Here is a 55625-nt window from a genome sequence, read left to right on the forward strand (position 1 = left end):
ATCGGCCAGGGCACCCGCGAGAACGCGGAAATTCCAGTGAACTCCACCATTGTATTCGTGCGGCCAAGTACGCCCGCCCAGGCGGAGACCGCGGCATTCAAGTAGCTCGGGTCATGCGTATGTCCGCTTTACGCCGAGATGCAGCATTTGTGGGTACTCGCCCTGGTCACGTCGATCCACGTTGAGAGTTTCAGCCTGGCGCTGTCGAAGGGATTGTCCGGCCTGCTCCTGCGGTTTGAGCTTGCGAGGCCAGGTTGGGTCCGGGCTTCCGGCTCAAACCATCGGAACGTCAATCCAACGGAACGTTCAAACTGGTACCTTTGGTGATGATGCCACCACGGTTGCCAATCTCAATTGAACCATAACGCTGTTTGAAACAATCGGGCAGCGGCCGGTCGCCTTCCATGCTGAGCCAGAGGCGCAATAGATGACGCTTCTGGCCTGCATCGGACCAATCGCGGAATCCGGTCCGGTCATGCAGCAATGCATGATTGTAGACGAACTGCATGTCGCCCGGCTGAAGCCGCATGCCGAAATGCAGCGTGGGATCATTTGCGAGCGCGTCGAAGAGATCGAGCGCCTCGACGTGAGCCGGCGTCAGTCTCGGCGCATCGGGAAAGCGCTGTGCACTATCGATATACTGGCGCTGATAGAACCCGGTCAGGAATCCCGCATGCCAATTCAGCACCGGGATTTCAAGATATGGCTTCTCGTTCTCCGGCACCTCGCCTCGCCGGTCTGTCGCGATCGGGTCAAACAAGAGAGCGGCAAGGTCGGGGCGTCTGTCAAACATCTCGTTGTAGATTGTCGTCGTACTGACAAGGAGGGAATCGCCTCCCTCCATCGCCTCGCGAATGCATAACAATCCAACCACGTCGGCCGAATCCGTGTGGAATGTTTGCCGTTCCGAAGTTTGATAAATTCGGGTGTTCGGATCCTTTGCATCGGCGCCGGTGTCACGGACGTGACCGAGAATGTGCCCCGCTGCATTCTGAGACCTCGCCGATCCAAGATGCGCGCCCACTCCGCAAAATATCGTCGCGGCAAACTCCTGACTATACCTCGCCAACGGGAGGCCGCGTATGACTTCGAAGCCCAAGCCGACCAGGAGCTTCGACTTGAGATCTTCCAGGTGCGCACCGAGATGGGGAAGCGGAAAGCTTTCCTTCGTGATCTCGGCGATTTTCTTGTTTCTGCCGAGATATGTTTTGGCCGCGCACTCGAGTTCCGCGATCTCGCCGGCCGCAAGCGATATCAACCATCGATCAGGATTGGCTTTCATCTCAGCGCCCTGCCAGGCGGACGGGATATCGACCTTCCCTGGAGGGCGATGAATCCCGCCGGGCACTGAGACCACATTCATCGTGTTGGCTCCTGGGGAGATTGGACGTCAGACATCGGGGCGGACGTCCAACGATATTGTGCCGACCGCTTGTTTGCAACTTGGCCGAAGCGCAGCCGTGTGCCCCGTGCGACCAAACGAAGCTCGGGAAAAAATGGCATCAGCCGGAACGTTCGCGAAGCTGGTTGAGTTGAAAGTCGTGCGCCTCGTGCTGCGGTCGTGGCCGCACCGCGCGGCCCCGGTAAGGCTCTGCAAGAGGCGAAAGCTACTTTGCGGCGTGCCTGGCAGCACGGCCGCGCGAGGACGGCGATGTACACGACGGCGATATACGATGAGCTGAGGCAGATCGAGCGCGACGTCGTCGAAGGAGAACGGCGGCTCGCAGAGCAGGAGGCGCTGATCATTGAAATGAAGCGCCAGAACGAGGACACAGCCAAAGCGGAAGGCGAACTCGAACGGATGCGGATGGAGCAGCGACGTCGTGATCAGGATCGGCAACGTCTGCTATCACGGCTGCAACCCTGAACAATTCCGCCCAATGCGGCTGATCCGCCGAAGGCGTCGCGGTTCTGAGACGCGAAACCAGGCCAGGCGCGCTCGACGAGACATTCTGTCGTGGGAAGTCACTCACCAAAACGGAGCCCGCCAGGCGAAGCGAACTTGACCTGCGAGAGTCCGGCAGGGGTTTACGCCCTTTGTATCGCAGGATCGATGTCCGAGGGCTGGTAAGCCATGGAATTGCCAAGCACACAAACGAGAGAGTCCCACCTTCTTCGGTGTTCCATGTAGGATTCGCACGAATGCGGAAGATCGTCGGTGACACTGATGCCTGCTTGCCGCAGCCGCCGTCGTGCATTGTCGAACCGGACCCGCCAGACTTGCCGATCTCCCTCGTCGGCTTCAGCCGATGCTTTCTCGTGCAGGAAAACGTTGTTGAGGGTCGAAAGGAGTAGCAGCGCGGAGGACCATAGCTGGGTGACTGCGCCGGATTGCTTGAGCCAATCGGCGTCCTTCGGCAATGCACTTTTGATCAGCGAGACGGCATCGAGGACGATGAGTGACGACCGGGACACGGAGTAGAACGGTTCAGGGAAGCGGAAGTAAAACAGAACGGGATAGAAGTGGTGAGCTTCTTTGGTATCGGTGACCTCTGCGGCCAACTCGGACAAATTGTTGTAACCCGCACTCAACTGGTTATTTGCGAACAGATGCGCGAGCAGATCCGCGGCATCGCCGGTCTCACCGCAGAGCGCGTGAATCTTGAGGCAAAGCGAGTTCCTGCTCCTGAGCGCGCCGTAGACCTGCATCAGGTAAGTGATGGTGAGCGATATGACTGATGTCCCGATCACCGAATTCAGAAGAAACAGCAGTTTCGCTCCGGCGCTTTGCGGACCAAAGTTGCTGCCGCCTACGATCGAGAGGCTGCTTCCCGCGACGTAAAGCGCGGTCACGAAGTCGGTTGGAGTCTCCTGGCTGCTGCTGGTGATGCTGGTCCCGAGCTGAGGGTGCACAATCAGGGCTGCCCCGAGCGCGAGCAGAATAGACCAGGTGAGCAGCAAGCCGACCACGATCAACGGGCCGCAGAATGAAAGCAGATGGTTGCCGTTGCCGGCCGAGGAAAGCCGGCGCAGCGCAAGCCAGACCATTCTAGCCAGGCGGTCGCTGATGATTCCGGTGCCGGCGCGTGCGTAGAGAACCGTGAGGAATACGTCGGCAAGGACCAGTGCCATCAGCAGCGTGCCGGCTATAGGCTCAACCCAATGGGCCATCTGTCCTCCTCGTCCTAAGCCGCCTCCGAAGTCGTACGTTTACTGCCGGTTCGGCTCGCGACTTGACCCGACGGTGTTCGCGTGTTCAGGCATGAACTTGAACAACGTGAAGTTCTTGTCCGTCCACGCCATGTGAAACCAGGGCGAATCCTGGATATGCGACGCGGTGACATAGATTGCGCCATCAGGACCTTGCGAGAAGGTGTCCGGCCAGCGCAGGCGCGAATCCGTCAACAGCTGTCGCACGGTACCATCGCGGGGATTGATGACCTTGACGGCGTTGTTGGCGATCGAGCTCAGATAGATTTCGTCATGGTCGCCGGTCCAGAGCCCATCGACGGGCTCCGTCGTTGCCACTGTCTCCGGGCGAGCGCGAGCCGCCGCGTCCGCACTCTGGATACTGGACGTGGCGATCCGGTAGAGAGTCTTCCCGGTCAGGGCCTGCCAGTAGAGGGTGTTGCCGTCCTTCGACAGCGCCAGACTATCGGCATTGAACAAGGGCTGCCGTCCGTCCGGCCGCCGCAAGGGCTGGCCATCTGTCATCACGGTGACGCTCGGATCGAATTGGGTCGAAGGATCGTCGCTCAGCACACGCCAAGCCTGCCCGGATTCGATGTTGAGAACGACCAGGCCGCCGGGCGAACCGGAATCGGTCAGATAGGCGAACTTTCCGTCGGGGGCGATACGGATGTCGTTGAGGTAGCTGGCCGGACCAGCGACGTCCGGCCCGATCGGAAAGGTCCGCTTCACGTTGTTCGATTTCAGATCGACCTCGACGATCTTGGGTCCACCCTTCACGGTCTTCTCGGCATTGGGAGCCGCGGGATCGACGACCCAAAGCGATCCGCGCCGGTCCGCAACAACGCTTTGAACGCAAACGAAGTGATCATTGGGCGACACCTCGGACATTCGCGCATTGCGCCAGCCGTTCCATTCCTCATTGGGATATGGCTTGGTCGACCCGTCCGGCATGAGTTCGGCCACCGAAACCGGCGTATCCTCCGTCCAGCGCGGGAAGTTCACGAATATGCGGCCGTCCGGAGCGACCGTAACGCCGGTCACCTGATGCTCGAACGTCGCGACCGATTGCAGCCGGCTGTCGCGACTTTCGACAAGAGGCGCGACAAGCCGTTGGGCCTTGGACTTGATATCCTCTGTTGCGGATTGCGCATGAACCGCGGACGAAATGGATAGCACGACTGCTACGCAGGAGCTGAACGCGATTGGACGCATGAGAGGCCCTTTCCAAAAAGTTTAGGGCCCAATCCGGCTTTGCTTCGATCGTTCCTAGCAACTCCACATCTGCCAACGCGCCTTTGATGGGGAGTTCCAACCAGCGGTCCAGCGATGATGGTTGCCGAGGGATATGGCCGGGCGAGCGAGAGCATCGCCCCCGTCGCGGTCACAGTTCAAATCAGCAAATCATGATGCGCAGGTACAATGGCTTGATGCGGCCCGTTATTGCCGTGGTCGTCCGCGTGTCCGTTCAGTGCATGAGGGACGATCTTGCCGTTGAACCCGAGGCTCTCTTCCTGACCAGGCGGAACGTGCGCATCGAGCGGGTGATTGAACTCTTTAACCTCAACTATCGCGACGAGAGGAGAAGGAGTTGGTCCGCTATCGAACCGGAACACCGGTCCTTGGTCTGCGCCGCCGGTTTCGAACGCAGCCTTGGCCGGGTGTGCGTCGTCTGATGCGATTGCTGCAGATTGCGCAGCGTGCTGGGAGCTGCCGTGGTCCACGGTGGCTGGTTCTGCCGTCTTCACGGTCCCCGCAGCCTGCGAAGCCGAAGCGTGATGCTCGCCGCCATCGCGCGGGCCGTTGCCCGGCTTGGAGTCAGCTTCAGTCGACTCGGTGGATGCCACCTTTGCAGACCCTGGCTCCGACGCGTGTTGCGAATTGCCGTGGCCCGCGCTGGCGGCCGTTGCGGCGCCCGGATCGATCTCTACTCCGTCCGGCGGGCTTGCAGCGGCAGAGTGCCCGGATTTGCCGTGTTCCGCGCTGACTGTTTCTGCCGTCGACGCTGGTGCTTGCGCGGCGTCAGAAGCCGAAGCGTGATGATGATCGCCGCCATGGCCGCCATCATTGCCCTGTTTGGAGCCAGCTTCAGTCGATTCGGTAGCTGCCGCCTTTGCAGACCCTGGCTCCGTTGCGTGCTGCGAGTTGTCGTGGCCCGCGCTGGCGGCCGTTGCGACGCCCGGATCGATCTCGGCTGCGTCCGGTGCGTTTGCGGCGGTTGAGTGCCCAGATTCGCCGTGTTTCGCGCCCGCTGGTTCTGCCGTCTTCGCTGGTGCTTGCGCAGCGTCAGAAGCCGAAGCGTGGTGCTCGGCACCACGGTCGGCGGCGTTGCCCGCTTTGGCATCTTCAGTGGGTTCCGTTGATGCCGCCTTTGCAGGCCCGGGCTCCGAAGCGTGCTGCGCGTTGCCGTTTCCTGGGCTGGCACCCGTTGTACCCGGATTGATCTCGGCTGCGGCCGGCGCGCTTCCAGTGGTTGGGTGCCCCGATTTGCCGTGTTCCGCGCCCGCTGGTTCTCCCGTCGCGGCCCCTGGTGCAGCCTCCGAAGCCGAGGCGTGATGCTGGGCGCCATTGCCGTCGTCATTGCCCGGTTTGGAGCCGGCTCCAGTCGATTCGGTAGCTGCATCCTTTGCAGATCCTGGCTCCGAAGCGTGCTGCGAGTTGCCGTGCCCCGCGTTGTCGGCCGTTACGACGCTCGGTTGGCCGATCTCGTTAGGCCCAGTCGAGGAAACGCCGGTGCCCGCATTGATCGGACCACTGGTCGATGTGACATTTGCGACTGCCGGCGCCGTCGCGCCATGAGCAAGTTGGACTGGCGATGCGTGAGCCGACGCGGCAGATGCAGCATCGCTTTCTTCCGTTGCATCCGCCGACGGGCCGTTGGAGCTTCCGAACTTCGTCGGCGTTCCCAATCCGGTCCGGGTCTGCCCGAAATGGAAACCCGAGCCGTTGTTGGCCAGAAGGGCCCACGCTCCGGCCGTCCCGAGCGAGCTCTCGCTCCCCTCGATACTGGTTTGGACATTGTCCTTCGTCAGAACAGTCTCATCGGGTGCCACCGCCTGTATCAGCGCGCCTTCGAGCTGCTCCAAGGTGGTCGCAACAGCCGCGCCATCTGGCTCGGAGACGACATCCGCCTCCGCAACGGCTACAATTCCCTCCAGATGGATTTCCAGCAAGCCGCGATCGCCGATATCGAGGATACGATCGGTCGCATTCACATAGACGATCGTTTCGTTGCTTGCGGAGTCGTAGACCCAGGCGAGTGTATGTGGCGGTATAGACTTGCTTGCCGCCGTCATATGCAGCCAAGCAAGCGCTCCGAAAGCCGCAAGATTGATCCTGCCCGGCCCAGATGCGAAATCGAACACGGTGTCGGAAGCGGTCGACTTGGAATCGTTAGACGCGGAATCGATCGGGGAGCGATAAACAATTTGTTCAACGTTGGCGCCTACGCCGATGCTGGCATCGTGACCAGGGTCCGCGCCAACAGGTTTATGGAGGTTGTCACCCGCATCGCCCGGCCCATTTGGACCCAGAGCGCCTTCAGCGACGTTGCCGTTTCCACTGGTCGCAACGGCGGAGGACAGGCGGACATCGTGCGACAGGAAACCCGGCGCTGAATTGTCGTCATGATCGGCGGCGGCATGGGTGATCGCGGCCAGTTTTGTGGTCGCGTTCTCTTCAGTGACGGCCAGGATGCTGTCGATCGACGCTTGACGGAGCTCATGCGCCTGCACGGCAAGATGGGAGTCTTGTAGTGCGTAGATCAACGCACCGGTGAGAATAGCGAAGTTGCCATACCCTCCGTGCATCGACATCGCATTGGAAAGAAGCCGCGGGAATTGATGTTCCGGGGCCGGGTCAACTCCGACCTGTATGTCGCTTGCTCCTCGCAGTAAGGGCACGGGAAGATCGGGCGCGCTCGATCCAACAGGAGCGAAGTGCGTCCACGGTTTCGAGCCTCCGGATTGCTCGGCCGTGCGCAGCGCTTCCATGGCCGCCGCCGGGTTGGTGATTTGGGTGGCCTTGGCGAACAAGTCTCTCTGGGCGAGCGTGGGCGTCTCGCCGGATTCCCAGGCGATGAGGTGCCGGAGAATCCCCTTTTTCCAGGGCTCGTACGCGGCGTGCTCGTCCGCGTGGCCGACGCCGTTCTCATCCGGAAAGATGCCATTCGCTTCCGACGCCTTGAGTTCGTCCGCAATTGCCAACGCCAGAAAGGCCAGGGAGAGCGCAGCCAGGCCGGAGGGGCGTTGCAGCAATGCGATGGTCGCGAGCACAGTTCTGTTGGTGATCTCAAGCTTCTGGAAAATATTGTACAGGTGGACTTTGACCGTCCCGTCGGAAACGTTGAGCTGACGCGCGATCTCCTTGTTCGACATCCCTTCCGACACGAGTCGTGCAATTTGACGTTCCCGTTGCGTCAACAGCTCCAGCATCTTTTCGACTTTGCCGTCGCCGTCCGCCTCCTTGCCGGTTGCCGAGAGATCGGACTTCTCCAGTGCCACACCGCTCTTCGTCATCAGCCGCAGCGATCGCAGCATCGTGGCGGGAGAGGCATACTTCGAAATTGCGCTGCAGGCGCCGGCTGCGATGGCGGAAGTCAGATCGTGGTTGGTGTCGGACTCGGTGAAGAACACCAGGCGCGTGGAGAGCTTCTCAGCTTTCACAATCGCGAGGATCTCGGAGACCGTCAGATCTGGCACCTTGTCGGCGAGAATCGCGACGTCAGGTGTCAGCTTCCGAATTGCTTCGAGGCAGCTTGTCCGATCGCTGGACGATGCGACAACGTCGAAGTCCGGCTGCGTCCCGAGGACCGACCTCAGTCCCTGCAAAACGATCGGCTGTGGATCGACGATCACAAGCCGGATGGGCTTGAGTATCCCCTGCCTGGCGGACGCGTCCAACATCAACTTTGGCCCTCGGCCCGGTCCGCTATGTCGTTCGCCATATGGCCGTGCCCGGGTGGGATATTAAAATCAAAAAAGGCTTGGCAGTTCCAGAGCCTGAAGCAGATTTGGACGGTATGCGAGTGAAAAATATGTCCTTTGATCCCATGGCCGTCGCGGTCGACTGGCTTGATGCCTATCGCGCGGGCGATATCGAGGCCATCCTGGAGCTCTATGCCGAAGATGCCGTTGTGCACTGCGGCTGCGCCGGCGTCCAAACCATTACCGGCCGCGAGGCACTTCGTGCCTATTGGGTCGATCGCCTGCGGAAATATCCGGCGGGCACGTTGGATGATCTCAATCCCTGGCGCAACGACGGGACCATTATCTCGTACCTCACCAGTGCTGGCGTCATGAGTGCACTTTTGGCGTTTGACGCCGCCGGCAGGATCAAGGAACTGGACTGCAGTCCCTCACATTAGACCTGCGACATGATGCAAACCTGCAGCGGCCTGCGGATCACGAGCAGCTCATAGCGAACCGAGGGACATCCGATTTGATCAGATGAGCTGCCTCGCCGCTGCCGAAATCATTACCAGCCCGCCCGTAATCACCGCAACGTCAAGGATCGCGGTGTGGATGTGTACCGGCATCCGCTCGACGAAGGCCTTTGCCAGGAACGCGCCGGGAATCGCGATGGCGCCGATCAGCAATGCAAAGGCGAGCACCTGCGCGGTCACGGCGCCGGCGAGGCCGAACACGGAGATCTTGATGAGGCCGGTGCCGAGCGAGATCATCGCATCGGTCGCGATGACGGCGGCGCCCTCGAGCCCCGCGGCCATCAGCAGCGACAGCAGGATCACGCCGGAGCCGGAGGTGCCGCCGACCAGCACGCCATAGCCGACCGAGCCTGCCGCGAGACCGGTGTCGCCGATCTTCACCTGGCGGCGGCGGAGCACACGGCGCAGCTGCACGCTCAGGATCAGCATGGAGCCGATCACCAGCGCCGCGCCCGCATTGGTCAGCCGCGTATAGCCGTAGGCACCAAGCGCGGTCGTGACCGCTGCGCAGGCGAGCACGATCAGCGCGCGGCGGCGATCGGCATAGCGGAGATAGGCGAGCGCGCGGCTGGAATTGGTGAAGATCGCGGAGATCGCGATGATCGGCACCACGGGCTCGGCGCCGACGAGAGGCACCAGCACCAGCGGCATCAGGGCGCCGGTGCCGTAGCCGGCGAGACCACCGATGATCGAAGCAAACAAAGCCATCAACGCGACCAGCAGGAGCTGAAAGATCGAGATGTCGGCGAAGCCTGAGACGATGGTCACGTTCTCTCGTCGCGGCTGACGCGTGCCGCAGCTTGATCGGCGATGGAAGCGATTGCGGCTTCCTCTAGGGGAAAATCCGCCGCAAGCCAAGCGTCCTCCGCGAGCGTCAACACATGTCCGAGCGAAGGTCCTTCCGCCATGCCGCGCGCGACGAAGTCGGCGGCGCGAAGTGGAAATTTCGGCGCAGTCCAGCGCTGCGGCAACTCGGCGAGCGCACGCCATCGCGACGAGCCGACATCACCGCCGGCCCGCGCCCAGCCCAGCAACACGCGATCGTGATAGCGCTCCGCGCCGAGCCGGTAGAGCAGCCGCCGCGCATCGGCTTCGCCCTTGGTGGCCAGGCGCCACCAGCGGTGCCCCATCGAATCCAGCGCCTTGGTTTCCGCATTGGAGAGCCTCAAACGCGTGGCGACGCGCTTGGCGTCTTCGGTCACGGCGACCGTCAGCGCGGCGAGCCGCCGCGTGCTGCTTGCGGTGAGGCCAAGCTCGCGCTCGATCGCGATCATCGCCGAGAGCGGTCCGGTATAGGCGACGCCGCCGGTCAGTGCTTGCAGCAATCCGCCATCGGCCATCGCAACCGCGGCGGCGGACGCGCCGGGGGCGACCAGCAGCTTCAGCGTCTCCATGCGCAGCCGCTCGGCCGACAGGCTCGCGAGGCCCGCGCGTCCCCGGATGCAGGCAAGATAGCCGTCGCGGTCGGGATCGCCGGCGCCAAAGGCGGCGTGGATGCGGAAGAAGCGCAGGATGCGCAGGAAATCCTCGGCGATGCGCTGGTCGGGATCGCCGATGAAGCGCACGCGCCGCGCCGCCGCATCCGCGATGCCTCCGACGTAATCGTGGACGATGCCGTCAGCATCGACCGAAAGCCCGTTCATCGTGAAGTCGCGGCGCTCGGCGTCCTTCACCCAGTCGCGGCCGAACGCGACCTTGGCCTTGCGGCCGAAGGTCTCGGTGTCCTCGCGCAGCGTCGTGACTTCATAAGGCTGGCTGTCGATGACGAGCGTGACGGTGCCGTGCTCAATGCCGGTCGGCACGGCCTTGATGCCGGCGCTTTTGGCGCGCCGCATCACCTCGTGCGGGAGCGCCGTGGTCGCAATGTCGATGTCCCCGGGCACGAGGCCGAGCAGCGCGTTGCGCACGGCGCCGCCGACGACCCGCGCCTCCTCGCCATCCGCATTGAGCAATTGCAGGACGCGCGCGGTCCCGCCCGAAATCAGCCAGGGTGCATCGGCGAGCATGGGCACCGCGCTCATCGGCCGGTCCTATCTTTCCACGCCCGGCACGAGCTTGCCGTTCTCGACATGGGCGGGGACATAGGTCGAATCCGGCGCAGCGCCGGAGAAATGCGCAAACCCGATCAGCCCCGCGATCACCAGCACGAGCGCCGCCAGCATGAGGCGCGCGACGATGGTGATCGGCCAGGACGATTGCACGAACAGGCCGGAGCGCGTGGCGGCCAGGAACAGCGCATAGACGGCAAAGGGAACGAGGAAGATTCCGATCTCGGTCAGGATCGGCCGGATCATGATGAGTAGATCCGCTCATAGAGCACGCGCAGCATGCCGGCCGTCGCGCCCCAGATGTAGCGTTCCGCAAACGGCATCGCGTAGTAGGACCGCTCCATGCCGCGGAATTCCTTGCTGTGCACCTGATGGTTGGCCGGGTTCATCAGGAACGATAGCGGCACTTCGAACGCATCATCAACCTCGGAATGGTTGATCGTCAGCTCAAAACCCGGTCGCACCCTGGCAACCGTCGGCAGGATGCGGAAGCCGAAGCCGGTGCCGTAGAGATCGAGATAGCCGATCGGTTCGACGAAGTCTCTGGACAGCCCGACCTCCTCCTCGGCCTCGCGCAGCGCCGCATCGAGCGGCGAGGAATCCGTCGCATCGATCTTGCCGCCGGGAAAGGCGATCTGGCCGGCATGGTCGTTCAGATGCGCCGAGCGCTGCGTCAGCAGGATGGTCGGCTCGGGATGATCGACCACCGCGATCAGGACCGCCGCCGGCCGCACCGGCTGCTCGCGCGCGATGATCTCGAGCATCTTGTCGGTGCCGGGATCGCCCGAGGCCGGAATGATGTTGGGATCGTAGAGGCCGGGCGGAACGTCGAAGCCGAGCCGCGCGGCGGAGCGGGCGAAGAAATCGGCCGCACCAATCACGGCGGGATCGTTCCTGGAGATAGGCTTGTTCAAAGCGCGGCCCTCACCTGCTCCGCATCGGCCATAGCGAAGAACTCGCCGGCCGATTCGACACCGAACATCGGCTGGCCATCGACCATCCGCTCCTCACCCATGTCAACCAGATCGTAATAGAGCGCGCGGGTGACCTTGGCCCACAGCTCGGCGCGGACGTGCAGATAGGGCGTCAGCCCGCCGTCTTTGGCCTGTTCGAAGCGCAGCCGGTGCGCCGCATCGCAGGTGACCCAGTCATCGACATTGGTGCGGAAGCGGAGCACGCGGTGGTTGTCCTCGCCGTCCTTCTGCATTTCGACCGCCATGAACGGTGCGTCGTCGACGCGAATGCCGACCTTCTCCACGGGCGTGACGAGGAAATGCTTGTCGCCTTCACGCTTGAGGATGGTCGAGAACAGGCGAACCAAAGCATGACGGCCGATTGGCGTCCCCAAATAGAACCAAGTACCATCGGACGCGATTCGGATGTCGAGATCGCCGCAGAACGGCGGATTCCACAAATGCACCGGAGGCAGGCCCTTTTTGGCGCCTTCGGCATCGGCAGCAGTTTTGGCAGCGGCAGTCAGCCCCTCAAGACCGCGATCGGCGCTCTGCCCTTGGTTCGCCATGGTTTGCCCTGACTTTGTCATTTGGCACGATCGGTCATTTGGCACGATTGGTGCAGGTTTACGTTGTATCCGGGTGCTCGGTTCCACCCCGCATTAATCCGGTGTGGAGGTCGCCACTTCGTGATGCCCTACATATCCCTAAGCCGATAAGGTGGGGATAGGTTAATTCAACGAATACATGGCCTTCCTGCAAGTCTAGCATAGGGCCCACGTCTTGAGTTGAGGACGTGATGACATGACGACGCAAGCGAGCCGCATGGCAGGCTGAAGGAGCTAACGGATGGCGGAGAGTGTCGAGAAGCTCGAAGACGGAATAGTCCGTTCGGCCGAGCAGGTGTCGAGCCAGATTCGCGCGGCAAAGGATGCGATCGCGTCCGTCATCTTCGGTCAGGATCGCGTGATCGAGAACACCCTCGTCACCATCCTCTCCGGCGGCCACGCGCTGTTGATCGGCGTCCCCGGCCTCGCCAAGACCAAGCTGGTCGAGACACTCGGCATCACACTTGGCCTCGATGCCAAGCGCATCCAGTTCACGCCCGATCTTATGCCGTCGGACATTCTCGGCGCCGAAGTGCTCGACGAGAGCACCTCCGGCAAGCGTGCCTTCCGCTTCATCTCCGGCCCCGTGTTCGCACAACTGCTGATGGCCGACGAGATCAACCGCGCCAGCCCGCGCACGCAGTCGGCGCTGCTGCAGGCGATGCAGGAGCAGCACATCACCGTTGCCGGCGCGCGTCACGATCTGCCGAAGCCGTTCCACGTGCTCGCCACGCAAAACCCGCTGGAGCAGGAAGGCACCTATCCGCTGCCTGAAGCCCAGCTCGACCGTTTCCTGATGGAGATCGACGTCGACTATCCCGACCGCGACGCCGAACGCCGCATCCTGTTCGAAACCACCGGCGCCGACGAGACGCTGGCGAAGGGCGCGATGACACCTGACGCGCTCATCACCGCGCAGCGGCTGATCCGGCGCCTGCCGGTCGGCGATTCCGTGGTCGAGGCGATTCTGTCGTTGGTGCGCTCGGCCCGTCCGGGTCCGGACGGCGGCGACACCAGCAAATTCATCGCCTGGGGACCGGGCCCGCGCGCCAGCCAATCGCTGATGCTCGCGGTGCGCGCACGCGCGCTGATCGACGGCCGCCTCGCGCCCTCGATCGACGACGTGCTCGACCTTGCCGAGCCCGTGCTGAAGCACCGCATGGCGCTGACGTTCCAGGCGCGCGCCGAAGGCCGCACGATTCCGGACGTGATCAAGCAGCTCAAGACACGGATCGGTTGATGGCCGCAGAGAACGGGCACGCAGCGAAGGAGATCATCGCGATCCGACGTGCCGATGGCGAAAGCCGCACGCTCGCCGCTTCGCTGCCGCGCCTGGTGCTCGAGGCCCGCCGTATCGCCGCCAACGTCATTCACGGTTTGCACGGCCGCCGTCGCGCCGGCTCCGGCGAAAATTTCTGGCAATACCGCCGCTTCGTCTCCGGCGAGCCCTCGCAGAACGTCGACTGGCGGCGCTCGGCGCGCGACGATCTGCTCTATGTCCGCGAGCTCGAATGGGAAGCTTCGCACACGGTCTGGATCTGGCCCGACCGCTCGCCGTCGATGGCCTTCGCTTCAAAACAGGCGCGCGAATCCAAGCTCGAGCGGACGCTGATCGTCGCCTTCGCGCTGGCCGAGCTGCTCGTCTCCGGCGGCGAACGCGTCGGCATTCCCGGGCTGATGGCACCGACCGCAAGCCGCAGCGTCATCGACAAGATGGCGCAGGCGATGCTGCATGACGATGCCGACCGCTTGAGCCTGCCGCCGTCCTTCGTGCCCGCGGCGCTGGCCGAGACGATCGTGCTGTCGGATTTCTGGTCGCCGATCTCCGAGATCAGGACCACGCTCGCCGGACTGTCCGGCTCCGGTGCGCATGGCACGCTGGTGCAGGTCGTCGATCCCGCCGAGGAATCATTCCCCTATTCCGGCCGCGTCGAGTTCGTCGAACCCGAGGGATTCGGCGTGATCACCGCCGGCCGGGCCGAGAGCTGGACGCTGGATTACACCGCGCGGCTCGCGCTGCACCGCGACCAGATCCGCGCCGAGACCAACAAGCTCGACTGGCTGTTCACGACGCATGCCACCGACCGCTCTGCCGCCGAGCTGCTGCTGTTCCTGCACGCCGGCATGCAGGTGAGCAAATCGGGCGCGCGCACCACCACGATCAAGGCGGGGCCGGCCGCATGATGGGACTGCCGCTCGCCTTCACCGAACCGCTGCTCCTCATCGGCCTCGTCAGCCTGCCGGTGCTGTGGTGGCTGTTGCGCGTGATGCCGCCGCGGCCGCGCCGCATCGAGTTTCCGCCGACCCGCCTCCTGTTCGACATCGCACCGCGCGAAGAGACCCCGTCGCGGACGCCGTGGTGGCTGACCGCATTGCGGCTGCTGGCTGCGGCGCTGGTCATTTTCGCCGCCGCCGGTCCGATCTGGAATCCGCAAACAGGTGCGGCCGCGAGCAAGGCGCCGCTGATGATCATGTTCGACGATGGCTGGAGCGCGGCCTCGAACTGGGACATCCGGATCAGGGCCGCCGACGAGTTGATCGCGAGTGCCGAGAACGACCGCCGTGCGATTGCGCTGGTGCCGCTGTCCGAGCCGAACCGCGATATCACCCTGATGCCGGCGGGCGCCGCGCGCGTCGCGCTGCGGCAGCTGACGCCAAAGCCGTATTCGATCGACCGCGTCGAGACCCTGACCGCAATCGATCGCTTCCTGAAAGCCACGGGCGAATGCGAGATCGCCTGGCTCTCCGACGGGGTCGACACCGGTCGCGGCGAGGAATTCGTGGCTGGCCTCGGCAAGACCGTCGGCGATCGCAGCCTGACTGTGTTCGAAGGCGGCACCTCCTCAGCCCTGGCCCTGGTCGCGGCCGAGAACGCCGCAGCCAGGATGACGGTGAAGGTGCTGCGCACCGACGGCGGCATCGCCATCGGCACCGTGCGCGCGCTGGACCAGAAGTCATCGCCGATCGGCGAAGCGCGTTTTTCGTTCGGTGCGCAGGACAAGGAAGCCGAAGCGTCGTTCGATCTGCCGGTCGAGCTGCGCAACGACATCACGCGGCTTGAAATCGCCGGTGAGCGCTCCGCCGGCGCAGTGCAGCTGCTCGACAAGCGCTGGCGCCGCCGTGCCATCGGCATCGTCTCGGGCTCGACCAGCGAGACCGCGCAGCCGCTGCTGGCGCCGACCTTCTATCTCACCCGCGCGCTGGCGCCGTTCGCCGACGTGCGGCTCGCCGACAAGGGCTCGCCGCAGCAGGGCATCACGCAGTTCCTCGACCAGAAGCTGCCGATGATCATCCTTGCCGATGTCGGCACCATCGCCCCCGAAATCCGCGAGCGTCTCAATGCCTGGATCGACCAGGGCGGCGTGCTGGTGCGGTTCGCCGGTCCGCGGCTGGCGCAGGCCGAGGACGATCTCGTTCCGGTCAAGCTGCGCAAGGGCGGCCGGACGCTCGGCGGCAGCCTGACCTGGGAAAAGCCGCAACATCTGGCCTCCTTTGCCGCCGATGGTCCGTTTGCCGGTGTCGTGGTCCCCAAGGACGTCACCATCAGCCGCCAGGTGCTGGCCGAGCCCGACGCTGTACTTGCCACCAAGAGCTGGGCGTCGCTGGAAGACGGCACGCCGCTCGTGACCGGCGAGCATCGCGGCAAGGGCGTCGTCAGCCTGTTCCACGTCAGCGCCGACATGCGCTGGTCGGATCTGCCCATGTCGGGCACCTTCGTCGAAATCCTGCGGCGCGTCGTCGACATGTCCGGCTATACCGCCAAGCCGGGTCCAGGCGTTGCCACTGAGGCGACCGCCGAAACGGTGGCGCCGCTGCATATCCTCGACGGCTTCGGCGCCTTCGGTCCGCCGCCGGCCGCCGCCAAGCCGCTGCCCGCGGATTATCGCGACCGCGCCACACCCGATCATCCGCCGGGCTTTTATGGTCCGGCAGAAGGACCGCTCGCCGTGAACACGCTTGCCAGCGCCGACCGTATCGCAGCCCTGAACACCGCAAGCCTGCGCGCCCGGCACGCCACCTACACCAATGCCGAGCCGCAGGACTTGCGCGGCTGGCTGCTGTCAACGGCGCTCGCGCTGTTCCTGATCGACGCCATCATCGTCGCGGTGCTCGGCGGCGGCCTTGCCGCGCTGCTGCGCCGCCGCGCCGCGCCCGCGATGATCGTCTTCGGTCTGGTGCTCGCAGGCCTCGCCTCGTTCGTGCCGACGCCATCGCACGCGGACAGCGCATCCGACGAGTTCGCGATGAAGGCGGTGTCGCAGACCCGCCTCGCCTATGTCGTGACCGGCAATGCCGACGTGGATTCCATCGTCAGGGCCGGGCTGTCAGGACTGACGCTGTTCCTGGCGCAGCGCACCGCGCTTGAGGCCGGCGATCCCGTCGGCATCGATCCGGCGCGCGACGAGCTCGCCTTCTTCCCGCTGATCTACTGGCCGATCGTGCCCGGCGCGCCCAAGCCGTCGCGGGACGCCATCAACAAGATCGACGCCTACATGAAGCAGGGCGGCACCGTGCTGTTCGACACTCGCGACGCGGTCGAAGCGCCGCCCGGCGCCAACGGCGCCGCGCAGACCCCGGCCATGCAGACGCTCCGCGAGATCCTGTCCTCGCTCGACGTCCCCGAGCTGGAGCCGGTGCCGCGCGAGCACGTGCTGACCAAGACCTTCTTCCTCTTGCGCGACTTCCCCGGCCGCTTCACCACCGGCCAGACCTGGGTCGAGACCTTGCCGCGCGAAGAGGACGAGGACAGCGCGCAGCGGCCGGCGCGCGGCGGCGACGGCGTCTCACCGATCATCATCACCTCGAACGACCTTGCCGGCGCCTGGGCCGTGCGGCCCGACGGCCAGGCCATGCTGCCGGTGACCGGCGGCGACCCCCGCCAGCGCGAATTCGCCTACCGCGCCGGCGCCAACATCGTGATGTACACGCTGACCGGCAACTACAAGGCCGACCAGGTGCACGCACCGGCTCTGATCGAACGGCTGGGGCAGTAGGATCTATATGAATTACGGCATCGCATTCACGCCGCTGGTTCCCGCGATCGTCCTGTGGATCGCGCTGGCCGCGATCGTCGTCATCGCGATCGTGCTGCTGCTGGCACGGGCGCGCGGCGCTGCCGTGCGCGTGGCCGCGTTGGCGCTGTTCCTGCTGGCGCTCGCCAACCCCTCCTTCACCCGCGAGGACCGCGATCCGCTCACCTCGGTCGCCGCCATCGTCGTCGACAAGAGCCCGAGCCAGAATTTCGGCAATCGCAATCGCGAGGCCGCTCAGGCGCAGGAAGCGCTGGTCGACAGCCTGAAGAAGATCAAGGGGCTCGAGGTCCGCGTCGTCGATGCCGGACAGGCCGACGGCGAGACCGACGGCACAAAGCTGTTCGGGGCGTTGGCCTCGGCCTTGTCCGACGTGCCGGTCGACCGCGTCGCCGGTGCGTTCCTGATCACCGACGGCCGCGTTCACGACATTCCGGCCAACGCTGCCGGGCTCGGCTTCCAGGCGCCGGTGCACGCGCTGATCACCGGGCAAAAAGACGAGCGCGACCGCCGTATCGCGGTCATCGCTGCTCCGCGCTTCGGCATCGTCGGACAGCCCCAGACCATCACCTACCGCCTCGACGACCAGGGCGTCAGCGGCGAGCGCGCCAAGGTCACGGTCCGCAGGGACGGCGAGGTCATCAACGAGCGCACGCTTTCGAGCGGCCAGGCGGCAAGCGTCGAAGTCGACATCAAGCATTCCGGGCCGAACATCGTCGAGATCGAGGCCTCGCCGCTCGAGCGGGAATTGACGCCGGTGAACAACCGCGCCGTCGTCGCCATCGACGGTGTGCGCGACAAGCTGCGCGTGCTGCTGGTCTCGGGCGAGCCGCATTCCGGCGAGCGCACCTGGCGCAACCTGCTCAAATCCGATGCCAGCGTCGATCTTGTCCACTTCACCATTCTGCGGCCGCCGGAGAAGCAGGACGGCACGCCGATCAACGAATTGTCGCTGATCGCGTTTCCGACTCGCGAGCTGTTCCAGCAGAAGATCAACGAATTCCAGCTGATCATCTTCGACCGCTATGCTCGCCAGGGCGTGCTGCCGATCGCTTATTTCGACAACATCGCACGCTACGTGCGTTCCGGCGGCGCGGTGCTGGTCTCGGCCGGCCCCGACTACGCCTCCAACACCAGCATCTGGCGCACGCCGCTGGATTCGGTGCTGCCGGCCGAACCGGTCGGGGTGACGGAAAAGCCGTTCTATGCGCATCTGTCCGACGTCGGCAAACGCCATCCCGTCACGCGCGGCCTTGAGGGCTCGGCCTCCGAGCCGCCACGCTGGAGCCGATTCTTCCGCACCGTCGACACCCGCAATGCGGTCAACCCGCCCGTTATGACGGGCGTCGATGGCAAGCCGCTGCTGTTCCTGTCGCGCTTCGGCGAGGGCCGCGTCGCGCTGCTGCTCTCCGACCACATCTGGCTGTGGGCGCGCGGCTATGAAGGCGGCGGCCCGCATCTCGATCTGTTGCGGCGGATGTCGCACTGGCTGATGAAGCAGCCTGATCTGGATGAGGAAGCGTTGCGCCTGCAGGTGCAGGGCAAGAATCTCGTGGTGGTGCGCCAGACCATGGCGGACAGCGTTCAGCCGGTGAGCGTGACCTCGCCGTCGGGCGTGTCGCGCGACCTGACGCTTGCAGCCGGCGATCCCGGCGAATGGCGCGCCAGCCTGCCGGCGAGCGAGCTCGGCCTCTGGCAGGCCACCGACGGCACGCTGAAGGCGCTGATCAATGTCGGCCCGACCAATCCGAAGGAGTTTTCGGAAGTCACCTCCACCACCGACACGTTGAAGCCCCTGACACAGGCGACCGGCGGTGACGCCGTGCGCGTGGTCGACGGCGCCAGCGTCGAGCTGCCGCGCATCCTGCCGGTCCGCTCGGCGAGCGTCTTCCATGGTGACGGCTGGATGGGCGTGCGGATGCGCGACGCCAGCGTCGTGAAGGGCGTCGGCGTGCTGCCGATCTTTGCCGGCCTGATCGGGCTGCTGCTGCTGCTCGGCGCGTTTGCTGCGACGTGGATGCGCGAGGGGCGCTAGGCGGCTTACGGACCAGCATGGCCGAGCTTACGCGCCTCCCTTCGCTTCCGTTAGTCGGATAACTCCCATCGCCCCTTCTTCGCCGGAAGCTCCAGAGCGCCTTCGCCCCCGAACTCGGTCGAATGTAGCGCGTTGTTCCTCGGCCCTGGGCAGGCGTGTCCCTGTCCAGGCATCGCCCCCGCGGCAAGAGCAGTTCTGGACGCAGCCTTCGCAGCACTCAAAGAGTGCGAGCGTTCGGTGAGAAGCGGAGTTACTCGACAATGACAGACCCACTTCAACCGATCGGTTCTGAAGCCGAACTAGGGCTCGACCAGCGCACGTTCAGCTCGCCTCGTCAGACAACGCGCTACATCGAGTGCGGGCCGGCCGACGGACCGTTGATGATGTTCGTCCATGGGTGGCCGAGCATCAGTTTGATGTGGCGCGCGCAGATGGACGCGTTTGCCGCCGACGGTTGGCACTGCGTCGCTCCCGATCTGCGCGGCTACGGCGGCTCTACTATGCCTGCAGCCAACGACGCCTATACCATCGAGGAAATCGTGACGGACATGGCCGAACTCCATGATCACCTTGGCGGCAAGCCTGCGATCTGGGTCGGTCACGACTGGGGCTGTGTTGTGGTTGGTCAGTTGGTCGCGCATCAGCCAAGGCGCAGCCGCGGCGTCGTGCTGACCTCACTGGCGTACCAACCCGACGGGCACGCCACGCGCACAGTCGTCCCGCTGGTCGACCGAACGATTTATCCGGTTGACCAATATCCGGACGGCCAATGGGATTACGACCGCTACTACAACACGCACTTCGAGGCGGCAGTCGCCGATCTCGATGCAGATCTGGCCGCATCGCTGGCGTCGATCTTTCGGCCAGGCAACCCCGCCGGCATCGGCAAGGTTTCGCCGAATGCGATGGTCACGCGCAATGGAGGGCGCTTTGGCGCCGCGCACCGCGCCCCGCCGACTGAGCCCGATCCGGCTCTCTGGCCGCCGGCGGACTTCGACGTGCTGGTGCAGTCGTTCAAGGCTCATGGCTTCCGCCCATCCTGCGCGTGGTACCTGAACGACGACGCCAACATCGCCTATGCGCGCAAGGCACCCAATGGCGGCCGCCTGTCGCAGCCGGTGCTGTTCGTTAACGGCGACTTTGATCAGATCTGCAGCATCACCGGAAATCGCCAAGGTGACCCGATGCGCGCCGCCTGCCCGGACCTGACCGTGACGAGCATGCCCGCAGGACATTGGCTGCCGCTGGAGCGCAAGGCAGAACACATCGAGGCCATTCGCACCTGGCTCCAGAGCAAAAAGCTCTGATGCCGTAGGCCTTCAGTTGCCCGCACAACACATCGAGGAGCCGGCTGGCGCGGGTCGGCTCGACAGCAGTTGACATCCGCAGACCGATCGGGCGATGTTACATTATAACGTCGCGGGATCAGGGGATGATGCCTCGCGATGTGGGGTGGCGTTTTCGGATGAAGTGGTTCCGGTCGAATATCAGGCACGGCGCCCGGCTCGCGATCTTCGCGATGCTGGTGCAGTTCGCGCTGACGTTCGGCCACAGCCATTGGTTCGCCCAGGCCGCTCCCCTTGCCCAATCCTCGCTTCGGCAGACCGACAGCAACCAAAGTCTCGCTTCGATCGACCGCGCTGCGATCGAGAGGCAATCGCCGTTGGCTCCGGACAGGGAGCACCCGGGCGAGGACAATTGCGCGATCTGCGCATTGGTTGCGATGGCCGGCACCGTCATGTTCGCGGCGCCGCCTGTGTTGTTGCTGCCGCAGGCAATTGACCTGCTCTACCGCACCACCGACGCCGAATTCGTCCATCTGAAATCGGCCGGCACGGCATTCCAGCCCCGCGCCCCTCCCGCGTCCTGACTTCCAACATCGCTTGATCACGCCCAGGCTCGCCGCTTTCAGGCGCATGCCCGGGAGACGTTGAAGTCGAATTCCGTCGCGCAGCGACGGCAGGCCGCCTCCGATCAGCAGACGAACTTGCGGACGGCGCCTGACTGGAATCAGGACCATGTCATTCAAATTGCGGCGCGCGCAGCGTCTTGGTGGAGCAAGCCTGCTCCTGCTCGGCGCCGCCACCTCGGCGCTCGCCGAGGATAAATCAGCGACCGAGATCCCCGCCGTCACCGTGACGGCTCCGAGCCCCATCGTACGCAGGGCCGTGGTGCCGACCCGCAATCCGGGCCGCCCCACGCGAACCGCGCGGGCCCGCAGCCACGAACGCACCGCGGACGCCACGCCGGCAGCCTCCACGCCGACCGCACCTCAGCAGGGCGTGCTGGCGATCGTCACCAACCAGTTCGCGACCGTCACGGTGGTGCCGAACGAGGAGATCCGCCGCGAGGGCGGCGGCCAGCTTGGCGATCTCCTGTTCTCCAAGCCGGGCATCACCGGTTCGAGCTTTGCGCCCGGCGCCTCCAGCCGGCCGATCATCCGGGGGCTCGACGTCAACCGCGTCGGCATTGTCGAGAACGGCACCAATTCCGGCGGCGCCTCCGATCTCGGCGAGGATCACTTCGTCCCGATCGATCCGCTGGCGACCAACCAGGTCGAGGTGGTGCGCGGGCCGGCTGCGCTGCGCTACGGATCGACCTCGATTGGAGGCGTCGTCAGCGCCACCAACAACCGGATTCCGGATGCGCTGCCGTCCTGCGCTCCATCGTTCCAGGCTTACGGCATGCCGGCCAAGGCGCCCCTCGCAACGGCCGCGACGTCGCCTTGCGTCACCGCCGAGACGCGCAGCGCGTTCAGTTCGGTCGACCGCGGCGTCGAAAGCGGCGTGCTGCTCGACACCGGCGGCGGCAATTTTGCGTTCCATGCCGACGTCTACGGGCGCAACACCACCGACTACAGCATCCCGAGCTACCCGTATCTGAATGACCAGACGCGGACCGTCGCCAACGGACGCCAGCCCAATTCGGCGACACGCTCGGACGGCGCCTCGATCGGCGGCTCGTACTTCTTCCAGGGCGGCTATATCGGCGCGGCGATCACGCAGAACGACTCGCTCTACCACATTCCCGGCATCGACGGCGCCGACCACAACACGCGGATCGACGGCCATCAGACCAAGATCAACGTCAAGGGCGAGTACCATCCCGACGCTACGGCGATCGACGTCGTTCGCTTCTGGGCCGGTGCGACCGACTATCGCCACAACGAGATCGGGCTTGCCGATCCCGCCGATCCCAACACCGACGGCGTGCGGCAGACCTTCACCAACAAGGAGCAGGAGATCCGCACCGAGGTGCAGCTGATGCCGTTCAACGCGCGCTTCGCCGAGGTGACGACGGCGCTGGGCTTCCAGGTCGGCCATCAGGAATTGAGCGCGCCGAGCCCGGACAATCCGGGCACGCTGTTCAACGGCCTGTGGGACCCGAACAACAGCACGCGCGTTGCTGGATACGCCTTCAACGAGTTCAAGTTCACGGACGCGACACGGGCGCAGATCGCCGGCCGCATCGAACATGTCGAGCTGCACGGCACGACGCCGGATTTTCCCGCGGACTTCCTGCCCGACGGCACGCCGCAGGCGGGTATCGGCCGCAATCCGTCCTTCACGCCGAAGAGCGGCAGCATCGGCCTGTTGCAGGACCTGCCGGGCGGCTTGGTCGGCAGCATCACCGCGCAATATGTCGAGCGCGCGCCGAAGGCGGCGGAGCTGTTCTCGCGCGGCGCGCATGATGCGACCGCGACCTTCGACATCGGCAACCCCAACCTCGGCATCGAGACCGCGAAGTCCGTCGAGGTCGGCCTGCGCAAGGCGACGGGGCCGTTCCGGTTCGAGGCGACCGTGTACTACACGCACTTCAACAACTTCATCTATCGCCGTCTCACCGGCGTGATGTGCGACGAAGACTTTGCCTCGTGCGGCACACCCGGCGCCGAGGTGAACCAGGCGGTCTATTCGCAGCGGGACGCGAATTTCCGCGGCGGCGAATTCCAGTCGCAGCTCGATGTCGGAGCATTCCAGGGCGGCATCTGGGGCATCGAGAACCAGTTCGACGTGGTCCGTGCCACCTTCACCGACGGCACCAACGTGCCGCGAATTCCGCCGGTGAGACTGGGCGGCGGCGTGTTCTGGCGCGACGACAATTGGCTGATGCGCGTCAATCTGTTGCACGCCTTCGCTCAGAACAACGTCGCCGTGATCGCGGAGACGCCGACGGCGGGCTACAATTTGCTGAAGGCCGAGGTCAGCTACAAGACCAAGCTCAACCCGAATGCATTCGGCGCGCGCGAGATGATCGCCGGCCTCGTCGGCAACAATCTCCTCAACGAGAACATCCGCAACTCGGTGTCCTACACCAAGGACGAGGTGTTGATGCCCGGCATCGGCGTGCGGGCGTTTGCGAATTTCAAGTTCTGAAAGCGCGATAGCTAGCCGGACTTCATCGCGCGTTGGCTGAAAGCGGCTGTTTCAGGGGCCTCCTCTGCCTCCTCCTGAAACAGCACGGCAAACAGCAGGGTCCACAATGTCAGGAGAGAAATGGGGATCGTGTAGTATGGCGTCGCGATCGGATAGGTGAAGAAGAAGGCGAGGTTGAGCGCCAGATTGGCCAACGTGAGCAACGCGACGCGACGAATGCCGTTCGCCTGCCGCAACAGCCAGATCGAGCCCACAATTCCGATGACGATCAGCAAGGTCTGGAGCGGATCGGCGAGATAGTCCCGGACCACCGCGAACGAAAAATCCAGCGGCCTGACATCGGGGTTGTTGCCATAGGTCGATGCGAACGGACTGCCGGCGTTGACGGCGTAAGAGACGATGGTCGGGATCACACCGGCCAGCAACGCGACGCCGAACACGACCCCTTGCAAGAACCGGGACCATGTTCGTTCCGCGAGAAACGCGACGAGGAGAAACACGCCATAGCCGGACGCCAGGAAAAGGTTGGCCAACCGGAAATCGACGGTCAATCCGAGCAAGAAGCCGATTGGCGCCAGCAGCCAGATCCCCGGTTGAGATCGCGGGCCCGCCAGCCATCGCGCCGTGAGACATCCTGCGAGCGCGCACACGACGACGGTCGGGGCCATCGAATAGCTCGCCTTGACCGGATTGACCATCAGGTAGATCGCAAGACAGCCGAACGTCCCGGCCATCAAGACCGACCTCATGCTGCGCGCAAGAGAAAGCGCAAACAGCGCCAAGCCGAGGACGACAATGGTCGCCAGCATGTACATGGGCACGACCTGGTGACCGGGCGGAAACAACGCCAACACGAGGCCGACACCCGGCGGGTATTGAATGACGACCTTCCCCGTGGCCGGCATCAGATTGTGACAGGGCGCAGCGGTCGTATCGTTCCAGTCGGGGTAGCCGATCTCCTTCAGCTTTGCTTGCTGATAGCCATCGTCGTCGCGGGCGAGGTTGGTGTCGAAGCCCTGTACCAGTCCGAACCTCTGGAACAGATGCGCCTGCCTGAGGTAGCAAATGTCGTCATAGACGCCGCGCGCCTCGTTCCATCGCATCATGGTCCAGAAATGGCCGACCAGCACCGCGAGAAACAACACGGCGAAGACGGCTTTGCTGGCGTGGATTTTGTTCATCGGGATCATGCTGCGGGGAGCCGTCGCTGCTTCAGCGGAATGCAAGATAGAGATTGGACGATAGCGGGCCGAGCGATAGACCGGTGTAGCCCACGGTCGCGGACTTAGAGTTGGACGACTTGGCACTCGCAGATTTGGCAACCAGCGCGGCGAGCTCCAGCAGCCGTTTTCGCGTCATCAGGATCAGGTTCTGCTCGTCGGTCCATTCCGACTTGCCGGCGATCATGCAGGCGATCCTGAAGGTGCCGTCCAGATAGTGCGCCAGCGGGATGGCCGTGTGGTGCTCGACCGGAAAGAACCTGTTGGGCACCGTGATGAACACCCGCCGCGCGACGCGGCAAAGCTCCTCGACCAGGAGCACCTGATTTCGATGGCTGCCGGCATGCTCGAGCACGGCATTGGACGTCGCGACATCGAACGCATTGTCGTCGAACGGCAGCCGTGTATTGGGTTCGATCTGCACGTAACGGCAACGCGGAAAAGCCGCCTTGAAACCTATTCCTTCGCCGAGCCCGCAGGCCGTGATCTTGTGCTGATGCGGGTAGCTTCGCTCCAGCACGTTCGCGCCGTCGTTGATCACGTCGGACACGCCGACATCCAGGATCCCGTCCGAGGCAGACGGCTGCATCTGGGCGATGAAATCCTGGAAGATGCGGTCGCGCGCCGCGATCAGCAGCTTTTCCGCCGTGCTCCCGGACGCCACTTCACGGTAATATTGCTGATCGACCGGCACTGCCCTACCTTCATCTGAGCTTCGAAGCGATGGCGCGTCAGGTTCGCGGCTGGCTCCAGTCGGGACCGACCGGCCCCGACACACCTTCGAACGCGCCTTCGACGAGCTCAATGACGAGGAGCCGGCTGTAATCGACCGGGCCCGGCATGGTGACGCGCCCCTTGGCGACCTGCTTGAAGCCGACGCGACTGTAATAGGGCTCGTCGCCGACCAGCAGCACCAGGCGATGGCCCTGAGCCTTCGCATCCTTCAGCGCGCGCTCGAGCAAAAGCCGGCCGACGCCACGGCTGCGGAACGGAGGCTCGACCGTCAGGGGTCCGAGCAGCAGTGCCGGCGTGTCGCCGACGCAGATCGGCAATTGCCGAACGGATCCGACCAGCAACGTTCCGACGCGGGCGGTGAAGGATAGATCGAGCACATGATCCACATGCTCGCGGATGCGGTACGCGCTCAGCACGAAGCGGCCGGGCCCGAAGGTGCGTTCGTGCAGCCGCTCGATGGCCTGAGCATCGCCGGCGGCTTCCGACCGGATGGTGAGGGAGAGATCGTTCATCGCGTCGGCGGGATATCACCTTGGAGGGCAGCGGTCCATGGGATTGCGCCCGGCCCCGGGGGCAATTTCAAGTCCTCCCGAGCGGCGGCTGGGACAGGTAGGCGAGCATCTTCATTTCCCGCCGTCCGCGCGTCACAGTGTCGAGCACGAGCCCGGACGAAGCCGAAAGCAGCGCCATGATCATCAGACCCATGGAGAGCACGGCGGTCGGTAGGCGCGGTACGAGGCCAGTTTCGAGGAAGGTGATCACGACCGGCAGCCCGAAAGCAATCGACAGCAGCGCGAAGACGATGCCGATCGCCGAAAAGAACCGCAGCGGCCGCTCCGACCGGTTGAGCTTCAGCATCGTGTTGAAGATGCGCAACCCATCCTGCCACGTATTGAGCTTGGAGAAGGAGCCTTCCGGGCGCGCGTAATAGGGCGTCTCGACCTCGGCGACCGGCAGCGACAATTCCAGCGCATAGACCGCAAACTCGGTCTCGATCTCGAAACCGCCGGACAGGACGGGAAAGGATTTGACGAAGCGGCGCGAGAACACGCGGTAACCGGACAGGATGTCCTTGAAGGCGTGGCCGAAGGTCGATGCCAGGAAACCGGTGAACAGCCGGTTGCCGATGCGATGACCGCGCCGGTAGGCCGCTTGCGATTGATCGACACGCAGACCGACAACCATATCCAGATGCTCATCGAGGAGCTGGTCGATCATGCGCGACGCGCTCGGCGCGTCGTAGGTCGCATCGCCATCGACGAGCACGTAGATGTCGGCCTCGATGTCCGCGAACATGCGGCGCACGACGTGGCCTTTGCCCTGGCGCCGTTCGCTGCGCACGATCGCTCCCGCCTCGCGCGCGACCGGCGCGGTACGGTCGGTCGAGTTGTTGTCGTACACGTAGACCTCGGCCGCAGGCAGCGCCTTGCGGAAATCGGCGACGACCGTCGCGACGGCGGCTTCTTCATTGTAGCAGGGCACCAGCACGGCGACCCGAAACGGCCATGGCCTTGTCGATTCAGACAATCTTCATCCCTCGTCCCTGCGCCGACACCGCAGGCGCGGCGATTTACTAGCACAGGCCGCCATCATCGCCACGTCGCAATCAAGGGCTTGCCGTCCAGCACTTCCGCGATCCGCAGCCGCGTGCCGGGCGTGGTCCCCTCGGGCAGCGCGGTGACCGCGAAGAACCCGCACTCGGCGATCTCGTGGTTGGGCGCGGGCAGGCGATCCTGCTTGAACTGCCTGACGACGTAGACCGCGACATGGTCGCGGCGGGAGACGTGACTGTTGAGGAAGATGCCGTGCAGCACGGCGTCGCCGGTGAGATCGATATCCCCCTCCTCCTTGAGCTCGCGCCGCAGCGCCTGCTCCATGGTCTCGCCGAGATCGACGCCGCCGCCGGGCAGATACCAGCCCGTGACGTAGCTGTGCCTGACCAGGAACACCCTGGTGTCGGCATCCAGCACCACCGCGCGGACGCCGAGCGTCATGCCGCGGACCAGCAGGAAATAGACGTGGAAGATTCGCCGCAGCAGCGGCTCGAATCTCCGTCGGACGCTGTTCAGACGTTCCGCCATCGGGCTCCCTCGATGCCGCGCTTGCACCTGGCCTGCGACCTTGCCATTACAGCGGGCGAATAGCGAGGCAATCGCGCCCCATGGCCCCCTTCACGCTCGCCCATCTATCCGACCCGCATCTGCCGCCGCTGCCGAAGCCGCGGTTGATCGAGCTCGCCGGCAAGCGCGCGCTCGGCTACGTCAACTGGACGCGCAACCGTCACAAGTACCAGCGCCGCGAGGTGCTCGACGCACTCGTCGCCGACGTGAAGGCGCAAGGTCCCGACCACATCGCGGTCACAGGCGATCTCGTCAATCTCGCGCTGGAGGCGGAGTTCGCGCCGGCGCGCGCCTGGCTCGAGGGCGTCGGTCCGCCCGACCGCGTCACCACGATTCCCGGCAATCACGACGCCTATGTCCGCGCCACCTCTCATCGCTTCGGCGAAACATTCGCGCCCTATCTTGCGGGTGACGATGGCCGTATCGGCTTTCCGAGCCTGCGCCGGCGCGGGCCGCTCGCGCTGATCAGCCTGTCCACGGCGGTGCCCACCTTGCCGTTGATGGCGACAGGCACGCTCGGACGCAATCAGCTCGCATCGCTCGAAGAGGTGCTCGAGCAGCTCGCGGCCGAGGACGTCTTTCGCGTGCTGCTGGTGCATCATCCATTGAAGTCCGGCGCGCGTCACAAGCGGATGACTGACTCGGCCGGGCTGCTGACGGTCTTGAAACGCCACGGCGTCGAGCTGATCCTGCACGGACACGACCACATTCATTCGACGATGTGGTTCGAGGGATCCAACGGCAACATTCCCGCAATCGGCGTGCCCTCGGCCTCCGCGCTCGCGCACGGGCACACCCCGGCTGCGGCGTACAATCTGTTCACGATCGAGAAGGACAACATCGGCTGGCGTTGCGAGCAGACGGTGCGGAGCCTGGGGGCCGGATTTCAGATCGGGCAGATCAAGCATGTGAAGTTGATTTAAACCGCTGTCATTGCGAGCGCGGCGAAGCAATCCAGAGTCCCTCCGCGGAGGCAGCCTGGATTGCTTCGTCGCCAGCGCAAAATTGCTTCGCAATTTTGTCGCGGGATTCTCGCAATGACGACGCCTCACCAGCTCCGCAGGGCCGCGAGCACGGCAACGCCGAACAGCGCAGCGGCGCCGAGCACAAAACCGAACACGAATGGCCAGAGGCGCGAGCGGCGCCGCGGCGGCGCGACGTCGGGCTTCGGCTCGGGCGGGACCACCATCGCATGCTCGCGCTCGATCATGCGGCGCGCGACGTAATCGGTCACGGCCTCGACGATGACAGACGTGTCGTGCGATTCGGCGAGCACGATGCGGCCGAAGCGGGTGTCCTGCACGAAGCGGTACATCCGCTTGTCGCGCCCCATCAAGATGTGCGCGACGACGTCGATCCAGAGCCTGGGCGTATCGCCCTGGCTGATGCCGCGGTCGAACAGGTCGATCTGCTCAGGCACCTGCGCGAACAGGGGATCGAGCGAATCGTTGAGGATCTCGAGCCGCGCCACCTCGGCATCGCGCAAATCGACGACGACGCCGGTCCGGTCGGCGGCCTCGATCCGCGCGCGCAACAGCGCATCGCGCAGCCGCACCGGGCGCGGCTGGCTGGGATGGATCCCGCTGGTCTCGGGCTCTGACATTGGCGGCCTCGTCCTCACTTGGCCGGATTAACCTATCAGCAACCAAAGTGTCCGCAAAGGCCCTACAATTCCAGTTACTTACGGTGCCCACAGGCCGTTCACCTGTGCCAAAAACAGACGGTCCCACCCGGCTTGCGCCGGATGGGACCCTCCGTCCTTGGACGTCTTCTTATTCAGGTTATCAGGCCGAGACCCGCGACGGCTCTTCCACGATCGAGAAGCGGACGCCCGCCTTGTGGCGGTTCTCTTCCGAGACCGAGCGCCAGGCGTCCTCGGCCTCCTTGCGGGTCTTGAATGGACCCTGCACCTGGGCCGAACCTTCCACCAGCTTGTGGAAGTTCATCGAGCCGAACTCGCCGCCGATCACCCAGAAATTGCTATTGGTCATTGTCAGTCTCCTGTCGATTAGCGTGATGCGTTAGCCGAACTGGTTCATCGTGTTGTGGGCGCCGCCAGCCTTCAGGGCAGCCTCGCCGGCGAAGTATTCCTTGTGGTCGTCGCCGATGTCGGAGCCGGCCATGTTCTGATGCTTGGCGCAGGCGATACCCTGACGGATCTCGGCGCGCTGGACGTTCTTGACGTAGCCGAGCATGCCCTGGTCGCCGAAATATTCCTTCGCCAGATTGTCGGTCGAGAGCGCCGCCGTGTGGTAGGTCGGCAACGTGATCAGATGGTGGAAGATGCCGGCACGCTTGGCCGAATCCGCCTGGAAGGTACGGATGCGCTCGTCGGCTTCCTTCGCCAGCGGCGTATCGTCGTATTCCGGCTTCATCAGCTCGGCACGATTGTACTTGCTGACGTCCTGGCCGGCTTCCTTCATCGCGTCGTAGACCTGCCAACGGAAGTTGAGCGTCCAGTTGAACGAGGGCGAGTTGTTGTAGGCCAGCTTCGCGTTCGGAACCACCTTGCGGATCCGGTCGACCATCTTGGCGATCTGCTCGATATGCGGCTTCTCGGTCTCGATCCAGAGCAGGTCGGCGCCGTTCTGCAGGGAGGTGATGCAGTCCAGCACGCAGCGGTCTTCGCCGGTGCCCGGGCGGAACTGATAGAGATTGGAGGGCAGCCGCTTCGGACGCATCATCTTGCCGTTGCGGTTGATGATGACGTCGCCATTGCGGGCGTTCTCCGCCGTCACTTCCTCGCAATCCAGGAAGCTGTTGTACTGGTCGCCGAGGTCACCGGGCTTGTGGCTGACCGCGATCTGCTGGGTCAGGCCGGCACCGAGCGAGTCGGTACGGGTCACGACGATGCCGTCTTCGACGCCGAGTTCGAGGAAGGCGTGGCGGCAGGCCCGGATCTTGGCCAGGAACACCTCGTGCGGCACGGTGACCTTGCCGTCCTGATGGCCGCACTGCTTCTCGTCCGAGACCTGGTTCTCGATCTGGAGCGCGCAGGCACCCGCCTCGATCATCTTCTTGGCGAGCAAATAGGTCGCCTCCGCATTGCCGAAGCCGGCGTCGATGTCGGCGATGACGGGCACGACATGGGTCTGGAAGTTGTCGATCTTCTCGATCAACTCCTTCTCTCGGGTCTTGTCGCCTTCCTTGCGGGCCTTATCGAGGTTGCGGAAGATATCGTTCAGCTCGCGCGAATCGGCCTGACGCAGGAAGGTGTAGAGCTCTTCGATCAGCGCCGGCACCGAGGTTTTCTCGTGCATCGACTGGTCCGGCAGCGGGCCGAACTCGGAACGCAGCGCCGCGATCATCCAGCCGGACAGATACAAATAGGTGCGATCGGTCTTGCCGAAGTGCTTCTTGACCGAGATCAGCTTCTGCTGGGCGATAAAGCCGTGCCAGCAGCCCAGCGACTGCGTGTACTTGGTGGGGTCGCCGTCATAGGCGGCCATGTCGGCCCGCATCAGCGCCGCGGTATAGCGGGCAACGTCGAGGCCGGTCTTGAAGCGATTCTGCAGGCGCATGCGGGCGACCGCCTCGGCCGACACCCCGTTCCAGGTCGGCTGGGTCTCCAGGAGCGACCGGGCCGCCTCGACCTCACTCTGATACGAGGCGGGGGCCTGGAGGGTGCTGATGCCACGGGGTTGGTAATTCATGTGCCTGATCCTTTCGCTGACGATGGCCACCAGCCATCGACATTCTTGACAATGCATTGCGAGATGCGTGTCAGAAGCTAAACGCGAGAAAGCTCAGCTCGTATAGTGTGCTTGTATTTGAATGGTGATGTCATGTAACATCGGTACTTGTAATAGATGTCACTTTGTAAATATTGTAAATACAAAAAGGTCAGCAAGGCTGTCCTTGATGTCCCTCTGGAGGCCTGAGAATGCCCGCCGGTTCCAGCAAAAAGCTCTTCGTCGGCCCGCGTTTCCGGCGGATCCGGCAGCAATTGGGGCTGTCGCAGACCCAGATCGCCGAGGGGCTCGGGATCTCGCCGAGCTATGTCAACCTGATCGAGCGTAACCAGCGTCCGGTGACCGCCCAGATCCTGCTGCGGCTGGCCGAAACCTACGATCTCGACCTGCGCGACCTCGCGACCGCCGACGAGGACCGCTTTTTCGCCGAACTCAACGAGATCTTCTCCGACCCGCTGTTCCGCCAGATCGACGTTCCCAAGCAGGAACTGCGCGATCTCGCCGAGCTTTGCCCCGGCGTCACCCATGCGCTGCAACGGCTCTATGCCGCCTATACCGAGGCCCGCCAGGGCGAGACGCTGGCCGCGGCACAAATGGCCGACCGCGACGTCGGCACCCGCTATGAGGCCAATCCGGTCGAGCGCGTCCGCGAGTTGATCGAGGCCAACCGCAACTACTTTCCGGAACTCGAGCAGGCCGCGGAGACTCTGCGCGACGAGCTCAACGTGCCGGCCGAAGAGCTTTACGCGGCGCTCGCGGCACGGCTGCGCGAAAAGCATTCAATCCAGACCCGCATCATGCCGGTGGACGTGATGCGCGAGACGCTGAGGCGCTTCGACCGCCACCGCCGCCAGCTCCTGATCTCCGAGCTGGTCGACCCGCCCGGCCGCGCGTTCCAGCTCGCCTTTCAGCTCGGCCTGGTTGAATGCGCGCAGCATCTGGAGACCATCATCGGCCGCGCCGGGCCGCTCGATGACACACCGCGCCGCCTGTTCCGCATCACGCTCGGCAACTACTTTGCGGCCGCCGTGATGATGCCTTACCCGGCTTTTCTGGCTGCGGCGGAAGCGCTGAACTACGACATCCATCTGCTGGCGCAGCGCTTCAATTCCGGCTTCGAGCAGGTGTGCCATCGGCTCACGACGCTGCAGCGGCCGAACGCGCGCGGCATCCCGTTCTTCCTGCTTCGTGTCGACAATGCCGGCAACGTGTCGAAGCGATTTTCATCGGGCACGTTCCCGTTCTCGAAATTCGGCGGCACTTGTCCGTTGTGGAACGTGCACTCGACCTTCGACACGCCTGACCGCCTGCTGAAGCAGGTCATCGAGCTGTCGGACGGCACGCGCTATTTCTCGATCGCGCAGATGGTGCGCCGCCCCGTCGCGCCGCACCCGCTGCCGCAGCCGCGCTTCGCCATCGGCCTCGGCTGCGAGATCCGTCACGCCGCGCGCCTCGTCTATGCTGCCGGCATCGATCTGGAGAAAACGGAGGGCACGCCGATCGGCGTCAACTGCCGCCTCTGCGAACGGGAAAACTGCGCCCAGCGCGCCGAACCGCCGATCACGCGCACGCTGATTTTGGATGAGACGACGCGGCGGGTGTCGAGCTTTGCGTTCTCGAATGCACGGGAGCTGTGAGAGGGCACATCTACCTCCTCGTCATTGCGAGCGAAGCGAAGCAATCCAGACTGTCTCCGCAGTGACAGCCTGGATTGCTTCGTCGCTCCGCTCCTCGCAATGACGAAGGCTTCACGCCAGCGTATGCACGATCACCGGACCCGCGGCGGCGCGGGCGTCGCCTGCAAGCAGCGCGCCCAGATCCTTCTCGATCCAGGCGATCGCACGCCTGTTCGCCTCCTCCGCCTGCTCGAACTTGTCGAAGATCGAAATCGCCGTGACGGTGTCGTCGCCGGCGTAGACGACGTAATAGGCACGGAAGCCGTCGACATCGCTGATGATCGGAACGGCGCCTTCCTTGATACGGCGCGCCAGCTCTTCGGCGCTCCCGCTTTTTGCCTTGGCCTGACGGATGGCGGCGTACATGGCATCCTCCCTTCCGGCAATCTGGTTTGGGGCTCGGTGCCCGGATCGCATGCTACGCCGAACCGCGCGGGCAATCCACGCTTGGTTAACCCGGTACTAATTGACTTCAGCGATCTGCAACCATCGATTAAGCACGCCTCAACATCGCTGCCTTAGTCTCGCCCCACTCACTTTTCGCAAACAACGGCGGCTTATTCTGCCGCGTGAAGTGACATCAGGGGGTTCATCATGCGCATTGCGTTGCTGCTGACCGCGACCATTGTCGGCGCGCTCTTTGCCAATCCGTCCCATGCCGGACCGCTTGATGCGTCCGCCGGCGCAGCGCAGGCGTTACCGCCGGGCTTCCAGAGCTACCGCGGCTACATGTTCGACCTGTCGGAGAATTCCGACCGCAAGGATGTCGACAAGCTCACCGACAATGTGAAGAGCCAGATCGACGTGGTCGAGGCAGCCGGCCTTTCGCCGCGCGTGCTGCGCTTCTTCCGCACCGTCCCGATCATCGCCAGCGAACTCGCCTGCCTCGACGAAGGCGCCGCAACCGCGTGCTACGGCCGGGTCGCTCCGAACGTCGAGCGCCGCGTGCCGCGGACGCTCACTGTTTGGGACCATGCCACGCAGCGCTGGACCAATCCCAATGCCGTCGACCTCGCGGTCGATTCGGGCCTCGGCGTGATCATGCTGCGGCCGGACATGATGCGTTACGAAAAGGAAGCCGTGCTGCTGCACGAGCTCCTGCATGCCTACCACGCGCGGCTGTTGCCGGACGGCTACGCCAACAAGGGCGTGATCGGCTATTACGCCTACGCCAAGTCCAAGGATCTCCTGCCCAAGGAATCCTATGCGCTGAAGAATCACATGGAATTCTTTGCGGTGACCGCCAGCATCTTCCTGGCCGGGAAGAGCGAATTCCACGACCCGAAGTCGCGCGAGGCGCTCAAGGAGAAGCTGCCGGACTATTACAAATATCTGGTCGGCGTGTTCGGCTTCGACCCCGATCCGGCAGCGGCAAGCGGCCCGGTCGCCTCGCTGAAGTAAGGCCAAAAACGCCAAACCGAGCCAGAGAGCCGCGCGCGCAGCGCGGCTCTTTTGTTTTTCACCGGAAGCTGGGATGACGTGTGGCCGGGAATTGCCAAGGTGGAGGCCGATCTGCATAGTCCCGCCCGCATCGATACTGTTTTCGAAGAGGATAGAACAACATGGCGGACGCCGACCTGGATGTCGTGATCCGGCAACTGGCCAGACAGCTGCATACGGGCCTGATGACCCGCGCCAAGGAGCGGCGGGATCGATTCAACGGCCTTGCGGCCAAGGCCAAGAGCAAGGAGACCGGCGATCGCTTCAAGATGATGGCCAAGACCACCATGGAGCAGGCCATCGCCGCCGCCAAACGCCTGCAGATGTCCGCCGACAACGTCGCCGACAGCTACGCACGGTCGATGCGGATCGCCGCCAGCACACCGGTCGCGGTGAAGGTGGAGAAGAAAGCCGCCAAGGAAAAGCCGGTGAAGAAGGCGAAGAAGGCCAAAGCCAAGAAGGCGAAGTAGCGCTCACTTTCTTCCTTCTCCCCTTGTGGGAGAAGGTGGCGCGAAGCGCCGGATGAGGGGTTGTTTCCGCGGATTTCACCCGCAGCAGGCTCACGCGCGGAGAGATACCCCTCACCCGTCTCGCCGCTTCCCGGCGAGCCACCCTCTCCCACAAGGGGAGAGGGTTGCAGCGGCGCACGCAGCTCCAGATATCTCTACCTTCCTGGCGCGGCGAGGCGGGTCGGCTCGGCGCTTGCCAGTTCGGCGAGCTTAGCGCGCGCCGCATCGCGGGTGTGGGCATCCTTGCCGGCGGGCAGCGCCAGCGCGGCCTCGAAATCGGCGCGTGCCTCATCCGCTTGGCCGCGGGCAAGGAAGGCGAGGCCGCGGTCAAGCCGAGACTGCGCATCCGAGGGGTCGACGCGAACCGCAGTGTTGTAGCTCAGGATCGCGCGATCCAGATCGCCGGTGGCGGCGAGCGCGAGACCGCGCTGGTGATAGGGCCCGGCGTGCCTGGGATCATGCGCGATCGCCTCGTCATAATCCTCGATGGCAAGTTCGAGGTCGCCGTTCTGCCGGCGCGCCAGCGCCCGATCGCGATAGAGCGAGGCGCGGTTGGGATTGAGGTGGATGGCCTCGTCGAAATCCGCGATCGCTCGCCGCCAGTCGCCGTGGCGTAGCGCGATCCGTCCGCGCCCCTCATAGGCGAAGGCGATCAGCGAGCCGCGCAACGGCGAGAAGCCGATCACCGCCGAGCAGATGTCCGGGTCGTCCTCGTCCCCGCAATTGACGACGGTGTGCGTGGACAGGCCAATCAGCACGCCCAGGACGATCAACAATGGTACCGCAGCTTTGGTCATCTTCGACGGCGGCAGGCAAAGGGCCGGCCACGCATCCCCTTTCGCAGGAACTGTCACGGCAGGGTGTTAACACCGGCCGGGACCGCCCTGTGTGCGACAGGTCACAAAGCGCGCAAATTAGGGCCGCGTCTTGCATCAACCCCAAGGACCGCGCGAGGACGAGCGGCCCCACGGGCTTCGCGGCGGATAGTTCTCATTGGCGCCGACCGACGGCGACGCCTGCGCACCAAGCTCGGCTGCGAGCTGCTGAAGCGCCGCGATGCGATTCTGCGTCGAGGGATGGGTGGCGAACAGATTGTCCACGCCATGACCCGACAGCGGATTGATGATGAACATGTGCGCGGTGGCGGGATTTCGTTCCGCCTCGACATTCGGGACCTGATGCGCCGCGCCTTCGATCTTCACCAGCGCCGATGCCAGCCACATCGGCTGACCAGCGATGCGTGCGCCGAGATTGTCCGCGGCATATTCGCGCGTACGACTGATGGCCATCTGCACCAGCATGGCGCCGATCGGGGCAAGGATCATCATCAGGATCGAGCCGACGATGCCCGGGCCGTTGTTGTCGCGGTTGCCTCCGAAGAACATGCCGAACTGCGCCAGCATCGAGATCGCACCCGCAATGGTCGCGGTCACAGTCATCAGCAGCGTGTCGTGGTGCTTGATATGAGCGAGCTCGTGCGCGATCACGCCGGCGAGCTCCTCGCGGCTGAGCTGGCGCATCAGCCCGGTGGTGACCGCAACCGCGGCATTCTCGGGATTGCGCCCGGTGGCAAACGCGTTGGGCTGCGGCTCGTCCATCAGGAACACGCGCGGCATCGGCAAGCCGGCGCGGCCCGCAAGCTCGGCGACGAGCCCGACCAGCTCCGGGGCGCTGCTGCGGTCGACCTCATGGGCGCCATACATCGACAGCACCATCCGGTCGGAGTTCCAGTAGGTGAAGAGATTGGTCGCCGCGGCAATGACGAGCGCAATCATGGCGCCGCCGGCACCGCCGATCAGATAGCCGACGCCCATGAACAGGGCGGTGAGGCCTGCGAGCAGCATTGCGGTACGAAGATAGTTCATGGCCGTCTCCCGAGGCCGGCCGTGGCCGCTGGAGGCGTTGCGGGCCGGCGAGCATGAGGTAGGGATGACCCCCGTCCACGTGCAAGGTTTCAGGGTGCGTCGCGGAGACGCGGCACTGGCCCAACATTGCCTTTCCGTCATGCCCGGGCTTGTCCCGCCTGCGCGGTCATGACGAAGGGATGGTTTGAGGCGCTCAATTCCCTTAAGCTTTGGCAAGATTCCCCACGCCCCTTCCCCGCCGGAAACCTCATGCTCCAGACCCGATTTGCGATCGCGGCCGCCGCCCTGCTCACGCTCGCCCTTCCCGCCTCCGCCCAGTTCGCTCCGCCACCCGCAAAGCCGGCGGCCCCCAGGGCCACCGCGCCCTCGCCGCGCGCGGCGTCGTGCCATAATGGCGCGAACTTCGATCGCTTCCTGGCCGACGTGAAGCAGCAGGCCGTTGCCGCCGGCGTGTCGCAGCGGACGATCGCGGCGGCCTCGCCTTACCTCGTCTACGACCAGGGCATCGTCAATCGCGACCGCGGCCAGCGCGTGTTCGGCCAGCTCTTCACCGAATTTGCCGGCCGCATGGCCGCGCCCTATCGCATGCAGAACGGCCAGCAGCACATCAAGCAACATGCGGCCGCATTCGCCCGCGCGGAAAAGGAATACGGCGTGCCGCCGGCGGTGATTGCCGCGTTCTGGGGACTGGAGAGCGACTTCGGCGTCAACATGGGCAATCTGCCGACACTGAAATCGCTGGTGTCGCTGGCCTATGATTGCCGCCGCTCGGAGATGTTCGTGAACGAGACCATCGCCGCGCTGAAGATCATCGACCGCGGTGATTTGCATCCCGACGAGATGGTCGGCTCCTGGGCCGGTGAACTCGGACAGACCCAGTTCCTGCCCGTGCATTACGTCAACTATGCCGTCGACTATGACGGCGACGGACGTCGCGATCTCCTCCGCAGTGAGGACGATGTGATCGGCTCGACCGCGAACTACATCGCCAACGGATTGAAGTGGCGGCGCGGTGAGCCGTGGCTGGAGGAGATCAAGGTGCCGCAAAACCTGCCGTGGGATCAGACCGACCTCACGGTGCGAGAGCCGCGCTCGAAATGGGCGCAACTCGGCGTCACCTATCCCGACGGCCGGCCGCTGCCGAACGACAATCTCGCGGCCTCCGTGCTGCTGCCGATGGGACGCTTTGGTCCGGCCTTCATGGCGTACCCGAATTTCGCGGCCTACACCGAGTGGAATAACTCGCTGATCTATTCGACCACCGCGGGTTATCTCGCCACCCGCATCGCGGGCGCGGCTCCGATGCGAAAGCCGTCCACACCGGTCGCGCAGCTGCCGTTCAACGAGCTCAAGCAATTGCAGCAGCTTCTGGTCCAGTCCGGCTTCAACGTCGGCAAGGTCGACGGCGTGCTGGGCCAGCAGAGCCGCGCCGCGGTGAAGGCGATGCAGATCAAATACGGTCTGCCGGCCGATTCCTGGCCGACGGCCGAGCTGCTCGCCCGCATGCGCGGCGGCACGGCGCAGGCGCAGCCGGCGGCCACGATCCGCTAAGCACTAGAATCGCTGTCACGCCCCGCGAAAGCGGGGCATCCAGTACGCCGCGGCCTATCGATACAACCACAGCTGCCTCGGAGTACTGGATCGTCCGGTCAAGCCTAACGATGACAGCGGGGGTATGGCGCCGATAGCACCACAAGCCCGCTCGGTAGAATTTTCGCACTGCACAAGCCGCTCGCGCGATTGTATTTTTCCATGAGGTTCCCATGTGAGTGGCTCAGGTTTTTCTCCTGAGATTTCCCCACCACAGAGCGAGCATCACATGTCCTTCCACGACGCCGTCGTTCCCGCCTATTTGCAAATGCTGAACAGCCTGACCGGCCTGCTCACGAAAGCCGAGGCGCATTGTGCGGCCAAGAAGGTCGATCCCGCCGTCCTGCTCGGCTCCCGCCTGTTTCCGGACATGCTGCCGCTCTCGAAGCAGATCCAGCTGGTCAACGATTTCGCAGCCAAGGGCTGCGCCCGGCTGACCCATAGCGAAGTGCCGTCCACACCGGACACCGAGACCAGCTTTGCCGAATTGAAGCAGCGGCTCGCCAAGACCATCGACTATGTAAAATCGTTCAAGCCGGCGCAGTTCGAGGGCGCCGACACCAAGGATGTCACCTTCCCGGCCGGCCCCGACAAGTCCATCACCATGAAGGGCCAGCAATTCCTGAGCGCGTTCTCGCTGCCGAACTTCTATTTCCATGCCGCGACCGCCCACGGGATCTTGCGTCACAACGGCGTCGAAATCGGAAAGCGCGATTACATGGGCGCGAACTGAGTTTTCCAACTCGTGCGACCGCGGCAGGGAGATCAAATCCACTGCCGCGGCCCGCCATTGCACATGAATTAAGCTGCGCAAGGTCCGTGCGCAGCTCGCCTGCGCTTTCCGTATGGCTCCTCCCTTGCGCCTCGTGTCGCAATGCACAAGTGTTCCGGACCTCTCACCGCCTGGAAGCATTCTCATGAGCCGTTCGACCAAATTGTTTGAGACCTACAAGCTCGGCCCGATCACGCTGGCGAACCGTTTCGTGATGGCGCCGCTGACGCGCAACCGCGCCGTTCCCGGCACCTTCGTACCGGGCGCGCTCGCCGCCGACTATTACGCCCAGCGCGCCTCGGCGGGACTTCTGATTACCGAAGCGAGCCAAGTCTCGCAGCAGGGCCAGGGCTATCAGGACACGCCCGGCATCTACTCAAAGGACCAGGTCGCCGGCTGGCGCAAGGTGACCGATCAGGTGCACCAGCACGGCGGCAAGATCTTCATCCAGCTCTGGCACGTCGGCCGCATTTCGCATGTCGACCTTCAGGCCAATGGCGCAGCCCCGGTGGCGCCGAGCGCGATCCGTGCCAAGGGCAAAACCTTCGTCAACGGCGGCTTCGCCGACGTCTCCGAGCCCCGTGCGCTCGAGCTCTCCGAAATTCCAGGGATCATCGACGATTTCAAGCGCGCCACGAAGAACGCACTTGAGGCCGGCTTCGACGGCGTCGAGATCCATGGCGCCAACGGCTATCTGCTCGAGCAGTTCGCCAAGGACGGCACCAACAAGCGTACCGACGCCTATGGCGGCTCGATCGAGAACCGCGCACGGCTGATGCTGGAAGTCTCCAAGGCCGTCGCGGCCGAAGCCGGCGCCGAGCGCACCGGCATCCGCATCTCGCCGGTGACGCCGGCCAACGACATCTCGGATTCGAACCCGCAAGCCCTCTACGACCATATCGTCGATGGTCTCGCCGCGCTGAAGCTGGTCTATCTCCACGTCGTCGAAGGCGCCACCGGCGGTCCGCGCGACATCGCGCCGTTCGACTATGCCGGCTTGCGCAAGCGCTTCCCCGGCGCCTACATCGCCAACAACGGCTATGATTTCGACCTTGCCACAAGGGTGCTCGAGGCGAACGCGGCCGATCTGATCGCCTTCGGCAAGCCGTTCATCTCCAACCCCGACCTCGTCGAGCGGCTGAAGCAGGGCGCGACGCTGAACGACTGGGACAAGAACACGTTCTACGGCGGCGGCGCGAAGGGATACACGGACTATCCAACGCTGGCGGCTGAACCGGCGGAGTAAGGCGTCGTCGTCGCTCCATCCTCCGTCATTGCGAGGAGCGAAGCGAAGCAATCCAGACTACCTCCGTGGAAAGACTCTGGATTGCTTCGCTTCGCTCGCAATGACGGTGTGGAAGCAAATCCACGACAATAAAAAGGAAAAAGGCCGGGATTGCTCCCGGCCTTTCGTTTTTTGATGTCGCTCGACGCGGCGCTTACTTCGCTTCCGCGCGCTTCGGGGGCTGGGCCGGCCACGACTTGATCAGGGTGTCGTAGTCGACCGTCTCGCCCTTCGGCTTCTCGTTGGCGAGCTTGCGCTGCGGGGCAATCGTGCCGTCCTTCTGGGCCTTGGCGAACCAGTACTCGGCCGTCTCCTTCTTGTGCAGCTTCGGACCGCAGGCGCCCTGCACGCCGGACTTCTCCAGACGCTCCATCACGGAATCTTGCGCAGCGGCAAGCGAGTCCATCGCGGCTTGCGGCGTCTTCGCACCGGACGACGCATCGCCGATGTTCTGCCACCACAGCTGCGCCAGCTTCGGATAGTCGGGCACGTTGTTGCCGGTCGGGGTCCACTGCACGCGCGCGGGCGAGCGGTAGAACTCGATCAGGCCGCCGAGCTTCGGCGCACGCTCCGTGAACGACTTGTCCCAGATGTCGGATTCACGGATGAACGTGAGGCCGACATGGCTCTTCTTCAGCGACACCGACTTGGAGACGATGAACTGGAGATAGAGCCAGGCTGCCTTGCGACGATCCGCCGGGGTCGACTTCAGCAGCGTCAGCGAGCCAGCGTCCTGGTAGCCGAGCTTCATGCCTTCCTTCCAGTACGAACCGTGCGGCGACGGAGCCATACGCCACTTCGGCGTACCGTCCGCGTTCATCACGGCGATGCCCGGCTTCACCATGTCGGCGGTGAAGGCGGTGTACCAGAACATCTGCTGGGCGATGTTGCCCTGCGCCGGCACCGGACCCGATTCGGAGAAGGTCATGCCCTGGGCCTGCGGCGGCGCATACTTCTTCATCCAATCGAGGTACTTGGTGATCGAGTAGACCGCGGCCGGACCGTTGGTGTCTCCGCCACGCTCCACCGAGGAGCCGACCGGACGGCAGCCTTCCATGCGGATGCCCCATTCGTCGACCGGCAGACCGTTCGGAATGCCCTTGTCGCCGTTACCGGCCATCGACAGCCAGGCGTCGGTGAAACGCCAGCCGAGCGACGGGTCCTTCTTGCCATAGTCCATATGGCCATAGACCTTGACGCCGTTGATCTCCTTGATGTCGTTGGTGAAGAACTCGGCGATGTCTTCATAGGCCGACCAGTTCACGGGCACGCCGAGCTCGTAGCCATACTTGGCCTTGAACTTGGCTTTGTAGTCGGCGTTGGTGAACCAGTCGTAGCGGAACCAGTACAGGTTGGCGAACTGCTGGTCGGGCAGCTGGTAGAGCTTGCCGTCCGGCGCGGTGCCGAACGACTTGCCGATGAAGTCGTTGACGTCGAGCATGGGGTCGGTGACGTCCTTGCCCTCGCCCGTCATGTAGTCGGACAGTGCGATGGTCTGGCCGTAGCGGAAGTGGGTGCCGATCAGGTCGGAATCGTTGATCCAGCCGTCGTACACGTTCTTGCCGGACTGCATCTGGGTCTGCAGCTTCTCGACGACGTCACCTTCCTGGATGAGGTCGTGCTTGAGCTTGATGCCGGTGAGTTCGGAGAACGCCTTGGCCAGCGTCTGCGCCTCGTATTCGTGGGTCGTGATGGTCTCGGAGACGACGTTGATCTCCATGCCCTTGAAGGGCTCGGCGGCCTTGGCGAACCACTCCAGCTCCTTCTTCTGGTCTTCCTTCGACAGCGTCGAGGGCTGGAATTCCGCGATCCACTTCTGGATCGCGGCGTCGTCGGCGGCGCGCACCGGCGCCGAGACGGCCAGCGACACCGCGACGATGGCGGCGACGCTGGACATCGTCAGAAAGCTATTCTTGGTCAATGAACGTTCCCTTCTCCTAAACTGCCGCATGTTATTCCTCCATTGCAGCGACAAACTTTTTACAGACCCGGGTTGGTCCCGGATCTGGCCGTTCCTTCGCGGGCTAGACCGTGCGGAAAATGAGCACGGCCGTGGCCAGCGAAATTCCTGATGCGATCCAAAGGCGCGAAATTTCAAGTCCGTCCTCGCCGATCGGCAGCGTGGCGAGGGCGTCAGTGCCGGCGAAAGCGATCCAGAGCAGGTGGATGACCGCCGCCGTGATCAGGGAGATGAACAGACGGTCGCCGCGCGTGGTCGGGATGCGCAGCACGCCGACGCGCTCGGCTTCGGGATAGGCCACCCCAAGCCAGGTCATCACGGCCAACGTGCAGGCGAGCGCGACAAAGAAGATCGCCGTCGGCGGCGTCCAGGCCATCCATGCAATAGATCCCATGATCTTACTCCTTGCGCATGATCTGGTCCGAAAACCGGTTTCCACTTTTCGGGATCATGCGCATCTCCTACACCCGACCGAGCGCGAAACCGCTCGCGATATAATTGCGGACGAACCAGATCACGAGCGCGCCCGGGATGATCGTCAACACGCCGGCAGCGGCCAGCAGGCCCCAGTCCATACCCGCGGCCGATACCGTACGCGTCATGATCGCCGCGATCGGCTTGGCCTGCACCGAGGTCAGCGTGCGCGCGAGCAGCAGCTCGACCCAGGAGAACATGAAGCAGAAGAAGGCGGCGACGCCGATGCCGCTCGCGATCAGCGGCACCAGGATCTTGATGAAGAAGCGCGGGAAGGAATAGCCGTCGAGAAAGGCGGTCTCGTCGATCTCGCGCGGCACGCCGGAAACGAAGCCTTCCAGGATCCACACGGCAAGCGGGACGTTGAAGATGCAGTGCGCGAGCGCGACCGCCCAGGGCGTATCGAACAGCCCGATCGCCGAATAGAGGTTGAAGAACGGCAGGGCATAGACCGCGGCCGGCGCCATGCGGTTCGACAGCAGCCAGAAGAACAGATGCTTGTCGCCGAGGAAACGGTAGCGCGAGAACGCATAGGCCGCCGGCAGCGCCACCGAGATCGAGATGATGGTGTTGAGGACGACATATTCCAGCGAGTTGATATAGCCGGAATACCAGCTCTCGTCGGTGAAGATGCGCTTGTAATGCTGGAGCGTCGGGGCGTGAGGCCACAGCGTCATCGTCGAGACGATCTCGGCGTTGGTCTTGAAGCTCATGTTGACGAGCCAGTAGATCGGCAACAGCAGGAAGATCAAGAACAGCGCCATAATGAGGCGACGGCCGGGGATCGAGTGCATCACGCGGCTCCTTCCTGCGGCTTCCGCTCGGCGCCGGCATTGGTCATGACGGTGTAGAAGATCCAGCAGACGATCAAGATGATGAGGTTGTAGACCAGCGACAGTGCGGCGGCCTTGCCGAGGTCGAACTGGCCCAGCGCGATCTTGACCAGCTCGATCGACACGAAGGTCGTCGAATTGCCGGGACCGCCACCTGTCACCACAAACGGCTCGGTGTAGATCATGAAACTGTCCATGAAGCGCAGCAGCACCGCGATCAGCAGCACGCGGTTCATCTTCGGCAGCTGGATCGCCTTGAACACCGCCCAGCGCGAGGCGCCGTCGATCTGCGCCGCCTGGTAATAGGCTTCGGGAATCGACTTCAGGCCGGCGTAGCAGAGCAGCGCGACCAGGCTCGTCCAGTGCCAGACGTCCATCACGATGACGGTGACCCAGGCGTCGATCTCGTTGGAGACGTAATTATAGTCGATGCCGATGGCGTTGAGGACATAGCCGAGCAGGCCGATATCGGGGCGGCCGAAGATCTGCCAGATCGTGCCGACCACGTTCCACGGGATCAGCAGCGGCAGCGCCAGGATGACGAGGCAGGCCGCGACCGTCCAGCCCTGGCGCGGCATCGACAGCGCGACCACGATGCCGAGCGGCACCTCGATCGCGAGGATCACCAGCGAGAAGAACAGATTGCGGCCGAGCGAAGCCAGGAAACGGCCGCCGAGATCGGTCGAAGGATCGAGCAATTCCTTGAACCAGCCGACACCGTTCCAGAAGAACTGGTTGTTGCCGAAGGTATCCTGCATCGAATAGTTCACTACCGTCATCAACGGCAGCACTGCCGAGAAGGCGACGACCAGGAACACCGGCAGCACCAGGAACCAGGCTTTTTGGTTGACGGTCTTGTCCATCAGGCGGCTCCCTCCACCAGAAGGCTGTCGACATAAACGTGGACGTGCGACGGGTCGAATTTCAGGCCGGCCGTGCCGTCCGGGCTGGTGAAGCCGGCCGGCGCGCGTGCCGCGAGTTTTGCGTCACCGAGCCGCGCCCGCGCGAAGCGGATGCGGCCGAGGTCGTCCACGCGTTCGATCTTCGCACTGAGCAGGCCGGGCGCAGGCGCGACGGCCTCAACGAATTCTGGACGGACGCCGATCTCGATCTTCGCGCCATCAGGCAGCTTGTCGTAGCTACGGTTGAGCGCGATGACGTGACCGCCGATCCTGGCCTCGCGGCCCCTCACCTCGGCCGGCAGGATGTTCATGCCGGGCGAGCCGATGAAATAGCCGACGAAGGTGTGCGCCGGCTTGTCGAACAGCTCGGCCGGCGTACCGCTCTGCACCACGCGGCCGTCATGCATGACCACCACGGTGTCGGCGAAGGTCAGCGCTTCGGTCTGGTCGTGGGTGACGTAGATCATCGTAAGGTCGAGCTCGCGATGCAGCGCCTTCAGCTTGGAGCGGAGCTGCCATTTCAGCTCGGGGTCGATCACGGTGAGCGGCTCGTCGAACAGCACGGCGGCGACGTCGGAGCGGACGAGGCCGCGGCCGAGCGAGATCTTCTGCTTGGCATCGGCCGTGAGCCGTGTCGCCTTGCGGTTCAGATAGGGCTCGAGGTCGAGCAGGCGGCCGATCTCGGCGACGCGCTTGTCGATCTCGACCTTCGGCACGCCGCGGTTCTTCAGAGGGAACGCCAAATTCTGCCCCACCGTCATGGTGTCGTAGATCACCGGAAACTGGAACACCTGGGCGATGTTGCGCTTCTGGGTTGACAGCGGTGTGATGTCCTCGCCGTCGAACAGGATTTTCCCCCGCGACGGCGTGATGATGCCGGAGATGACGTTGAGCAGCGTGGTCTTGCCGCAGCCGGACGGCCCGAGCAACGCGTAGGCGCCGCCCTGCCGCCACGTCATGGTGACAGGCTTGAGAGCAAAGCTGTCCTGCGGCGCATCATTGCCGCCGTAGGAGTGGGCGAGATCGACGAGGTCAATGCGGGCCATGTCGCACCTCCCTCAAGAAACTTTATTTGTTGACGCGTCTTCTTCACGCGAACCGCTACGCGGTTCGCTTGAAAACGCTATGGCGGGTGCCGCGACCAGCCGGTCGGCAGCATCAAACACGAAAACGTCGTTGGGATCGAGCACGGCATCGAGCGTCTGGCCGGGCTCGAACTCGTGCACGCCGTGCAGCACCGCCACCCAATTCGATCCATCGCGGGTCAGATGCACGAAACTCTCCGAACCGGTGATCTCGGTCACCGTTACCGTGGCATGGAAGGCGTGGCGGTCAGTCTCGCCATTGGCAAGCGCGAGCTGATGGGCACGAAATCCGACGCGATAGGCGCCGTCGGCGAGCGAGGAATAAAGACCGGACGCCGGCGCGGCGATGCCACCCGCATATTGCACGGAACCGTTCTTCTTCTCGATGCCGACGAGATTGAGCGGCGGATCGGAGAACACCTGCGCGACGCGCAAGGTCTGGGGCCGCCGGTAGACGTTCGGCGTCTCGCCGATCTGAAGCGCTTTCCCCTCCCACATGCACACCGTATTGCCGCCGAGCAGCAGCGCCTCGGTCGGCTCGGTGGTGGCATAGACGAAGATCGCACCGGACGCCTCGAAGATGCGCGGCAGCTCGGTGCGCAGCTCCTCTCGGAGCTTGTAGTCGAGATTGGCGAGCGGCTCGTCGAGCAGGACGAGGTCGGCGCCCTTCACCAGCGCGCGCGCCATCGCGGTTCGCTGCTGCTGGCCGCCGGAAAGCTGGAGCGGCGTGCGCTTCAGGAACGGCTCGAGCCTGAGCAGCCGGGCCGCTTCCGCGACCCGCGCCTCGATTTCGGCCCGCGGCTTGCCCTGCACGCGCAAGGGCGAAGCGATGTTCTCGTAAACCGACAGCGAGGGGTAGTTGATGAACTGCTGATAGACCATGGCGACCGAGCGCTGGCGCACGTCGACACCGGTGACGTCCTTGCCATTGACCAGCAGCTTGCCCGATGTCGGCTTGTCGAGGCCAGCGAGCAGCCGCATGATCGAGGTCTTGCCCGACAGCGTCGGCCCGAGCAGCACGTTGAGCGTGCCGCTCTCGAGCGTCAGCGAGACGTCGCGGATGTGTGGGATACCGTCCACAGTCCGGGTCACGTGATCGAGTGTCACGGTCATGAGCGTCCTCCCGCTTCCAGCAGGGGACTTTGCTGCACGGCGTGGGTCCTGATCCAGTCGTCAAGCGCCGCGATCTCATCGGCACTTAGTCGCAGGCCGAGCTTGGAACGGCGCCAGACAACGTCGTCGGCGGTAACTGCCCATTCGTGGGCCATGAGATAGCGGACTTCGCGCTCGGTCAGCGTCGCACCGAAGGCTTGGCCCAGATCGGCCGCCGATTTCGCATCCCCAAGCAGCTTGATCGCCCTCGTGCCATAGGCGCGCGCGAGGCGCCGCGCGTGCTCGTGGCTGAGGAAGGGATAGCCGCGCTGAAGCTCGGCGATCAGACCGTCGACATCGGACACGCCCATGTCGCCGCCGGGCAGCGGCCATTTGCCGGTCCAGCCTTCGCGCGCTTTCGCACTGCGAAGATAGGGCGCGAGCCGCTCCAGCGCCTCCTCGGCGAGGCGGCGGTAGGTCGTGATCTTGCCGCCATAGATCGACAGCAGCGGCACGCCGCCGGGCGTGTCGAGCTCGAACACATAGTCGCGTGTCGCGGCCTTGGCTTCGCTGGCGCCGTCGTCGTAGAGCGGACGGACGCCGGAATAGGTCCAGACCACGTCATCGGGCGTGACAGGCTTGGCCAGATATTCACTTGCCGCCGTGCAGAGATACTGAATCTCCTCGGCCGTCGCCTTCACCTTGGCGGGATCGCCGTCATAGTCGCGGTCGGTGGTGCCGATCAGCGTAAAATCGTCCTGATAGGGAATGACAAAGATGATGCGGCCGTCGGCATTCTGGAACATGTAGGCGCGGTCGTGGTCGTAGAGCTTTTTCACGACGATGTGCGAGCCTTGCACCAGGCGCACCTTGGCTTTGGCGTTGACGCCGGCGCCGCGGCCGAGCACATCCTCGACCCAGGGACCGCCGGCATTGACCAGCGCACGGGCCTGGATCGACGAACGCGCGCCGGTCAGCGTGTCGATCATGCTGACGGTCCAGATGCCGTCTGACTGTTTGATATCCGTCGCACGGGTGCGGGTGCGGATCTCGGCGCCCTTGTCGGCGGCGTCGCGTGCGTTGAGCACGACCAGACGGGCATCATCGACGAAGCAGTCGGAATATTCGAACCCGCGGCCATAGCGGTTCGGGATCAGCGGGCGGCCGACCTCGTCACGCCGAAGGTCGACCGAGCGGGTCGCCGGCAACAGATGACGGCCGCCGATGTGGTCATAGAGGAAGAGGCCGAGGCGCAGCAGCCAGGCCGGCCGCAAGCCCGCATGGTGCGGCAAAACGAAACGCAGAGGGCGAATGATGTGGGGCGCGATGCCCCAGAGGATCTCGCGCTCGATCAGCGCCTCGCGGACCAGCCGAAACTCGTAATATTCGAGATAGCGCAGGCCGCCATGCACCAGCTTGGTCGACCAGGACGACGTCCCGCTCGCCAAATCATTCATTTCGCACAGGAAAACGGAGTTGCCGCGGCCCACCGCGTCGCGCGCGATGCCGCAGCCGTTAACACCGCCTCCGATAATGGCGAGGTCGAAAATACGCTCCAACAGACGCATCCCCCGGCGACCGCCCGTTCAATCGAGCGGTTACTTTCGTTTTTGATTAGATCACACCGAGAAACGAAAGCAAGATGAAAGAGAGGCGGAAGGAAGTGAAAGCGGAACTTTGTCGGCGCCAATGAGGTGGAGAAATTGCCAGACCGAGCGCCGCATTTGAGGGCAAAGGGCTCGATCGAATCGCATGCGGGCATGGCTCGCATCAACCAGAGCGCTCAACCCCTTGAATGTAGCAACATGTCTACATATACTTGGCGGTATGGCACTGCCACGGCGAGGAGGCGCTGACGATGGTGACCACCCTGACCAGTCGGGAATTCAATCAAGACACCAGCGGCGCGAAAAAGGCCGCATCGCAGGGGCCCGTCTTCATTACGGACCGCGGCCGTCCGGCCCACGTCCTGCTCTCAATCGAGGAATATTTGCGTCTGAGCGGCGGGCACATGAGCCTTGCCGAGGCTCTTGGGCAAGTGAGCGCGGAGTTCGATTTCGATCCGCCTCGCATGGCAGGTGAGATTAGGGCTGCCGATCTCGACTGATGTTTCTGCTGGACACCAATGTCATTTCCGAACTGAGGCGGCCAGATAAAGCTGATCGCAACGTCTTCGCATGGGCCAATGCAATTCCCGCGGCGAATTTCTTCATGGCTGCCATCTCGATCCTCGAAATTGAGCTGGGCGCGCGCTTGATCGAGCGCAAAGACGCGGCGCAAGGTGCCGTCCTGCGCACCTGGATCGATGGCCAAATTCTGGTTCGCTTTGAGGGGCGAATCCTGGCCATCGATACAGCCGTGGCGCAGCGCTGTGCGCAACTTCACGTTCCCAACCCCCGGGCGGAACGCGATGCTCTCATCGCAGCGACCGCGCTTGTTCACGGCTTGACGGTTGTCACGCGCAATGTGGGGGATTTCGAACCAACGGGCGTCCCGCTACTCAATCCATGGGACGCCGCATGAATTCTACCTCAGCCGCACCACCGGCGCCGCCTCGGGCGCTTCTTGTGCCTCGCCTTGGGCATCATCGACATCCGCCGCCTTCGGCATCGCCGCCATCACCTCGATGCCCTTACCGTGGCAGATAGTGGCGAGGCGCTCGGGCAATTCCTGGTCGGTGACGAAGGTCTGGATCTGGCTGATATGCGCGATGCGGACCGGCGCGCTGCGCCGGAGCTTGGTGGAATCAGCGACCAGCATGACGCTGCGGGCGTTGGCAATGATGGCCTGCGCCACCTGCACCTCGCGATAGTCGAAGTCGAGCAGCGCGCCCTCCTCGTCGATCGCGGACGCCCCGATGATGGCGTAGTCAACCTTGAACTGGCCGATCAGCTGCGTTGCGGTCGAGCCGACCACCGCACCGTCGGCGCGCCGCACCGTGCCGCCGGCGACCACCACCTCGATGCGGGGATGGCGGTAGAGCAGCATGGCGACGTTGAGATTGTTGGTGATGACGAGGAGATCCTCGTGCGAGGTCAGCGCGCTCGCGACCTCCTCGGTCGTGGTGCCGATGTTGATGAACAGTGAGCAGCCATTCGGAATCAGCGAAGCGGCCGCGGCTCCAATCGCCTTCTTCTCGTCGGCGGCGACGAAGCGCCGCGCCTCGTAGGCGAGGTTTTCCACGCCGGAGGCGATGATGGCGCCGCCATGGATGCGCGTCAGCGATCTCCGCTCGCAGAGATCGTTGAGATCCTTGCGGATGGTCTGCGCCGAGACCTCGAACCGGCGCGCCAGCTCCTCGACCATGACGCGGCCCGAGGCTCGCGCGATGTTGAGGATTTCGGCTTGGCGATGAGTCAGTCCGGTCACGGCGATAGCCTTAGGTCAGGAAGCTGCATGGTGCGGCGGCTCGCGCCTTCGGTCAATGCGCGCGCCGATCACGGTTAACGGACGAAGGTCCTCACCACGCCATCGCGGCAGCGAGGCGCGCGAGCAGCGTGGGATCGTCGAAGGCGCTGGCGGAGGCGATAGCCCCGGCGGCGACGAGATCGGCGTGGCTGAGGCTGGTCCGGATGCCGATGGTCGGAATGCCGGCCGCTGCGGCCGATTGCACGCCGGTGCGGGAGTCCTCGAACGCGATCGAGGCCATCGCGCTGGCGCCGGCAAAGCGCAACCCTTCCTGATAAGGCAGCGGATGCGGCTTGCCGTGCAACAGCTCGGCGCCGATTACGAGCGCCTTGAAGCGGTCCGTGATGCCGAGGCCGGACAGCAGCATCTCCGCATTGAGCCGCGGGGCGTTGGTCACGGCAACCATGGGAATACCGGCCGCATCCGCCCTGTCGAGCAGCGCCATCAGGCCCGGCAGCGGCTCGATCTGCCCAGCGACGAGCTCGCGGAAGACTTCCTCCTTCTCATCTAGGATCAAGGCACGCCGTTCCGGCGCCTCGTCGGGCAGAAAGCGCTCGCCGATCGATATATTCGCGAAACCTTGCAGCTCCCTGGAGAAGCGTGCGTGATCGAAGACATGGCCGCGAGGGCCGAACACCTGATTGAAGGCCTTCAGGTGCAGCGGATCGGTGTTGGCGAGCGTACCGTCGATGTCGAACAGCAACGCCCTGCCGATAGCCTCGATCATGTCCGTACTTTCCCGAATATATGACGCATCAATACGAAAGCCGTATCAATACAGCGGCAATCGCGCAATGACGCACGTGAATGACCACGACGCGACACTCGACAAAGTCGCGCGCGGCTGCAACACTCCATGCAAGATCAAAAAGGAGGAAACGATGACGATCAACCGACGCGATCTGGCTCTCTCGACTCTTGCTGTCTCCACTCTTGCAGTCTCAGCGCTCACGACACCGGCGCTGGCAGCCTCGGCGGACGAGGAGGCCGTGGCGAAAAAGGTCGAGGCGTTCCGTCTCGCCCAGATGGCGGCCGATCCCAAGGCGCTCGGCGCGCTCTGCGCCGACGAGGTGAGCTACAGCCATTCTAGCGGCAAGGTCGAGGACAAGGCGACTTTCGTCACCAACGCCACCGACGGCAAATCCAAATTCCTGTCGATCGAGTACAAGGACCCGACCATCAAGGTTGTCGGCCCCGCTGCGATCGTGCGTTTCCACTGGGTGGCGGAACAGGAGATGGCCGCCGATGGGAAAAAAGTGCCGACCAACCTTCACATCCTGATGAACTGGCAGAAGCAGGGCGACGACTGGAAGCTGCTCTCACGAGCGGCGACGAAGTTGTGATTGACGGTGTCATTCCGGGACGCGCCAAAAGGCGCGGGCCCGGAATGCGTTCGTCGACATTCTCTGCGGCAAAATGGATTCTCAGATGCGCAATTGCGCATCGTAGCTCGCGCTACGCGCGCTCCGGAATGACAGCTGCGCTTACGCCGCTTCCTTCACATCACCGTTAACCAGCTTGCGCGCGGCGCGCTCGGCTTCGCGCGCGTTGCGGAAGAGCTGGCCTTCGAGACGGTTGAATTGGTGGGACGAGGCGAAGAAGCAATAGCCGCCCTGGCCACGAACAACGATTCCCGCGGTCTCTGAATTAACTTCGATGATGTAGCTGTCCGGCATGGCCCGTAGATTCCTCAGTGCGGGCAAATAACGGCAGCTCTGCCCAAAGGTTCCTAGGGCATATGAGGCCGTTTCCACCCCGAATCGACAGGCAACTGAGTACGCCGGGACCTCATCCGTTTTATGACTGGTTCTTGGCAAAGCCGCGGCGTCGTGACTCAGTCGCGCCGCGTTTGGCGGTGCCGCACGCATCAGGGATGAGGCGCAAGGCCGCGCGCGATTACGTCGCGATCGCGGTGTCGGCCGGGCGAACCGGCTGCGGGCGGCCGTGCTCGTCGATCGAGACGTAGGTGAAATTGCCGTCGGTGACGAGGAACGGTTGCTGCTCGCCGCGGCGTAGCGCCCACGCTTCCAGATGCACGGTGATGGAGGTGCGCCCGACGCGAACGAGGTGGGCGTGGACCGACACGAGATCGCCGACATAGACGGCCTTGCGGAAATTCATCGCCTCGATGGCGACGGTCACGGTGCGCGACTTTGCGACCTTTGACGCAAACACGCCGCCGCCGACATCCATCTGGCTGAGCAGCCAGCCGCCGAAGATGTCGCCGTTTGCGTTGGTGTCGGCAGGCATCGCCAGCGTGCGGATGCAGAGATCGCCGCCCGGCCCGGCATTGGCTTGTTCGTTCATGCCTCTCTCACTTGAAGATTGCTCACTTGAAACTTTTCACTTGAAATTGTCCCAGCCCGGATCCGGTGCAAAGCGCTCGCCGAATCTGCCGGCCAGCGCGCGGAGAGTGGATACGACGTGATCCACGCCGCGCGTGCGCGCATAGTTCAACGGACCGCCACGGAACGGTGCATAACCGGTGCCGAAGATCATGGCGCCATCGACCATGTCGGCATCATCGACGATACCCTCGCGAAGCGCCGCGACGCAGACGTTGGACATCGGCAGCACCAGGCGGTCGATCATCTGGTCGGTGACGCGCGGACCGGTCTCGGGCAACGGCGCCTTCTCGGCCTTGCCCTCGCGCCAGACGTAAAAGCCCTTGCCGGTCTTGCGGCCGAGCTCGCCCTTGGCGACCTTCTCGCGCAGCCAGGCCGGCGTCGGTGGCAGCAGATCGCCGAACTTGGTGCGCAGCATGTCGCCGACATCGAGACAAATGTCGAGCCCGACCTGGTCGGCCAGTTCGATCGGCCCCATCGGCATGCCGAACTGCTCCGCGGCAGCGTCGATCAGGCGCTGGTCGATCTTCTCGTCCAGCATCACCATCGCTTCCAGCATGTAGGGCGTCAGCGCGCGGTTGACTAAGAAGCCCGGCGAGCTCCTCACCGATAAAGGCAGCCGATCGATCGCGCCGACGAAGGCGAGTGCCTGCTTCAGCACCTGCGCATCGTTGCCGTCATGGCTGACGACTTCGACCAGCTGCAACCGCGACACCGGGTTGAAAAAGTGAAGGCCGACCAGCCGCTCCGGCCGCGCCAGCGTGGTGCGCAAATCCTGGAGCGGAATGCTCGACGTGTTGGTCGCGAGAATCGCGCCCGGCTTCATCCGCGGCTCGATACCGGCATAGACCTTCTGCTTGAGCTCGAGCTTCTCCGGGACCGCCTCGATGATGAGATCGGCGTTGCGGACGCCCTCCCCGTCCATGTCGGGGATCAGGCGATCGAGCGCGTCGCGCACGTCGGTCGGCTTGCGGATGATCTTGCCGTAACGCTCGGCCGCGCGCTTGACCGCGCCCGCGATCGGCTCCGCCTTCATGTCGGCGAGCGAGACGCGCAGCCCCTGCCCCGCGCACCAGGCCGCGATGTCGCCGCCCATGGCGCCGGCGCCGATGACGTGGACATGCTTGATCGTGTTGCCGGAGCCTGCCGCTTTCTTCATCTGCTCGCGCAGGAAGAACACGCGGATCAAATTCTGCGCAGTCGGCGTCACCATCAGCTTGGCGAACGAGGCCTGCTCTGCCTTGAGCATCGCGGCCTTGCGGCCGCCATGGGTCTCCCAGAGATCGATCAAGGCATAGGGCGCCGGATAATGCTCGCGGGACGCGGCCTTCGCGGCCTCCGAGCGCATGCGTTTGGCCAGCAGCCCGCGCACCGGGCCGAAATTCGCCGCGCGCGTCAGAAAGCCCGGCCGCGCCCGCTTGACCCGGCCAAACAGTGCGTCCTTCACCGCATTGCGAACGTGGCGCTCCTGCGTCACGGTGTCGACGAGGCCGAGCGATTTGGCGCGGCGGGCATCGATGGTGCGGCCGGTCAGCATCAGCGCCATCGACTGGGTCGGATTGACCAGCGCGGTGAAGCGCGCGGTGCCGCCGAGACCGGGATGTAGCCCCAGCATCACCTCAGGGAAGCCGAAGCGGGCGCCGTCGATGGCGATGCGCGACTGGCAGGCCAGCGCGACTTCGAGCCCGCCGCCGAGGCAGAAGCCATGGATCACCGCGACCGTCGGCAGCTTCAGCGCTTCCAGATGGTCGACCACCGCATGGGCCGCGCGGATCCGCGTCTCCACCATTGCGGCATCACCGGCGCCGCGAAATTCGTTGACGTCGGCGCCCGCGATGAAGCCGGACGGCTTCGCGGAGCGGATCACGAGGCCGGCAGGGCGCTCGGTCTCGATCGCCGCCAGCACGGCGTCGAACTCCTCCATCACGTCCGAGGACAGCGTGTTGGCGCTGGCGTCAGCGCGGTCGAACAGCAGCCAGGCGACGCCGTCGGCATCGCGCGTCAGCTTGAAGTGGCCGTAAGGACTGTCAGGCGCGGACTTGGGCCCGAGCTCCAGCACGCGGTCGCCGAGCGCGGTCATGATCTTGGAATCCATGGTCACACCGCCTCGATCAGCATGGCGCCGCCGAGCCCGCCGCCGATGCATTCGGTGGCAACGCCGCGCCGCGTGCCGAGCCGCTTCATGGTGTTGACGAGATGCAGCACGATGCGATTGCCGGAGGTGCCGACGGGATGCCCGAGCGCGATAGCGCCGCCATCGACATTGAGTTTTTCGCGGTCGATCTCACCGGCAGCGCCGTCCAGCCCCAAAATCTCGCGGCAGAACTTGTCGTCATTCCAGGCGGCGAGGCAGCCGAGCACCTGGGTGGCAAAGGCCTCGTTCAGCTCCCAGGTCTGGACGTCCTGGATGGTGAGATCGTTGCGCTTCAGCAGCGGCGTCGCCGACATCACGGGACCGAGGCCCATGATAGCAGGATCGAGTGCGGCCCAGTTGCTGTCGACGATGACGGCCTTCGGCGTCAGACCGTGCCTGGCGACCGCTTCGTCGGACGCCAGGATCACCCAGGACGCGCCGTCGGTGATCTGAGAGGAATTGCCGGCAGTGACCTGGCCCCAGGGACGCTCGAACACCGGCCTCAGTTTTGCCAGCGACTCGGCCGTCGAGTCCGGACGCACGCCATCGTCATGGTCGAAGAATTTTCCGTCGCGGGAGAACGCCGTTTCGACTTCGCCCTTGAGAAAACCTTCCGCCTGCGCATGCGCGAGCCGGCGATGGCTCTCGGCGGCATAGGCATCGGACTGCGCGCGGGTGATGCCGAAGAGATGGCCGACGACTTCGGCCGTCTGGCCCATGTTCAGGTCGGTAATGGGATCGGTCAGCCCGCGCTCCAGGCCGATGATCGGTTTGAGATAGCGCGGCCGCAGCTTGAAGGCGGCAGCGAGCTTCGCGGCGACGCCCTTGGCGGTGGCAAGGCCGGCGAACCAGCGCACGCCGGAATT

At 64.2% G+C, this 55625-nt stretch carries 53 protein-coding genes (2 of these 53 cut by a window edge); 20 read left to right on the forward strand and 33 right to left on the reverse strand.

What is annotated here, in order from left to right:
- Positions 1–105 carry the end of a DUF1127 domain-containing protein gene (locus ABIC03_RS09160; protein ID WP_354057265.1) on the forward strand. It extends 807 nt beyond the left edge of the window, so only the last 105 of its 912 coding nucleotides appear in the window; its start codon lies off the left edge, out of view; it ends in the stop codon at positions 103–105.
- A gap of 184 nt (positions 106–289) precedes the next feature.
- On the opposite strand, the gene ABIC03_RS09165 is transcribed toward ABIC03_RS09160, so the two are convergent.
- Positions 290–1363: a TauD/TfdA family dioxygenase gene (locus ABIC03_RS09165; protein ID WP_354057267.1), complete on the reverse strand. Its 1074-nt coding sequence runs from the start codon at positions 1361–1363 to the stop codon at positions 290–292.
- Positions 1364–1651: 288 nt separating this feature from the next.
- On the opposite strand from ABIC03_RS09165, the gene ABIC03_RS09170 reads away from it, so the two are divergent.
- Positions 1652–1867, forward strand: a complete 216-nt coding sequence (locus ABIC03_RS09170; RefSeq protein ID WP_007595064.1) for a hypothetical protein — start codon at positions 1652–1654, stop codon at positions 1865–1867.
- A 161-nt stretch (positions 1868–2028) separates the two neighbouring features.
- On the opposite strand, the gene ABIC03_RS09175 is transcribed toward ABIC03_RS09170, so the two are convergent.
- The 3 genes from ABIC03_RS09175 to ABIC03_RS09185 all read right to left on the reverse strand — a co-directional run bounded on the left by ABIC03_RS09175 (position 2029) and on the right by ABIC03_RS09185 (position 8033).
- Positions 2029–3111, reverse strand: a complete 1083-nt coding sequence (locus tag ABIC03_RS09175; protein WP_354057269.1) for a two pore domain potassium channel family protein — start codon at positions 3109–3111, stop codon at positions 2029–2031.
- Between the two features lie 39 nt (positions 3112–3150).
- A complete protein-coding gene (locus ABIC03_RS09180) occupies positions 3151–4344 on the reverse strand; it encodes an L-dopachrome tautomerase-related protein (protein WP_354057271.1) in 1194 nt (397 codons plus the stop codon).
- Positions 4345–4520: 176 nt separating this feature from the next.
- Entirely contained in the window at positions 4521–8033 is a 3513-nt protein-coding gene (locus tag ABIC03_RS09185; protein ID WP_354057273.1) for a LuxR C-terminal-related transcriptional regulator, read from the reverse strand.
- A gap of 41 nt (positions 8034–8074) precedes the next feature.
- On the opposite strand from ABIC03_RS09185, the gene ABIC03_RS09190 reads away from it, so the two are divergent.
- Positions 8075–8494, forward strand: a complete 420-nt coding sequence (locus tag ABIC03_RS09190) for a nuclear transport factor 2 family protein (RefSeq protein WP_354057275.1) — start codon at positions 8075–8077, stop codon at positions 8492–8494.
- A gap of 78 nt (positions 8495–8572) precedes the next feature.
- On the opposite strand, the gene ABIC03_RS09195 is transcribed toward ABIC03_RS09190, so the two are convergent.
- The 5 genes from ABIC03_RS09195 to ABIC03_RS09215 are packed head-to-tail and all read right to left on the reverse strand — an operon-like array spanning position 8573 to position 12142.
- Positions 8573–9340: a sulfite exporter TauE/SafE family protein gene (locus tag ABIC03_RS09195; protein WP_354057277.1), complete on the reverse strand. Its 768-nt coding sequence runs from the start codon at positions 9338–9340 to the stop codon at positions 8573–8575.
- On the reverse strand, positions 9337–10593 hold the full coding sequence (locus ABIC03_RS09200) for a CCA tRNA nucleotidyltransferase (protein ID WP_275171519.1): 1257 nt from the start codon (positions 10591–10593) through the stop codon (positions 9337–9339). Before ABIC03_RS09200 ends, ABIC03_RS09195 begins: the two co-directional genes overlap by 4 nt.
- A gap of 9 nt (positions 10594–10602) precedes the next feature.
- Entirely contained in the window at positions 10603–10866 is a 264-nt protein-coding gene (locus tag ABIC03_RS09205; RefSeq protein WP_018454951.1) for a DUF6111 family protein, read from the reverse strand.
- Positions 10863–11534, reverse strand: a complete 672-nt coding sequence (locus tag ABIC03_RS09210) for a CoA pyrophosphatase (RefSeq protein ID WP_247466246.1) — start codon at positions 11532–11534, stop codon at positions 10863–10865. The genes ABIC03_RS09205 and ABIC03_RS09210 overlap by 4 nt, the downstream gene beginning before the upstream one ends.
- The gene (locus ABIC03_RS09215) at positions 11531–12142 is read right to left on the reverse strand and encodes a DUF1285 domain-containing protein (protein WP_007607043.1); all 612 of its coding nucleotides are present in this window, start codon (positions 12140–12142) and stop codon (positions 11531–11533) included. The genes ABIC03_RS09210 and ABIC03_RS09215 overlap by 4 nt, the downstream gene beginning before the upstream one ends.
- 280 nt (positions 12143–12422) lie before the next feature.
- Here ABIC03_RS09215 and ABIC03_RS09220 point away from each other — a divergent pair, with 280 nt between their 5' ends.
- The 7 genes from ABIC03_RS09220 to ABIC03_RS09250 all read left to right on the forward strand — a co-directional run bounded on the left by ABIC03_RS09220 (position 12423) and on the right by ABIC03_RS09250 (position 23622).
- Complete coding sequence (locus ABIC03_RS09220) at positions 12423–13421, forward strand: AAA family ATPase (RefSeq protein WP_275171517.1); 999 nt, start codon at positions 12423–12425, stop codon at positions 13419–13421.
- Positions 13421–14365: a DUF58 domain-containing protein gene (locus ABIC03_RS09225; protein ID WP_354057281.1), complete on the forward strand. Its 945-nt coding sequence runs from the start codon at positions 13421–13423 to the stop codon at positions 14363–14365. Before ABIC03_RS09220 ends, ABIC03_RS09225 begins: the two co-directional genes overlap by 1 nt.
- On the forward strand, positions 14362–17175 hold the full coding sequence (locus ABIC03_RS09230) for a DUF4159 domain-containing protein (protein WP_354057283.1): 2814 nt from the start codon (positions 14362–14364) through the stop codon (positions 17173–17175). Before ABIC03_RS09225 ends, ABIC03_RS09230 begins: the two co-directional genes overlap by 4 nt.
- A gap of 7 nt (positions 17176–17182) precedes the next feature.
- Complete coding sequence (locus ABIC03_RS09235) at positions 17183–19246, forward strand: hypothetical protein (RefSeq protein ID WP_354057285.1); 2064 nt, start codon at positions 17183–17185, stop codon at positions 19244–19246.
- Between the two features lie 260 nt (positions 19247–19506).
- A complete protein-coding gene (locus ABIC03_RS09240; protein WP_354057287.1) occupies positions 19507–20553 on the forward strand; it encodes an alpha/beta fold hydrolase in 1047 nt (348 codons plus the stop codon).
- Between the two features lie 158 nt (positions 20554–20711).
- A complete protein-coding gene (locus ABIC03_RS09245; RefSeq protein ID WP_354057289.1) occupies positions 20712–21116 on the forward strand; it encodes a DUF2946 domain-containing protein in 405 nt (134 codons plus the stop codon).
- A 148-nt stretch (positions 21117–21264) separates the two neighbouring features.
- On the forward strand, positions 21265–23622 hold the full coding sequence (locus ABIC03_RS09250; protein WP_354057291.1) for a TonB-dependent receptor: 2358 nt from the start codon (positions 21265–21267) through the stop codon (positions 23620–23622).
- Between the two features lie 11 nt (positions 23623–23633).
- Here ABIC03_RS09250 and ABIC03_RS09255 read toward each other — a convergent pair whose 3' ends face one another.
- From ABIC03_RS09255 to ABIC03_RS09275, 5 genes are all read right to left on the reverse strand, one after another.
- Entirely contained in the window at positions 23634–24803 is a 1170-nt protein-coding gene (locus ABIC03_RS09255; RefSeq protein ID WP_354057293.1) for a hypothetical protein, read from the reverse strand.
- A gap of 31 nt (positions 24804–24834) precedes the next feature.
- Positions 24835–25536: a methyltransferase domain-containing protein gene (locus ABIC03_RS09260; protein WP_354057295.1), complete on the reverse strand. Its 702-nt coding sequence runs from the start codon at positions 25534–25536 to the stop codon at positions 24835–24837.
- A gap of 37 nt (positions 25537–25573) precedes the next feature.
- Positions 25574–26089: a GNAT family N-acetyltransferase gene (locus ABIC03_RS09265; protein WP_354057297.1), complete on the reverse strand. Its 516-nt coding sequence runs from the start codon at positions 26087–26089 to the stop codon at positions 25574–25576.
- A 67-nt stretch (positions 26090–26156) separates the two neighbouring features.
- Positions 26157–27104: a glycosyltransferase family 2 protein gene (locus ABIC03_RS09270; RefSeq protein WP_354057299.1), complete on the reverse strand. Its 948-nt coding sequence runs from the start codon at positions 27102–27104 to the stop codon at positions 26157–26159.
- Positions 27105–27166: 62 nt separating this feature from the next.
- Positions 27167–27658, reverse strand: a complete 492-nt coding sequence (locus ABIC03_RS09275) for an NUDIX domain-containing protein (RefSeq protein WP_354057301.1) — start codon at positions 27656–27658, stop codon at positions 27167–27169.
- Between the two features lie 80 nt (positions 27659–27738).
- Here ABIC03_RS09275 and ABIC03_RS09280 point away from each other — a divergent pair, with 80 nt between their 5' ends.
- Positions 27739–28620 (forward strand): metallophosphoesterase family protein, encoded by an 882-nt coding sequence (locus tag ABIC03_RS09280; protein WP_354057303.1) that lies wholly within the window; start codon positions 27739–27741, stop codon positions 28618–28620.
- A 125-nt stretch (positions 28621–28745) separates the two neighbouring features.
- On the opposite strand, the gene ABIC03_RS09285 is transcribed toward ABIC03_RS09280, so the two are convergent.
- The 3 genes from ABIC03_RS09285 to ABIC03_RS09295 form a co-directional block, all read right to left on the reverse strand.
- Positions 28746–29300: a hypothetical protein gene (locus ABIC03_RS09285; RefSeq protein ID WP_354057305.1), complete on the reverse strand. Its 555-nt coding sequence runs from the start codon at positions 29298–29300 to the stop codon at positions 28746–28748.
- 181 nt (positions 29301–29481) lie between these two features.
- A complete protein-coding gene (locus tag ABIC03_RS09290) occupies positions 29482–29688 on the reverse strand; it encodes a DUF4170 domain-containing protein (RefSeq protein WP_007595122.1) in 207 nt (68 codons plus the stop codon).
- A gap of 30 nt (positions 29689–29718) precedes the next feature.
- The gene (locus ABIC03_RS09295; protein ID WP_275171501.1) at positions 29719–31350 is read right to left on the reverse strand and encodes an isocitrate lyase; all 1632 of its coding nucleotides are present in this window, start codon (positions 31348–31350) and stop codon (positions 29719–29721) included.
- 230 nt (positions 31351–31580) lie between these two features.
- On the opposite strand from ABIC03_RS09295, the gene ABIC03_RS09300 reads away from it, so the two are divergent.
- Complete coding sequence (locus tag ABIC03_RS09300) at positions 31581–33026, forward strand: helix-turn-helix domain-containing protein (RefSeq protein WP_275171499.1); 1446 nt, start codon at positions 31581–31583, stop codon at positions 33024–33026.
- Positions 33027–33137: 111 nt separating this feature from the next.
- Here the strand turns inward: ABIC03_RS09300 and ABIC03_RS09305 are convergent, their stop codons facing one another.
- The gene (locus ABIC03_RS09305) at positions 33138–33431 is read right to left on the reverse strand and encodes an antibiotic biosynthesis monooxygenase (protein ID WP_007607017.1); all 294 of its coding nucleotides are present in this window, start codon (positions 33429–33431) and stop codon (positions 33138–33140) included.
- A 228-nt stretch (positions 33432–33659) separates the two neighbouring features.
- Here ABIC03_RS09305 and ABIC03_RS09310 point away from each other — a divergent pair, with 228 nt between their 5' ends.
- A complete protein-coding gene (locus ABIC03_RS09310) occupies positions 33660–34466 on the forward strand; it encodes a hypothetical protein (RefSeq protein WP_354057308.1) in 807 nt (268 codons plus the stop codon).
- A gap of 161 nt (positions 34467–34627) precedes the next feature.
- The gene (locus ABIC03_RS09315) at positions 34628–34975 is read left to right on the forward strand and encodes a hypothetical protein (RefSeq protein WP_354057310.1); all 348 of its coding nucleotides are present in this window, start codon (positions 34628–34630) and stop codon (positions 34973–34975) included.
- A gap of 194 nt (positions 34976–35169) precedes the next feature.
- Here ABIC03_RS09315 and ABIC03_RS09320 read toward each other — a convergent pair whose 3' ends face one another.
- Positions 35170–35811 (reverse strand): tetratricopeptide repeat protein, encoded by a 642-nt coding sequence (locus ABIC03_RS09320; RefSeq protein ID WP_354057312.1) that lies wholly within the window; start codon positions 35809–35811, stop codon positions 35170–35172.
- A 135-nt stretch (positions 35812–35946) separates the two neighbouring features.
- Complete coding sequence (gene htpX / locus ABIC03_RS09325; RefSeq protein WP_354057314.1) at positions 35947–36879, reverse strand: zinc metalloprotease HtpX; 933 nt, start codon at positions 36877–36879, stop codon at positions 35947–35949.
- 249 nt (positions 36880–37128) lie between these two features.
- On the opposite strand from htpX, the gene ABIC03_RS09330 reads away from it, so the two are divergent.
- The 3 genes from ABIC03_RS09330 to ABIC03_RS09340 all read left to right on the forward strand — a co-directional run bounded on the left by ABIC03_RS09330 (position 37129) and on the right by ABIC03_RS09340 (position 40487).
- A complete protein-coding gene (locus ABIC03_RS09330; protein ID WP_354057316.1) occupies positions 37129–38430 on the forward strand; it encodes a lytic murein transglycosylase in 1302 nt (433 codons plus the stop codon).
- A gap of 268 nt (positions 38431–38698) precedes the next feature.
- Positions 38699–39202 (forward strand): DUF1993 domain-containing protein, encoded by a 504-nt coding sequence (locus ABIC03_RS09335; RefSeq protein ID WP_354057318.1) that lies wholly within the window; start codon positions 38699–38701, stop codon positions 39200–39202.
- A gap of 184 nt (positions 39203–39386) precedes the next feature.
- On the forward strand, positions 39387–40487 hold the full coding sequence (locus tag ABIC03_RS09340) for an alkene reductase (protein ID WP_354057320.1): 1101 nt from the start codon (positions 39387–39389) through the stop codon (positions 40485–40487).
- Between the two features lie 193 nt (positions 40488–40680).
- Here ABIC03_RS09340 and ABIC03_RS09345 read toward each other — a convergent pair whose 3' ends face one another.
- The 7 genes from ABIC03_RS09345 to glpD all read right to left on the reverse strand — a co-directional run bounded on the left by ABIC03_RS09345 (position 40681) and on the right by glpD (position 48440).
- Positions 40681–42423 (reverse strand): ABC transporter substrate-binding protein, encoded by a 1743-nt coding sequence (locus ABIC03_RS09345; protein WP_275171808.1) that lies wholly within the window; start codon positions 42421–42423, stop codon positions 40681–40683.
- Positions 42424–42550: 127 nt separating this feature from the next.
- On the reverse strand, positions 42551–42880 hold the full coding sequence (locus ABIC03_RS09350; protein ID WP_354057322.1) for a DUF2160 domain-containing protein: 330 nt from the start codon (positions 42878–42880) through the stop codon (positions 42551–42553).
- A gap of 67 nt (positions 42881–42947) precedes the next feature.
- Positions 42948–43754: a carbohydrate ABC transporter permease gene (locus ABIC03_RS09355; protein ID WP_007606994.1), complete on the reverse strand. Its 807-nt coding sequence runs from the start codon at positions 43752–43754 to the stop codon at positions 42948–42950.
- A complete protein-coding gene (locus ABIC03_RS09360) occupies positions 43754–44656 on the reverse strand; it encodes a carbohydrate ABC transporter permease (protein WP_275171486.1) in 903 nt (300 codons plus the stop codon). The genes ABIC03_RS09355 and ABIC03_RS09360 overlap by 1 nt, the downstream gene beginning before the upstream one ends.
- A complete protein-coding gene (locus ABIC03_RS09365; RefSeq protein WP_275171484.1) occupies positions 44656–45741 on the reverse strand; it encodes an ABC transporter ATP-binding protein in 1086 nt (361 codons plus the stop codon). Before ABIC03_RS09365 ends, ABIC03_RS09360 begins: the two co-directional genes overlap by 1 nt.
- Positions 45742–45753: 12 nt before the next feature.
- Positions 45754–46893, reverse strand: coding sequence for an ABC transporter ATP-binding protein (locus tag ABIC03_RS09370; RefSeq protein WP_354057324.1), 1140 nt, complete (start codon positions 46891–46893; stop codon positions 45754–45756).
- Positions 46890–48440: a glycerol-3-phosphate dehydrogenase gene (gene glpD / locus ABIC03_RS09375; RefSeq protein WP_354057326.1), complete on the reverse strand. Its 1551-nt coding sequence runs from the start codon at positions 48438–48440 to the stop codon at positions 46890–46892. Before glpD ends, ABIC03_RS09370 begins: the two co-directional genes overlap by 4 nt.
- Positions 48441–48730: 290 nt before the next feature.
- Here glpD and ABIC03_RS09380 point away from each other — a divergent pair, with 290 nt between their 5' ends.
- Both ABIC03_RS09380 and ABIC03_RS09385 read left to right on the forward strand, forming a co-directional pair.
- Positions 48731–48979, forward strand: coding sequence for a type II toxin-antitoxin system prevent-host-death family antitoxin (locus tag ABIC03_RS09380; protein ID WP_354057328.1), 249 nt, complete (start codon positions 48731–48733; stop codon positions 48977–48979).
- Positions 48979–49395, forward strand: a complete 417-nt coding sequence (locus ABIC03_RS09385; protein WP_354057330.1) for a type II toxin-antitoxin system VapC family toxin — start codon at positions 48979–48981, stop codon at positions 49393–49395. The genes ABIC03_RS09380 and ABIC03_RS09385 overlap by 1 nt, the downstream gene beginning before the upstream one ends.
- Positions 49396–49398: 3 nt before the next feature.
- On the opposite strand, the gene ABIC03_RS09390 is transcribed toward ABIC03_RS09385, so the two are convergent.
- Positions 49399–50241: a DeoR/GlpR family DNA-binding transcription regulator gene (locus ABIC03_RS09390; RefSeq protein ID WP_354057332.1), complete on the reverse strand. Its 843-nt coding sequence runs from the start codon at positions 50239–50241 to the stop codon at positions 49399–49401.
- Between the two features lie 91 nt (positions 50242–50332).
- Complete coding sequence (locus ABIC03_RS09395) at positions 50333–51007, reverse strand: HAD family hydrolase (RefSeq protein ID WP_354057334.1); 675 nt, start codon at positions 51005–51007, stop codon at positions 50333–50335.
- 154 nt (positions 51008–51161) lie between these two features.
- Here ABIC03_RS09395 and ABIC03_RS09400 point away from each other — a divergent pair, with 154 nt between their 5' ends.
- Complete coding sequence (locus tag ABIC03_RS09400; protein WP_354057336.1) at positions 51162–51623, forward strand: nuclear transport factor 2 family protein; 462 nt, start codon at positions 51162–51164, stop codon at positions 51621–51623.
- Positions 51624–51764: 141 nt separating this feature from the next.
- On the opposite strand, the gene ABIC03_RS09405 is transcribed toward ABIC03_RS09400, so the two are convergent.
- The 4 genes from ABIC03_RS09405 to ABIC03_RS09420 all read right to left on the reverse strand — a co-directional run.
- Positions 51765–51956, reverse strand: coding sequence for a hypothetical protein (locus ABIC03_RS09405; RefSeq protein WP_008137732.1), 192 nt, complete (start codon positions 51954–51956; stop codon positions 51765–51767).
- 220 nt (positions 51957–52176) lie between these two features.
- Positions 52177–52587, reverse strand: a complete 411-nt coding sequence (locus ABIC03_RS09410; RefSeq protein WP_354057338.1) for an acyl-CoA thioesterase — start codon at positions 52585–52587, stop codon at positions 52177–52179.
- A 36-nt stretch (positions 52588–52623) separates the two neighbouring features.
- A complete protein-coding gene (locus ABIC03_RS09415) occupies positions 52624–54720 on the reverse strand; it encodes a 3-hydroxyacyl-CoA dehydrogenase NAD-binding domain-containing protein (protein WP_354057340.1) in 2097 nt (698 codons plus the stop codon).
- A 2-nt stretch (positions 54721–54722) separates the two neighbouring features.
- Positions 54723–55625, reverse strand: partial view of an acetyl-CoA C-acetyltransferase gene (locus ABIC03_RS09420; RefSeq protein WP_354057342.1) — the 3' portion only. The gene runs 381 nt beyond the window's last position; only the last 903 of its 1284 coding nucleotides appear in the window; the start codon falls outside the window, past its right edge; it ends in the stop codon at positions 54723–54725.

Origin of the sequence: Bradyrhizobium sp. RT6a (assembly GCF_040547675.1) — a bacterium.
In the GTDB taxonomy this organism is placed as follows: Bacteria; Pseudomonadota; Alphaproteobacteria; order Rhizobiales; family Xanthobacteraceae; genus Bradyrhizobium.

What these genes read in the sequence shown, in the direction of transcription:
- ABIC03_RS09230 (WP_354057283.1), top strand. Translation starts at nt 14,362, where the DNA reads ATGATGGGACTGCCGCTCGCCTTCACCGAACCGCTGCTCCTCATCGGC.
- ABIC03_RS09280 (WP_354057303.1), top strand. Translation starts at nt 27,739, where the DNA reads ATGGCCCCCTTCACGCTCGCCCATCTATCCGACCCGCATCTGCCGCCG.
- ABIC03_RS09395 (WP_354057334.1), bottom strand. Translation starts at nt 51,007, where the DNA reads ATGATCGAGGCTATCGGCAGGGCGTTGCTGTTCGACATCGACGGTACG.
- ABIC03_RS09315 (WP_354057310.1), top strand. Translation starts at nt 34,628, where the DNA reads ATGGCGGACGCCGACCTGGATGTCGTGATCCGGCAACTGGCCAGACAG.
- ABIC03_RS09235 (WP_354057285.1), top strand. Translation starts at nt 17,183, where the DNA reads ATGAATTACGGCATCGCATTCACGCCGCTGGTTCCCGCGATCGTCCTG.
- ABIC03_RS09205 (WP_018454951.1), bottom strand. Translation starts at nt 10,866, where the DNA reads ATGATCCGGCCGATCCTGACCGAGATCGGAATCTTCCTCGTTCCCTTT.
- ABIC03_RS09225 (WP_354057281.1), top strand. Translation starts at nt 13,421, where the DNA reads ATGGCCGCAGAGAACGGGCACGCAGCGAAGGAGATCATCGCGATCCGA.
- ABIC03_RS09310 (WP_354057308.1), top strand. Translation starts at nt 33,660, where the DNA reads ATGCGCATTGCGTTGCTGCTGACCGCGACCATTGTCGGCGCGCTCTTT.
- ABIC03_RS09275 (WP_354057301.1), bottom strand. Translation starts at nt 27,658, where the DNA reads ATGGCGGAACGTCTGAACAGCGTCCGACGGAGATTCGAGCCGCTGCTG.
- ABIC03_RS09300 (WP_275171499.1), top strand. Translation starts at nt 31,581, where the DNA reads ATGCCCGCCGGTTCCAGCAAAAAGCTCTTCGTCGGCCCGCGTTTCCGG.
- ABIC03_RS09215 (WP_007607043.1), bottom strand. Translation starts at nt 12,142, where the DNA reads ATGGCGAACCAAGGGCAGAGCGCCGATCGCGGTCTTGAGGGGCTGACT.
- ABIC03_RS09170 (WP_007595064.1), top strand. Translation starts at nt 1,652, where the DNA reads ATGTACACGACGGCGATATACGATGAGCTGAGGCAGATCGAGCGCGAC.
- ABIC03_RS09345 (WP_275171808.1), bottom strand. Translation starts at nt 42,423, where the DNA reads ATGTCCAGCGTCGCCGCCATCGTCGCGGTGTCGCTGGCCGTCTCGGCG.
- ABIC03_RS09305 (WP_007607017.1), bottom strand. Translation starts at nt 33,431, where the DNA reads ATGTACGCCGCCATCCGTCAGGCCAAGGCAAAAAGCGGGAGCGCCGAA.
- ABIC03_RS09185 (WP_354057273.1), bottom strand. Translation starts at nt 8,033, where the DNA reads ATGTTGGACGCGTCCGCCAGGCAGGGGATACTCAAGCCCATCCGGCTT.
- ABIC03_RS09350 (WP_354057322.1), bottom strand. Translation starts at nt 42,880, where the DNA reads ATGGGATCTATTGCATGGATGGCCTGGACGCCGCCGACGGCGATCTTC.
- ABIC03_RS09330 (WP_354057316.1), top strand. Translation starts at nt 37,129, where the DNA reads ATGCTCCAGACCCGATTTGCGATCGCGGCCGCCGCCCTGCTCACGCTC.
- ABIC03_RS09355 (WP_007606994.1), bottom strand. Translation starts at nt 43,754, where the DNA reads ATGCACTCGATCCCCGGCCGTCGCCTCATTATGGCGCTGTTCTTGATC.
- ABIC03_RS09400 (WP_354057336.1), top strand. Translation starts at nt 51,162, where the DNA reads ATGACGATCAACCGACGCGATCTGGCTCTCTCGACTCTTGCTGTCTCC.
- ABIC03_RS09380 (WP_354057328.1), top strand. Translation starts at nt 48,731, where the DNA reads ATGGTGACCACCCTGACCAGTCGGGAATTCAATCAAGACACCAGCGGC.
- ABIC03_RS09200 (WP_275171519.1), bottom strand. Translation starts at nt 10,593, where the DNA reads ATGAGCGCGGTGCCCATGCTCGCCGATGCACCCTGGCTGATTTCGGGC.
- ABIC03_RS09165 (WP_354057267.1), bottom strand. Translation starts at nt 1,363, where the DNA reads ATGAATGTGGTCTCAGTGCCCGGCGGGATTCATCGCCCTCCAGGGAAG.
- ABIC03_RS09220 (WP_275171517.1), top strand. Translation starts at nt 12,423, where the DNA reads ATGGCGGAGAGTGTCGAGAAGCTCGAAGACGGAATAGTCCGTTCGGCC.
- htpX (WP_354057314.1), bottom strand. Translation starts at nt 36,879, where the DNA reads ATGAACTATCTTCGTACCGCAATGCTGCTCGCAGGCCTCACCGCCCTG.
- ABIC03_RS09320 (WP_354057312.1), bottom strand. Translation starts at nt 35,811, where the DNA reads ATGACCAAAGCTGCGGTACCATTGTTGATCGTCCTGGGCGTGCTGATT.
- ABIC03_RS09255 (WP_354057293.1), bottom strand. Translation starts at nt 24,803, where the DNA reads ATGAACAAAATCCACGCCAGCAAAGCCGTCTTCGCCGTGTTGTTTCTC.
- ABIC03_RS09405 (WP_008137732.1), bottom strand. Translation starts at nt 51,956, where the DNA reads ATGCCGGACAGCTACATCATCGAAGTTAATTCAGAGACCGCGGGAATC.
- ABIC03_RS09360 (WP_275171486.1), bottom strand. Translation starts at nt 44,656, where the DNA reads ATGGACAAGACCGTCAACCAAAAAGCCTGGTTCCTGGTGCTGCCGGTG.
- ABIC03_RS09365 (WP_275171484.1), bottom strand. Translation starts at nt 45,741, where the DNA reads ATGGCCCGCATTGACCTCGTCGATCTCGCCCACTCCTACGGCGGCAAT.
- ABIC03_RS09370 (WP_354057324.1), bottom strand. Translation starts at nt 46,893, where the DNA reads ATGACCGTGACACTCGATCACGTGACCCGGACTGTGGACGGTATCCCA.
- ABIC03_RS09335 (WP_354057318.1), top strand. Translation starts at nt 38,699, where the DNA reads ATGTCCTTCCACGACGCCGTCGTTCCCGCCTATTTGCAAATGCTGAAC.
- ABIC03_RS09340 (WP_354057320.1), top strand. Translation starts at nt 39,387, where the DNA reads ATGAGCCGTTCGACCAAATTGTTTGAGACCTACAAGCTCGGCCCGATC.
- ABIC03_RS09250 (WP_354057291.1), top strand. Translation starts at nt 21,265, where the DNA reads ATGTCATTCAAATTGCGGCGCGCGCAGCGTCTTGGTGGAGCAAGCCTG.
- ABIC03_RS09290 (WP_007595122.1), bottom strand. Translation starts at nt 29,688, where the DNA reads ATGACCAATAGCAATTTCTGGGTGATCGGCGGCGAGTTCGGCTCGATG.
- glpD (WP_354057326.1), bottom strand. Translation starts at nt 48,440, where the DNA reads ATGCGTCTGTTGGAGCGTATTTTCGACCTCGCCATTATCGGAGGCGGT.
- ABIC03_RS09285 (WP_354057305.1), bottom strand. Translation starts at nt 29,300, where the DNA reads ATGTCAGAGCCCGAGACCAGCGGGATCCATCCCAGCCAGCCGCGCCCG.
- ABIC03_RS09175 (WP_354057269.1), bottom strand. Translation starts at nt 3,111, where the DNA reads ATGGCCCATTGGGTTGAGCCTATAGCCGGCACGCTGCTGATGGCACTG.
- ABIC03_RS09295 (WP_275171501.1), bottom strand. Translation starts at nt 31,350, where the DNA reads ATGAATTACCAACCCCGTGGCATCAGCACCCTCCAGGCCCCCGCCTCG.
- ABIC03_RS09240 (WP_354057287.1), top strand. Translation starts at nt 19,507, where the DNA reads ATGACAGACCCACTTCAACCGATCGGTTCTGAAGCCGAACTAGGGCTC.
- ABIC03_RS09385 (WP_354057330.1), top strand. Translation starts at nt 48,979, where the DNA reads ATGTTTCTGCTGGACACCAATGTCATTTCCGAACTGAGGCGGCCAGAT.
- ABIC03_RS09190 (WP_354057275.1), top strand. Translation starts at nt 8,075, where the DNA reads ATGGCCGTGCCCGGGTGGGATATTAAAATCAAAAAAGGCTTGGCAGTT.
- ABIC03_RS09410 (WP_354057338.1), bottom strand. Translation starts at nt 52,587, where the DNA reads ATGAACGAACAAGCCAATGCCGGGCCGGGCGGCGATCTCTGCATCCGC.
- ABIC03_RS09415 (WP_354057340.1), bottom strand. Translation starts at nt 54,720, where the DNA reads ATGGATTCCAAGATCATGACCGCGCTCGGCGACCGCGTGCTGGAGCTC.
- ABIC03_RS09245 (WP_354057289.1), top strand. Translation starts at nt 20,712, where the DNA reads ATGAAGTGGTTCCGGTCGAATATCAGGCACGGCGCCCGGCTCGCGATC.
- ABIC03_RS09180 (WP_354057271.1), bottom strand. Translation starts at nt 4,344, where the DNA reads ATGCGTCCAATCGCGTTCAGCTCCTGCGTAGCAGTCGTGCTATCCATT.
- ABIC03_RS09265 (WP_354057297.1), bottom strand. Translation starts at nt 26,089, where the DNA reads ATGAACGATCTCTCCCTCACCATCCGGTCGGAAGCCGCCGGCGATGCT.